The sequence below is a fragment of the Pseudonocardia sp. ICBG1142 genome (genome assembly GCF_020496255.1).
GTDB lineage: Bacteria > Actinomycetota > Actinomycetes > Mycobacteriales > Pseudonocardiaceae > Pseudonocardia.
This window is the reverse complement of the sequence record NZ_JAHLJC010000036.1, coordinates 1-42573: the sequence shown is the minus strand read 5'-3', so window position 1 is coordinate 42573 and position 42573 is coordinate 1. Positions and strand designations below refer to the sequence as shown.

General features: G+C 67.9%; 41 protein-coding genes, 6 pseudogenes, 1 riboswitch and 1 other annotated feature. Of the genes and pseudogenes, 25 read left to right on the top strand and 22 right to left on the bottom strand.

Translation table 11 applies throughout. The features are described 5' to 3' along the window. Window positions 1-347 (bottom strand): annotated as a pseudogene (locus KPL59_RS33295) (transposase); the annotation flags it as partial. Further along, window positions 22-135: a sequence feature (AL1L pseudoknot), on the bottom strand. (Overlaps the previous pseudogene by 114 nt.) A gap of 29 nt (window positions 348-376) precedes the next feature. Further along, window positions 377-1641 (bottom strand): IS3 family transposase gene (locus KPL59_RS33290; protein ID WP_226363196.1). Its coding sequence is split into 2 segments (ribosomal slippage): window positions 377-1290 and window positions 1290-1641, totalling 1266 coding nucleotides; the frame shifts between segments, so codons are not numbered across the junction. 69 nt (window positions 1642-1710) lie between these two features. On the opposite strand from KPL59_RS33290, the pseudogene KPL59_RS33285 reads away from it, so the two are divergent. Further along, window positions 1711-2100 (top strand): annotated as a pseudogene (locus KPL59_RS33285) (integrase core domain-containing protein); the annotation flags it as partial. Beyond that, window positions 2097-2423, top strand: a pseudogene (locus tag KPL59_RS33280) (transposase); the annotation flags it as partial. The pseudogenes KPL59_RS33285 and KPL59_RS33280, both read left to right, overlap by 4 nt. A 264-nt stretch (window positions 2424-2687) precedes the next feature. Here KPL59_RS33280 and KPL59_RS33275 read toward each other — a convergent pair. The 11 genes and pseudogenes from KPL59_RS33275 to KPL59_RS33225 all read right to left on the bottom strand — a co-directional run bounded on the left by KPL59_RS33275 (window position 2688) and on the right by KPL59_RS33225 (window position 10013). After that, the gene (locus KPL59_RS33275; RefSeq protein WP_226358233.1) at window positions 2688-3131 is read right to left on the bottom strand and encodes a hypothetical protein; all 444 of its coding nucleotides are present in this window, start codon (window positions 3129-3131) and stop codon (window positions 2688-2690) included. Between the two features lie 219 nt (window positions 3132-3350). Beyond that, entirely contained in the window at window positions 3351-3719 is a 369-nt protein-coding gene (locus KPL59_RS33270; protein WP_226363195.1) for a hypothetical protein, read from the bottom strand. Window positions 3720-3796: 77 nt separating this feature from the next. Beyond that, complete coding sequence (locus tag KPL59_RS33265) at window positions 3797-4561, bottom strand: transposase (protein ID WP_226359656.1); 765 nt, start codon at window positions 4559-4561, stop codon at window positions 3797-3799. A 401-nt stretch (window positions 4562-4962) separates the two neighbouring features. Further along, window positions 4963-5169, bottom strand: a pseudogene (locus KPL59_RS33260) (IS3 family transposase); the annotation flags it as partial. Between the two features lie 18 nt (window positions 5170-5187). Beyond that, on the bottom strand, window positions 5188-6003 hold the full coding sequence (locus KPL59_RS33255; RefSeq protein ID WP_226358235.1) for a ParA family protein: 816 nt from the start codon (window positions 6001-6003) through the stop codon (window positions 5188-5190). After that, window positions 6000-6419 (bottom strand): hypothetical protein, encoded by a 420-nt coding sequence (locus KPL59_RS33250; protein ID WP_226363194.1) that lies wholly within the window; start codon window positions 6417-6419, stop codon window positions 6000-6002. Before KPL59_RS33250 ends, KPL59_RS33255 begins: the two co-directional genes overlap by 4 nt. Continuing rightward, on the bottom strand, window positions 6416-7726 hold the full coding sequence (locus tag KPL59_RS33245) for a ParB/RepB/Spo0J family partition protein (protein WP_226363193.1): 1311 nt from the start codon (window positions 7724-7726) through the stop codon (window positions 6416-6418). Before KPL59_RS33245 ends, KPL59_RS33250 begins: the two co-directional genes overlap by 4 nt. A 141-nt stretch (window positions 7727-7867) precedes the next feature. Beyond that, on the bottom strand, window positions 7868-8158 hold the full coding sequence (locus KPL59_RS33240; protein WP_226358237.1) for a hypothetical protein: 291 nt from the start codon (window positions 8156-8158) through the stop codon (window positions 7868-7870). A gap of 425 nt (window positions 8159-8583) precedes the next feature. Further along, complete coding sequence (locus tag KPL59_RS33235; RefSeq protein WP_226363192.1) at window positions 8584-9039, bottom strand: transposase family protein; 456 nt, start codon at window positions 9037-9039, stop codon at window positions 8584-8586. 282 nt (window positions 9040-9321) lie between these two features. Then, entirely contained in the window at window positions 9322-9699 is a 378-nt protein-coding gene (locus KPL59_RS33230; protein WP_226358238.1) for a multidrug efflux SMR transporter, read from the bottom strand. Then, the gene (locus KPL59_RS33225; RefSeq protein WP_226358239.1) at window positions 9699-10013 is read right to left on the bottom strand and encodes a multidrug efflux SMR transporter; all 315 of its coding nucleotides are present in this window, start codon (window positions 10011-10013) and stop codon (window positions 9699-9701) included. The genes KPL59_RS33230 and KPL59_RS33225 overlap by 1 nt, the downstream gene beginning before the upstream one ends. Before the next feature lie 325 nt (window positions 10014-10338). Next, window positions 10339-10439: riboswitch (guanidine-I (ykkC/yxkD leader) on the top strand. A gap of 377 nt (window positions 10440-10816) precedes the next feature. Between KPL59_RS33225 and KPL59_RS33220 the strand changes: the two genes are divergently transcribed. The 7 genes from KPL59_RS33220 to KPL59_RS33190 all read left to right on the top strand — a co-directional run bounded on the left by KPL59_RS33220 (window position 10817) and on the right by KPL59_RS33190 (window position 18952). After that, window positions 10817-12541: a cytochrome bc complex cytochrome b subunit gene (locus KPL59_RS33220; RefSeq protein WP_374111699.1), complete on the top strand. Its 1725-nt coding sequence runs from the start codon at window positions 10817-10819 to the stop codon at window positions 12539-12541. Continuing rightward, on the top strand, window positions 12528-12998 hold the full coding sequence (locus tag KPL59_RS33215; RefSeq protein ID WP_226358241.1) for a hypothetical protein: 471 nt from the start codon (window positions 12528-12530) through the stop codon (window positions 12996-12998). The genes KPL59_RS33220 and KPL59_RS33215 overlap by 14 nt, the downstream gene beginning before the upstream one ends. Window positions 12999-13287: 289 nt before the next feature. Further along, complete coding sequence (locus tag KPL59_RS33210) at window positions 13288-14550, top strand: GNAT family N-acetyltransferase (RefSeq protein ID WP_226358242.1); 1263 nt, start codon at window positions 13288-13290, stop codon at window positions 14548-14550. Window positions 14551-14674: 124 nt separating this feature from the next. Continuing rightward, a complete protein-coding gene (locus KPL59_RS33205; RefSeq protein ID WP_308187997.1) occupies window positions 14675-14854 on the top strand; it encodes a transposase in 180 nt (59 codons plus the stop codon). An 88-nt stretch (window positions 14855-14942) separates the two neighbouring features. Then, window positions 14943-15662, top strand: a complete 720-nt coding sequence (locus KPL59_RS37340; RefSeq protein ID WP_226363190.1) for a DDE-type integrase/transposase/recombinase — start codon at window positions 14943-14945, stop codon at window positions 15660-15662. Between the two features lie 84 nt (window positions 15663-15746). Continuing rightward, window positions 15747-16895: a tyrosine-type recombinase/integrase gene (locus KPL59_RS33195; protein WP_226363189.1), complete on the top strand. Its 1149-nt coding sequence runs from the start codon at window positions 15747-15749 to the stop codon at window positions 16893-16895. Then, on the top strand, window positions 16892-18952 hold the full coding sequence (locus tag KPL59_RS33190) for a site-specific integrase (protein WP_226363188.1): 2061 nt from the start codon (window positions 16892-16894) through the stop codon (window positions 18950-18952). Before KPL59_RS33195 ends, KPL59_RS33190 begins: the two co-directional genes overlap by 4 nt. A gap of 5 nt (window positions 18953-18957) precedes the next feature. Here the strand turns inward: KPL59_RS33190 and KPL59_RS33185 are convergent, their stop codons facing one another. After that, window positions 18958-20169 carry a transglycosylase family protein gene (locus tag KPL59_RS33185; RefSeq protein WP_226363187.1) on the bottom strand — a complete coding sequence of 404 codons (1212 nt, stop codon included), beginning with the start codon at window positions 20167-20169 and terminating at the stop codon, window positions 18958-18960. Here KPL59_RS33185 and KPL59_RS33180 point away from each other — a divergent pair. Both KPL59_RS33180 and KPL59_RS33175 read left to right on the top strand, forming a co-directional pair. Next, window positions 20162-20686 carry a hypothetical protein gene (locus tag KPL59_RS33180; protein WP_226363186.1) on the top strand — a complete coding sequence of 175 codons (525 nt, stop codon included), beginning with the start codon at window positions 20162-20164 and terminating at the stop codon, window positions 20684-20686. The two genes, KPL59_RS33185 and KPL59_RS33180, sit on opposite strands and share 8 nt — an antisense overlap. Window positions 20687-20783: 97 nt before the next feature. Further along, the gene (locus KPL59_RS33175) at window positions 20784-21548 is read left to right on the top strand and encodes a transposase (RefSeq protein WP_226359656.1); all 765 of its coding nucleotides are present in this window, start codon (window positions 20784-20786) and stop codon (window positions 21546-21548) included. A 707-nt stretch (window positions 21549-22255) separates the two neighbouring features. Here KPL59_RS33175 and KPL59_RS33170 read toward each other — a convergent pair. After that, window positions 22256-22474: a hypothetical protein gene (locus KPL59_RS33170; protein ID WP_226363185.1), complete on the bottom strand. Its 219-nt coding sequence runs from the start codon at window positions 22472-22474 to the stop codon at window positions 22256-22258. 76 nt (window positions 22475-22550) lie between these two features. Then, window positions 22551-23180, bottom strand: a complete 630-nt coding sequence (locus KPL59_RS33165; protein WP_226363184.1) for a hypothetical protein — start codon at window positions 23178-23180, stop codon at window positions 22551-22553. A 596-nt stretch (window positions 23181-23776) separates the two neighbouring features. Between KPL59_RS33165 and KPL59_RS33160 the strand changes: the two genes are divergently transcribed. Both KPL59_RS33160 and KPL59_RS33155 read left to right on the top strand, forming a co-directional pair. Next, entirely contained in the window at window positions 23777-24052 is a 276-nt protein-coding gene (locus KPL59_RS33160; protein ID WP_226363136.1) for a hypothetical protein, read from the top strand. Window positions 24053-24094: 42 nt separating this feature from the next. After that, window positions 24095-24427: a hypothetical protein gene (locus KPL59_RS33155; protein ID WP_226363137.1), complete on the top strand. Its 333-nt coding sequence runs from the start codon at window positions 24095-24097 to the stop codon at window positions 24425-24427. Here KPL59_RS33155 and KPL59_RS33150 read toward each other — a convergent pair. Further along, window positions 24424-24918, bottom strand: a complete 495-nt coding sequence (locus KPL59_RS33150) for a hypothetical protein (protein ID WP_226363138.1) — start codon at window positions 24916-24918, stop codon at window positions 24424-24426. The two genes, KPL59_RS33155 and KPL59_RS33150, sit on opposite strands and share 4 nt — an antisense overlap. 97 nt (window positions 24919-25015) lie before the next feature. Between KPL59_RS33150 and KPL59_RS33145 the strand changes: the two genes are divergently transcribed. The 8 genes and pseudogenes from KPL59_RS33145 to KPL59_RS33110 form a co-directional block, all read left to right on the top strand. Beyond that, a complete protein-coding gene (locus KPL59_RS33145) occupies window positions 25016-26314 on the top strand; it encodes a hypothetical protein (RefSeq protein ID WP_226363139.1) in 1299 nt (432 codons plus the stop codon). Window positions 26315-26316: 2 nt separating this feature from the next. Then, window positions 26317-27864 (top strand): SCO6880 family protein, encoded by a 1548-nt coding sequence (locus KPL59_RS33140; RefSeq protein ID WP_226363140.1) that lies wholly within the window; start codon window positions 26317-26319, stop codon window positions 27862-27864. Window positions 27865-27989: 125 nt separating this feature from the next. Continuing rightward, window positions 27990-29513, top strand: coding sequence for a helicase HerA domain-containing protein (locus KPL59_RS33135; RefSeq protein ID WP_226363141.1), 1524 nt, complete (start codon window positions 27990-27992; stop codon window positions 29511-29513). A gap of 447 nt (window positions 29514-29960) precedes the next feature. Continuing rightward, window positions 29961-31865, top strand: coding sequence for a type IV secretory system conjugative DNA transfer family protein (locus tag KPL59_RS33130; protein ID WP_226363183.1), 1905 nt, complete (start codon window positions 29961-29963; stop codon window positions 31863-31865). Window positions 31866-32032: 167 nt separating this feature from the next. Then, entirely contained in the window at window positions 32033-32755 is a 723-nt protein-coding gene (locus tag KPL59_RS37335; RefSeq protein WP_226363182.1) for a DUF4913 domain-containing protein, read from the top strand. Between the two features lie 2 nt (window positions 32756-32757). Further along, complete coding sequence (locus KPL59_RS33120; protein ID WP_226363181.1) at window positions 32758-34245, top strand: hypothetical protein; 1488 nt, start codon at window positions 32758-32760, stop codon at window positions 34243-34245. Window positions 34246-34373: 128 nt separating this feature from the next. Beyond that, window positions 34374-34925 (top strand): hypothetical protein, encoded by a 552-nt coding sequence (locus KPL59_RS33115; protein WP_226363180.1) that lies wholly within the window; start codon window positions 34374-34376, stop codon window positions 34923-34925. Window positions 34926-35136: 211 nt separating this feature from the next. Then, window positions 35137-35403 (top strand): annotated as a pseudogene (locus tag KPL59_RS33110) (DnaB-like helicase C-terminal domain-containing protein); the annotation flags it as partial. 147 nt (window positions 35404-35550) lie between these two features. On the opposite strand, the gene KPL59_RS33105 reads toward KPL59_RS33110, so the two are convergent. Then, window positions 35551-36462: a hypothetical protein gene (locus tag KPL59_RS33105; RefSeq protein ID WP_226363179.1), complete on the bottom strand. Its 912-nt coding sequence runs from the start codon at window positions 36460-36462 to the stop codon at window positions 35551-35553. A gap of 143 nt (window positions 36463-36605) precedes the next feature. Here KPL59_RS33105 and KPL59_RS33100 point away from each other — a divergent pair, with 143 nt between their 5' ends. Then, window positions 36606-36806: a DnaB-like helicase C-terminal domain-containing protein gene (locus KPL59_RS33100; RefSeq protein WP_226363178.1), complete on the top strand. Its 201-nt coding sequence runs from the start codon at window positions 36606-36608 to the stop codon at window positions 36804-36806. A 30-nt stretch (window positions 36807-36836) separates the two neighbouring features. On the opposite strand, the gene KPL59_RS33095 is transcribed toward KPL59_RS33100, so the two are convergent. Beyond that, window positions 36837-37931: a recombinase family protein gene (locus KPL59_RS33095; protein ID WP_226363177.1), complete on the bottom strand. Its 1095-nt coding sequence runs from the start codon at window positions 37929-37931 to the stop codon at window positions 36837-36839. Between the two features lie 104 nt (window positions 37932-38035). Between KPL59_RS33095 and KPL59_RS33090 the strand changes: the two genes are divergently transcribed. Continuing rightward, window positions 38036-38422, top strand: a complete 387-nt coding sequence (locus tag KPL59_RS33090) for a hypothetical protein (RefSeq protein ID WP_226363176.1) — start codon at window positions 38036-38038, stop codon at window positions 38420-38422. A gap of 220 nt (window positions 38423-38642) precedes the next feature. Here KPL59_RS33090 and KPL59_RS36325 read toward each other — a convergent pair whose 3' ends face one another. Both KPL59_RS36325 and KPL59_RS36320 read right to left on the bottom strand, forming a co-directional pair. Continuing rightward, window positions 38643-38858, bottom strand: a complete 216-nt coding sequence (locus tag KPL59_RS36325) for a transposase family protein (RefSeq protein WP_255678287.1) — start codon at window positions 38856-38858, stop codon at window positions 38643-38645. Between the two features lie 101 nt (window positions 38859-38959). Beyond that, window positions 38960-39406, bottom strand: a pseudogene (locus tag KPL59_RS36320) (transposase family protein); the annotation flags it as partial. 952 nt (window positions 39407-40358) lie between these two features. Here KPL59_RS36320 and KPL59_RS33080 point away from each other — a divergent pair. Next, window positions 40359-41306, top strand: coding sequence for a hypothetical protein (locus tag KPL59_RS33080; protein ID WP_226363175.1), 948 nt, complete (start codon window positions 40359-40361; stop codon window positions 41304-41306). 76 nt (window positions 41307-41382) lie between these two features. Continuing rightward, the gene (locus KPL59_RS33075; RefSeq protein ID WP_226363174.1) at window positions 41383-42033 is read left to right on the top strand and encodes a plasmid pRiA4b ORF-3 family protein; all 651 of its coding nucleotides are present in this window, start codon (window positions 41383-41385) and stop codon (window positions 42031-42033) included. Between the two features lie 56 nt (window positions 42034-42089). Here the strand turns inward: KPL59_RS33075 and KPL59_RS33070 are convergent. Then, window positions 42090-42573 (bottom strand): hypothetical protein (locus KPL59_RS33070; RefSeq protein ID WP_226363173.1); only part of this gene is annotated, 484 nt, incomplete at its 5' end.

The window sequence follows — 42573 nt, the reverse complement described above, 5'->3', positions numbered from 1 at the left end:
TCTCGCCGCGTAGTAGCTGCTCGGAGCCACCTGCATGTGCGTGCAGATGAACTCGACTCCGAACTCGTCGCGGTTGTCGTCGACGACCGCGACGATCACTTCAAGGGACGGTCGAGCTCCGCCGCGAAAAAAGCCGAGGCCCGCTTCAACAGGTCATTCGCCCGCCGCAACTCACGGTTCTCCTGCTCAAGCTCACGGATCCGCGTCACCTCGGCCGTGGTCACACCCGGTTCGACACCCTCGTCGATATCGGCCTGCTTGACCCAGGTCCGTAGCGACTCCACCCCGCAACCGATCTGGTCCGCGACTCGCGCGATCGTCCCCCGCGTCGTGCCGAGCTCGGGCCTTGATCCCGGATCTTGGACACGGTGTCGGATTACGCGGCTGTGGCTGTGACGGTAGCCGGGAGTGTCTGTTCGTAGGTGTTCGGGGACAGGTGCCGGCAGTAGGAGTGTCGTCGTCGGGTGTTGTAGCGGGTCAGCCACCTGAAGACCTGCCGTCGGCAGGTGGCCGCGTCGGGCCAGCAGGTGCTGTCCTGGAGGACCTCGCGTTTGACGGTGGCGTTGAACGACTCGGCCAGGGCGTTGTCCGCCGACGATCCGACCGCGTCCATGGAACGGGTCACTCCGAGCCGGTCGCAGAGTTCGGCGTAGGCACTCGAGGTGTAGACCGCTCCGTGGTCGCTGTGGAAGACCGCCCCGCGTAGCGACCCACGGGCCCGTTCCGCGGCGTGGAGTGCGTCGCTGACCAGGTCGGTGCGCATGTGATCAGCGAGGGCCCAGCCGGCGAGTTTGCGGGAGCAGCAGTCGATCACCGTGGCCAGATACAGGTTCGTCCCGCCTGCGAGGGGCAGGTAGGTGATGTCACCGACGTAGACCTGGTTCGGTGCTGGGGCGGTGAAATCCCGCCTGAGCAGGTCGGGCACCGTCTGCCGGGACTGCTCGACGATCGTGGTGTGCACCCGGCGCCGGCTGCGGTAGCCGGCGATCCCGGCCGCACGCATCACCCGCGCGACGCGTTTGTGGTTGACCCTGTCCCCGGCTGCGGCGCCGTCGTTGAGCTCGGTCGTGGCCCGCGGTGCACCGATGGTGTTCTCGGCGTCATGGATCGTCCGGATCCGCGCCACCAACACCGCATCACGGGCGGCCCGACGCGCCCGGGCCGGAGCGGCCGCCAACCAGGCGTAGAACGACGACCTCGAGACGTGCACGAGCTCGCACAACCGCTTCACCTCGAAGGTGTGCCGGTGGTCAGCGACGGACTGGAAGCGGGTCACCAGCGCGTCTCCCCCGCGAAATACTTGGCCGCCCGCTGCAGGATCTCCCGCTCGGCAGTCAGCTTCTTCTCGCTGATCTCGAGTTCACGGACCCGAGCCTCGAGACGGGCGATCTTCTGCCCCGGTGGTTCCTCCCCGTCCAAGCCCGACCCCGGCGTGGTGCGCATGGTCTGTACCGGGCTGGGGCAGCTACTGCCATCAGCTGCGGTCTTGTTCCCCGTGCCGTGGATCGTGAGCCAGTCCCGCAACGTGCCCCGCGCGATACCCAGGTCGTCGGCGATACCACGGACCGTGGCACCCGGGATGGACTCATACAGATCAACAGCCTGCCGACGGAACTCGTCGGTGAAACTCTTCCTGGCCATGATCGCTGGATCATCTCGCTTCCCCAGCAGTGCTGGATTCAGCGTGTCCAAGATCCGGGGTCAAGCCCCATCCACGATGACGAGACCGCCGCTACCGCGGCTGCTGTGCTCTCGCGGGCGACTACGTGGTTCACCGATCGCGGGGTCACCGTGTCCCGGGTCCTGTCGGACAACAGCTCGGCCTACCGTTCCCGGCTCTGGCGCGACACCTGCCACGACCTGGGCATCACCCCGAAACACACAAGGCCCTACCGGCCGCAGACCAATGGCAAGATCGAACGATTCCACCGCACCCTGGCCGACCGGTGGGCCTACGCCCGGCACTACACCGGCGAGTCCCAGCGGCGCGACGCCCTCCCAAACTGGCTCCACGAGTACAACCATCACCGGCCCCACACCGCCATCGGACGACGACCACCGATCAGCCGGTTAACCAACGTCTGTGGTCAGTACAGCTAGTGAAGGCGATCCCGCCGATCCGGGGTCGTCGTGGCCAGCCCCGCCACCGCCCCGGGACGCTCTACGGAGACCGGGGCTATGACTCCCAGCCACACCGCCGCCGCCTCCGCGCACTCAGCATCCGACCACACTTGGCCCGACGACGACGAGGCCACGGCTCCGGCCTCGGGAAACACCGCTGGGTCATCGAACGCGGCTTCGCCTGGCTCCACGCCTTCAAACGACTCCGGACCCGCTACGAACGCCGAGCCGACATCCACCTCGGCCTGCTCCACCTCGCCTGCGCCCTGATCTGCCACCGGGGACTCACGAAGTCATTCTGAAACGACCTCTGAGTACCAGCTTGCCAGATCCCCCGTCGCTGCTGGGTGGTCACTACCACACCAGCTCCGGATCGGGCCGCGAGTTCCAGTGCCGCTCAGGCTTCACTCGGCCCGCATTGCACCAAGACCGTGTCGCGTATCTGCTCGAGCCCATCGAACCGATCAGACATCGACACGCCTCCAGAAATTCTGGACTGCCGCAACGCACTACAGCGCAGCAAAGCACCCCGGAACCACCCGGATTTTTCTAGAATGACTCCAGTTTCAGGAGGTGAGGCCGACCCGGCAGTAAGCCGCAGTGCGGTCGAGGTGGGTGATGGTCAGGTCGTCGCCGCCGATGGCGATGGTCAGCACTTGGATTTCGTCGGGGCTGTATTGGTCGGGCAGTGTTCGTCCGAGGGTGGTGAAGCCGCGGTGCATGGTCTCGAGGGCGGTGGTGATGCCGTGGTCGATGCTGTCGGCGATGACTTCGATCCGGATGGTGAGGTGCTCGCCGTCGAGGTCGTCGGGGTCGTGACCGTCGGTGGCTGGCGGTTGGGTGGGTCCGGCGTAGGCGTCGGCGATCCGGCCTTGTCGGCAGAGCCCGGAGAAGTAGCTCATCAGGGCGTAGGAGGCCTGGTAGAGGTCTTTGTCGCTGCGGATGGTGAAGTCCTGGGTGGTGATGACCAGGATGTCGTCGGGGCCCATCGGGTCGGACATGTCAGACACCAAGGCAGTGTAGTGGCGCCCGGTGTAGAGGCCTCAGGATGCGGGAGAGGCCCCGCACCCCGAGGGTTGTGGGCATCCTGTGCGACAGTGCCGTGGTCCCTTGAGGCCGGGGCTCTCTCGGTGTACGCGCCCTGGTCTCTGCTCGTTGGCAGCGAACAGGGGCGCGTGCTCAGCTGGCGTGGTGAGTGAAGGCTCCCGCCAGCGAAGCGGCGCGGGGTGTTACTTGCCGCTGATGGCGGCGTCGCCGGCGGCGCCGGTCTGGGCGCAGGTGTCGGACTGGTCGGTGACCGAGTGTCCGGACTTCGCGGTGCCAGAGCCGAGGATCCCCAGCGCGCCGGTGAGCCCGTTGCCCAGGCCGAGGTCTTCGATGGGGACCTGGGCGCCGATGAGGTTGACGGGGATGTTGTTGTTGCAGACCTGGATCGGCACGTTGATGTTGTTGCCGTTCAGGCCCGAGATCAGCCCCTTCGAGCTCTTGTCGATTCCGTGGTCGCCGTGGTCACCGCTGGTGTGAGCCATCGCCACCGGCGAGAGCGCCATCAGCGATGCCGCTGAGGCGGCCACCACGATCCCGGTCTTCTTCCACATCACGCATGTCCTCCAGATAGTGCTGGTACTCGAATATGAAGGGGGGAGCCCGTACTAGGAGGCTTATTCAGGCTCCGTCAGGTAAGTGTGTAGAAGATGAGTCCGATGACTGCCGAGATTGTCGTTTTAAATGTGGCGTAGGGCCGCCGGTAGTCTGTGTGGAGAACTTTCCACGTTTTGATATGGGCGATGACTCGTTCGATGGTGGCGCGTGTGTGGTTGAGGCTCTTGTTGAATGTTTTTTGCCAGTTGAGAAGTTCCCGGCCGGGTGGTTTTTTGAACGGGGTGAGCATGCCGCGCCCGATGTATCCTTTATCGCCGATCGGGGGGTATGTGGCGAGGTGGTCGAGGGCGCCGGATTGGTCGAGGCAATATAGGTCGTGTCGGGAGCCTGGGGTCGGGTCGGAGATCCACGACAGCTGCCCTTCCAGGGTGGCTGCGACCTGGACGACGACGCCGGTGGTGCGATGCTTGCCCGACCACAGACCCGGCACCGCGGCCCATGACCAGCAGGGCAGCAAGGTTCCATCGATGATGTACTGCCGATCGGCACGAAGCTCCTCTGCCGTCGGAACGACACTCCGCAGCGCCTGTGCCAGCAACGGTGTCACCCCCGTGATCGCTCGACTAACCGTCGACTGCGACACCCCATAGGTTTCCGCCAACTCCCACTGCACACGATTCCCGCGCAGATACGCCAACGTGATCACCACCGACCAGAACAACCCCAGAACCGGCGGCCAAGACAAACGTGCCTCCGTCGCGTCCCGCTGATCCTGCTCATACACTATAGCGACAAGATCCTGAATTTCATCACGCCGGAAACCAGTGGTATAGTACATACTGCGGCAGCCCGTTCATCTCGGATTGATTCGGCAAACCAATATTCGCGATGGACGGGCTGTCGCCCAACCCGACACGCCGGGCTAGATCGTTATTTCACGGGGCCTGAATAAGCCTCTAGCTGTAACGAGAGGCTCCAGGCTGGGAAACTGCAGACCACACACCACCACCCGGTCGACGTGCGGTTGTCGCGCAGCGCAGTCGAGATGTCGGGGATGCCCACTCGGGTGGGGGTGGCGGACGTCGCTTGATGCGTCGGTGTGTCACTCGCGGTGTGTCCCAGCTGGTGGTCGCGCGGTGGCGGAGGCCGCGGCCGGCGCGGTGGTCCGGTTCTGTCGGGATTGCAGTAGCGACCTGATGGGGTTTGCTGCAGTGTTGGTTGACAGTGGTTAAGTGGTGATCATGGTGCGGGGGTGGTGGTCTGGGTGGTGAAGGTGAGTTCGTACTCGACGGGGGTGAGTTTGCCGAGGCCGCGTTGTCGGCGTCGGCGGTTGTAGGTGCGTTCGATCCAGAAGATGATCGCGTCGTGGAGCTGGTCGCGGGTGTGCCAGCGGTGCCGGTCCAGGACGTTGTTCTGCAGCAGGGCGTGCCAGGACTCCACCGCGGCGGCGCGGGCGGGGTTGGTTCACCGGGCGGCGCCGAGACCGACGACGCCGGCGGTCTGCAGGTGTTCGACGACGGCGGCCACGTCGGCGGTGACGGGCTCGTCGGGGCCGTAGAGGCACAGCGGCATCTGCGCGCTGTAGGCCTCAGGGACCCGGACGGAGCGGCGCACGGCAGGGGTGACGATGCCGCCCCATGCGCTGCGAACCTGGTCGAGCACGTCGCGGTAGTAGCTGCCGGCCGACGGCACGATGGACGGTGCCGCCGCGACGAGCCGCAGCTGAGGGTTGTAGGCCTTGGCGACGGTCTCGATGGTGGCCTCGAACTTCCCGACGCCGCCAGCCTCCTTCTCGGCCGGCGCGAACACGGTCACCGCGACGTCGGCTGCGACGAGCGCGGACACGGTGAGCGTGCCGAGCGACCCCGGGCAGTCGAGCAGGGTCACGACGTCGGCGTCGTCGACGGCCGCCTGCAGCGCCATGCGCAGCCGCTGCTCGCCGCCGAGGACTTTCGACAGCTCGACGTCGGCGCCCTCCATCCGTGTCGGGTGAGAGGGCACCACGGTGAGCGTGTCGAGCTCCTCGACGGGACGTTCCGTGGCGAGGATCGCCGCGCCGTCGAAGAGGAGCTCGTAGGTCCCGAGCCCGGCCGGGGCGACGTTGCCGGCGTCGTCGGGCAGGGGCTCGGGATGGCCGAGCCAGTGGGAGGCGTTGCCCTGCGCGTCCAGGTCGATGACCCGCACCCGGTGGCCGAGCTGAGCCAGCCGCGCGCCGACGTTGACCACGAGGGTAGTCTTCCCGGCGCTGCCGGCCTGGTTGCCAACGGCAATCACGGTCATGAGGTGGCTCCGTCTGCGGGGGTGCTTCCGGCGGAAGCACTCATGGTGAGGACGGCGAGCCGCTGCTCGTCGTCGGAGGTGAGTTCGTAGCCGCCGTGCGCGGCCAGGCGCCGCACGTGCCGGGCCTCGTGGGAGGTCCAGTCGCGGCCGTCTCCGCCGGCCCAGCCGAGGCTGTTCTCGACCTCGGCGAGCGCGACGGCCACGGCGGCTCGGCGCGCAGCCAGCGGCCCGGCGGTGGCCTGGCGGTGCAGCCACGTCGAGACGGGGTCGTCGCCGGCGTCGACGTCTTCGTCGACGAGCTGTCCGCAGAACTCGGCGGCGACCGCGGCGTACTCATAGGGCTCGAGAACGACGTCGACAAGCACGGCGTCGGCGAGGATCTCCACGGCGAGCTCGGGGTCCAGTCGCCCGGTCACGATGCGGGCGCACGCCGCGGCGCGGGCCTCGCTGGCAGCGCGGGCGACCTCGGCACGTTCCTGACGTTCACGCAGCAGAGGGGCGCGCTCCTGCGCCTCGGCGGGGTCGACCGTGGTCGCCGGTGCGTCGGGGCTTCCGCTGAAAGCACCCGCGGAACCGCTTCCGCTGGAAGCACTCGGCTCGGCGGGCGCGACGGTTCCCCCCCACCGCTGCGGGGCTCGTCCTCCCGCGCCTGGGTGGAGTACCAGGACAGGTGCAGTCGCTCGCCCTGGGCGTAGACGTGCGCGAGAACGTCGGCGGGCGGCGGTACGGCGTCGTCGCCGCTGGCGATGCCGCGCACGGCCGGGTCGGCGCCGGGCACCGAGTACGCGCTCGGGAGCAGGTGGTTCCAGGGGCGGCTGCCGAACTCGGCGTCAGGGTCGTCGATGAGGCGAAGCCCGGCGGCAGTGAGTGCGGTGCGCAGCTGCTCGCCGCGTTCACGGGCGGCGAGCGCGGCCAGGCGGGCCGTGACCACGCCGTTGATGCCGCGGTACTCCTCGCGCTTGGCCTGCGACCAGGCCGAGGAGATCTCGCTGTCGGGCAGTTCCAGCAGCCGCAGCGCGTCGGTGACGGTCAGCTCTCCGTCTACGAGCGCGGCCGCGAGCTTGGCCGGCAGCCGCAACAGCTGCAGCCGCTTGTGCACCTGGCCGGGACTGACCCCGGTCTCCTTGGCGATGCGACGCTCGGACCAGCCGCGATCACGCAGCCGCCCGAAGGCGCGGGCCTGCTCGATCGGACTCAGGTCGGTGCGCTGCACGTTCTCGACGATCATCGACAGGACGGCGTCGTCGTCGCCGGCGAGCGCATCGCGCACGACGACCGGCACGGTCGGAACGCCGGTGTGGACGGCGCCGGCGTGGCGACGGTGCCCAGCAACGATGACGTACTGAACGGCCACGTCCAGCTCGACGTCGGACCGCTGGGCAGTGAAGGCGGCCCGGCTCACCACGACGAGGGGCTGCAGCACGCCGCGCTCGGCGATGGACTCACCGAGGCCGGTGACGTCGCCGAGGCTGTCGCGGATGTTGTCGGGGTGCGGAGTGAGGTGCGCGACGTCGACGTCGACGATCCGCTCCCCCGGCGCCGGCGGCTGCTCGGCGGCTGCGCTGATGGCCCCGAGAATCCCCGCCCGGGCCTGCGGAGCCTCCGCGGTCGCGGTGGCGGTGGCGGTGGCGGTGCTTCCGCTGGAAGCACCCTCGCCGGATGCTCGGCGCCCGATCCGTGCGGCTGCGCCGACGGTGAGTCCTGGCTGTCGCCTCGGTGGCATGAGGTGTCCCGCTTCCCCTCGATGTTGGGTGCATCCTCCCGCGAGCGCTCGAACTGCAACGCGCCGCGGTCATCCCAATATATATGGATTGTATATATTTGTCGTGTCTGATGGGTGCTTCCGCTGGAAGCAGCGTCGCGTTCAGTGCGCGGCACTGGGCTTGCCCAGGTTCGTACGGGCCTGGTGGGTGGCGAAGGACGCGAGCGCTGCGGCCTGGGCGGCGTTGCGGCGGTTGGAGGGATCGGGCGCCACCGGCGTGCGGTCGGTGGGCTGTACGGCGACGGGGGAGCGGCGCTGCTGGCGTTCGTAGCGGGCGGCGACGTAGTTGCCCGGGTGTCCGAGGAGGCTGGCGGGCAGCTCGCCGAGTCGCCCGGTCCATGGTCGCAGTCGTGCGCCGCGGATGGCGATCGGGTCGCGGCCGCCGCGGAGCATGTCTCCGCGGTGGTGGTCGGGCCAGTCGGGGTGGTGGTCGATGGCGTGCAGTACCGCGGCGGGGCAGGCGCCGGCATCCCACTATCTGCGCAGCAGTGCGTGGAGGCAGAACCGGGGCACCCCGGGAAGCCGCTCGTTCTCGATGCCGAGACCGCGAAGGACACAGGCAGCGGCGTCGGTACGTTCCAGAGGGGTCTGGGGCACTCCGCAGAGCAGCCAGGGCGCCCGGACAGGACCACGGTGTTCGAGCCGTGTGCCGCGCAAGGGCTTACGAGTTCATGCGCTATTGGGGTTGGGATGTGCTGGCCTCAGAGGTGCTCGGTGAGGGCCTATCGCATGGCGTCGCGGTCGGAGACCAGACCGGCGATCGCCCGGTAGGTCTCGGGCAGGTGTGCGCGCTGGTGAGTCCAGCGCCGCAGGCCGCGTCACTGCTTGTGTGCGGCGATCGCGTGCTCGACCGCGATCCGCTGGGAGGAGTGACGCTGCCGAGCCCGGTCTCGGATATCGGCGGTGACGACAGAGACCGTGTTGCGGGAACGAGTACTCGGGGGCGGAGCAACGATCTGACCCCGATGACGCTTCCGGAGTCCGCGATAACCGGCGTCGACCAGCGCTCTGGCGTGCGGGAAGTGATCGAGGAGGTCATCGATGCCCTCAGTGTCGAACGCGGTCTGGTCGTGTTGGCGTCCCGGCCGGTGCGCCCCGGTCCATAGGGTGCGTCCCGCACCGTCGCTGATGATCGTGGTCTTGATGGTGTTCAGGTTCTTCTTCCCTGAGATGAAGGCCCGCCGGCCTGGTCGGTGCGCGGCGGGTCGGTTGACCTGGGTCTCGGTCGCATCCAGCCGCAGGACGACTCCCTCATGCTCGGCGTAGGCAACCACGTCAGCCAGCGTGCGCAGCCGTACTCCAGGCCGGTCAGGCACCGCGTGACCACGCCCGGCCAGCAGCGGCCGGACCTCACCGATCGAACTCGGCCCGTGCGGGCAGCAGCGCGGCGAATTGGTCCCACAGCGGCTCGGTCAGCCATGATGGCAGGACGGGCACGCGGCCTCCAGACGATCACGAAGCGTAGACAACTTCATGATCGGCAGGCCCGTGCCCGCCCTCGCCCCAGACACTCGGCCGCGGCCAAGCTGTAACCAATCCGCGCGAGCTCCAAGTCGTCACTTCGGTTGCTCGGTGGCGGCCGACGGTGCCTCAGCCGTCGCTTCCGTCGTCGGAGTTGGGGCCTTGGTGAATTTCAGACCGACGATGCAGCTGATCAGGATGGTCAGCACGACGGCTTTGGCTGTGGTGAACTGCTCGCCGCCAGTCAACATGGCGTAGGCGACGGTGAGCACGGCGCCGATCCCGATCCAGACTGAGTACGCGACGCTGACCGGGATGTGGCGCATCGCGAGCGCCAACCCGATCATACTCAGGGTCAGGAAGATCACGAAGACTACTGTTGGGGCTGGCTTGCTGAATCCATCGGACTGTCCGAGTGCGGTCGCCCAGACTGCCTCGAACACTGCGCTGACGACCAGGACAATCCAGCTCATCACGACACCACCTTGAGCGCGACGACGCTGCCGACCAGCCCGGCGAGCAGGAGCACCTTCATCGGTGTGGCCTTCTCTTTGCCGCGGAAGATCGCCCACCCGGCGGTCAGCACGGCGCCAACGCCGACCCAGACCGCGTACGATGTACCGGTGGGCAGGGTCTGCATCGCCACAGCAAGGCCGATCATGCTGAACACAAGCGCGACGGCGAAGACGACCGTCGGTTTGCGACGCTTAAATCCGTCCGAGGACGACAGTGCTGTCGCCCATACCGCCTCAAGGACGCCGGACGCGATCAAGATACCCCAAGCCACCAGGAACTCCCTGAACCAGTCTTGTCGCTGCGCGGGTACTGGTTCACCTCGTCCGCAAGGCTTCTCCAACCTTCACGCTGCAACATAGCAAGCCAGAGTCGAGTAAGCGCTCCGTGGTGACCGAAGCCTCCACCGTATTCATGCGACCGTGACTGTTGGCGGTGCCCGAGTTTGCCGGCTCCTGGCCCATGCGAGGCGCTGGATTCCGGCCGGAGCCGTGACCCGACTACTGCGAGGGTCGCTGTAGCCGCGGTCACGCACGGGTGGTCCCGCCCGACGGGCTCCGACCGAGCCGGCTATAGTCTGTGGCGATCCACCGCTATGGTGGGGGCGCGTCTAGGGTTCCGTTCCCCTTGGAGGAGTCTGGTCTGAGAGACGTAGGCGGTTTATCGAATCGCCTCACGGCGGGACAAAAGCCCGGGAGACAACTGGTTGGCATCAGTTGCTCCGCTGGTGCTCGGTGAGAGGACTCCCCTGTCACGCGATGATCGCCGGGCCGGACGCCGGTACAGGAAGCGTCGATAGAGGTAGCAGACCTACTCCGCGCGGCGCTGAGACCGCTGCTCACCTGAGCAGGCCCGAGAGGGGCCGTCCACCCTGTCGGACCTTCCGGACCTCGGCTGGAAGCGTCGCCGCACCGGGGAGCTGTCCCCCTCGGCTTCGCCAGGGCTGTCGAACAGTAGAAACTCATGTAGTAGGAGCAGTGCCCAGCTGTCATCGACATCAGACATGAACGACATCTCATCGACACCGCACGGCCCGTCCGTTTTTCCGGTGGACCACCGAGGAGGAAACCCGGCGACATGAGCCCAACCTCACGGCCTCGTCCAGGGGGGCTGCAGATGAAGAAGCGGGTCGTTGAGGCCCTGGAACAAGCCGACCAGCGGTATCGCCCAGCCGCGGGGCTGCGTCAACAGCTCAACAAGGTCTTCCCGACCCACTGGTCGTTCATGCTGGGCGAGATCGCGCTCTACAGCTTCATCATCGTCATTCTCTCGGGGGTCTATCTGGCGTTGTTCTTCGATCCCTCGATGGGAGAGGTCGTCTACAACGGCCCCTACAATCCGCTCCGCGGCGTGCATATGTCTCGGGCTTACGAGTCAGCACTCGCGCTGACCTTCGAGGTGCGCGGTGGGCTGTTCATGCGTCAGCTGCACCACTGGTCCGCTCTGTTGTTTGTGGCGTCGATGATGTGTCACATGTTCCGGGTGTTCTTTACTGGAGCGTTCCGTAAGCCTCGAGAGGCTAACTGGGCGATCGGGGTTAATCTAATCCTGATCGCTACCTTTGCGGGTTTCAGTGGCTACTCGCTGCCCGACGAGTTGCTTTCTGGGATCGGCTTGCGGATCGCTTCCGGTATCACCCTGTCGGTCCCGGTCGTGGGGACCTGGATGCACTGGGCGCTGTTCGGCGGGGATTTCATGGGCACCGAGATCATCCCGCGGCTCTACATCATCCACGTCCTAATTCTTCCTGGGATCTTGCTCGCCCTGATTGCAGTCCACCTCGGTCTTGTCTGGTATCAGAAGCACACCCAGTTCCCCGGAGTGGGCCGGACGGAGAACAACGTGGTCGGTGTCCGGATCATGCCGCAGTTCGCGGCTAAGGGTGGTGCGTTCTTTTTCATTGTCGCTGGCATCCTCATCATCGTCTCCGGGCTGTTCGAGATCAACCGGATCTGGTTCTTCGGGCCCTTCGATCCCTCGCATGTCTCCGCTGGCTCGCAGCCGGACTTCTACATGCTGTTCTCCGAGGGCATGGGGCGGATCTTCCCGCCCTGGGAGTTCTACTTGTTTGACACCTACACGATCCCGTCGGCATTCCTGCCTACCGCAGCGTTCCTGCCGGTGCTGTTCATGCTTGCATCGGCCTACCCGAAGATCGAGCGGCGGTTCACCGGTGACGATGCGCATCACAACCTGCTCCAGCGCCCGCGTGACGTCCCGGTCCGCACAGCCCTGGGGGCGATGGGGATCGCGTTCTACCTGTGGCTGGTCCTCTGCGGGTTCAACGACTGGATCTCGCTGTTCTTCCACATCTCGCTCAACGCAACGACCTGGGCCGGGCGTATCGGTCTGCTGATCGTGCCGCCGATCGTGTACTGGGTCGCCTACCGGTGGTGCCTGGGTCTACAGAAGTCCGACCGCGCTGTACTGGAACACGGTCTGGAGACCGGTATCATCAAACGACTCCCACACGGGGCATACATCGAAGTGCACCAGCCGCTCACCGGGGTCGACGAGCACAGCCATCCCGTCAAGCTGGAGTATCAGGGGGCCCCCGTTCCGAAGCGGATGAACGAGCTCGGAGCTGCAGGCCGCTCCACACCCGGGACCCTGTTCACTCCCGACCCGGCCGCCGAGACCGCAGCGCTGGACCGGGCCCGCGAGCAGGCACGTGAACAAGAACGTGCCGTGTCAGAACGGCACGCCGACGTCACCGCGGACCGCCGCGCCGACCCTCATGGAACCGATGAAACGGCCGGCCGTCCCTTCGACGACGGCGGCCCCCGCGATGCGCACGCTTGACCTGGTGTGGGCCTGGCGAGAAGAGCGGCGCCGCGTCACAGAACATAACCATGTCGAAACGATTCTGCGGGACTTCCCGCGCGTGGTGCTCCATCTGCGCGACGCATTCACCCTAGACCCTGATGAACTCGGCACCGACCTTGCCTACGCCCGAGTAAACCGCCAGAGAGACGTCCTGACTTTCGCCACAACAATTCGCCGAATCGACGAGACGACGTCCGAATGGCACCTAATCGTGACTCGGTCAGAAAAACAAGGAGGAACGCCGCTTACACTTTCTACCGCGGAAGGCCGCTCTTGGAGTCTTGCGTTGTTCGGAACTTGTCATGCCGCATCAATCACGATCGGGGCAACGCTGCCGCGCCACGAGCTACCTTTCGAGCTCCACGATGGAGCACACTATGCCGTGCGCGTCAAGGCAGACGCCAGGCCGACATCATTCATCGCGACCGCTTAATAGGAATCAAGACTTCTCCGTACCCCGATGAGCTGCGGGAACGCGGGGTACGGAGTCACCTGCACCACACGGTTGCTGCTGCTGCGGCGCGGGTCATGTTCGTCCAAGCCCACGAGCCCGACGCCGCCCGGATACTGATCGCCGCTCGGTGAGGGGGCTGTGCTCACCGACAGGCGCGGCGGTCGACGGCGCGCGATGGAGTAGATGGTGGCGATAGCTGCCCTGAGTGCAGGTTTCTCTGTGGATTTCATGTAGTGGTGAGCGACTAGAGAGATTCGAGGTCCTGAGTGTGGCCGATGTTGAGGTTCTTGTTGATCTGGTCGATCGCCGTGCTGCGTTCAATGTGTTTCTAGGTGCGCTGCATAAAGCTCCGGTGGGTATCGAAGAATGGCGTGAAGGGTGGGTCGGCGACGACCTTTTCGATGATGAGTGTTGGCTGGGCGTCCGGGGTGCGAATGGCGAGATTGTCGGGACAGCACATTCCTTTCCGACTCAGTGGACGTTGCCGGGTGGGGCCCGGGTTTCCGCGTCAGCAGTGACGGGTGTGGGAGTTCGGGCTGATTCCACACGGAAGGGCCGGTTGTCTGCGTTGATGGGCACTCAGCTCGGCCAGGCCCGGGAGCGCGGTGATGTCGCGGCGGTTCTGCATGCGACACAGACGGGGATCTACGGGCGTTATGGTTACGGCGTTGTGTCCCGGAGTGAGACGGTGCGTGTCCCTGTCCGGGCAGAGTGGCGGCCCGAGTGCGGCCCGGACACCGCGACTGGGAGGCGGGTCCGGATGCTGGATCGCGCCGAGGCGGCGGCCGTGCTGCCTGTTCTGCAGGAACGCCTTGCTGGTGGGCGTCCCGGTGGGTTGACTCGTCCGCCGCAGTGGTGGCGGCATGCCCTGGAGCCGGCGTCAGGGGCGACGCCGGGGTTCGCGGGTTCGGGTTATCAGGGTATTGCTGTGCATTCCGGAACGGCGGGCGATGACGGATTCGTTGTGTGGGTGAGCGGCAAGGTCGGTCCGGATCGTGATTGGCCCGCCGAGGTTGGGGTCCAGCAATTATGGGCGTCGTCGGCGGCGGCTACAGCTGGATTATGGCGGTTTGTGACGGGTCTGGATCTCGTTGATTCGGTGGTGGGGTGGGGGCGCCCGCTGGATGAGGACCTTGATCTGATGCTTGCTGATTCACGTCAGCGGCAGGTGCTCGGGCGGGGTGATGAGCTGTGGGCGTGCCTCGTCGATATTTCTGCCGCGTTGTCGGCTCGAAGCTGGGGGTCGGGCGATCCGGTGGTGCTGCGGGTGCGTGAATCGGGACCGCTCGCTCTGGGTGATGGCGCCGGTACCTGGCGGATCGGGGTGAGTGGTGTCGAGCCGGCGAAGGGGGTCCTGCCTGATCTGGAATGTAGTGCGAGCACATTGATGCCAGCGTTTCTCGGTGACCGGATGCCGTCGAGATTGTGCACGGCCGGGTTATGGGTCGAGCACACCCCAGGAGCGGCCGCGCGAGCGGACGTGCTGTTCGCCGTCGCCGCCCCGGCCCCGTGGGCAGGTACATGGTTCTGAGACCGTGTTTGAGAAGGGCCGGCGCGTCTGCGCCGTGCAGGCTGGAGTCTGTGTGCTTCCCCCCCCCCCCCCCGGATCGTGGAGGCATCGGCTATAGGGAGTGGCGATGTCAGAGACACGCAGGGTGTACGACCGGGAGTTCCGTGACGAGGCGGTCCGGATCGTTGCCGAGACGGGGAAACCGATCGCGCAGGTCGCCCGCGATCTGGGGATCAACGAGGGCACGTTGGGCACGTGGGTGACCCGTGCACGTGACGATGCTGCCGGCCGCGACGGGCTGGCCCGGACGCGGTCGCGGAGCTGAAACGCCTCCGCGCGGAGAACGCCGAGCTCCGGATGGAGCGTGATGTCCTCAAGCGATCCGTGGTCGGGTGGGTGAAAGAGGCGACGAGGTGAGCGTGGCACGCTTCATCGCTGACCAGAGGACCTTGTACCGGGTGCCGCACGTGCTGTCCTGCGACCTGTTGGGAGTCTCGGTGCCCTGGTTCTACAAGTGGGCCGCTCGCGACGCCGGCCCCGAGGCCGGGACCGGCCTGCACACCGATCGGGACCGTCGCCGGGCCCAGCTCGACCGGGCCGTGGCCGAGGCGTTCGGCCGGGCTCGTCGTGTGCACGGGTCCCCACGGCTGCTGGGCGATCTTCGTGATGCCGGCTGGGTGGTGAGCGAGAAGACCGGCGCGGCGTCGATGCGCCGACAAGGCCTGGTCGCGCGCCGGGTCCGGCGCCGTAGCGGGCTGACCCGCCCGGACAAGGCCGCCCCGGTGTTCCCGGACCTGCGCCGACGGGATTTCACCGCTGTCGATCCGAACACCCGCTGGGTCGGGGACATGACCGAGGTCCCCACCGGGTCGGGGAAGTTGTACCTGGCCACGGTCATCGATCTCTACGCCCGCCGTCTGCTGGGCGCAGCGACCGGACCACACCCGAACGCGGAGCTGGCCTGCGCAGCGTTGAAGACAGCAGTCGCGGACCGAGGTGGACACGCCCACGTCGACGTAGTCGTGTTCCACACCGGACAGAAGCTCCACCTACACCGCGGAGGCGTTCACCGCCCTGTGCCGTCGGCTCGGGGTCCGCCAGTCGATGGGCCGGGTCGGGTCGTGCTTCGATAACGCACCGTTTATCTGGACACTTGCTCCTGCGCTCCGAGGAAGCTGCAGGTCAGACGACCGTGTTTCATGATCTAGTTCGCGGTCATGCGAGTGGTGAAGTGCGAGCCGGGGCGGCTGGGAGAGCCGGCGGTGATGCTGGTCGAGGACTCCGGCTTGCCGGTGTCGGAGGTCTCGGCGTTCCTGTCGTCGTTGGCCGTGCGGGATTTCTCTCCGAACACGGTCCGGGCTTACGCCTACGATCTGATGAAACTGCTGCAGTTCCTCGACGAGCGCGGCGAGCCGGTCAGCGGGTTCTCCCCGATGTTGGCCACGGAGTTCTTGGCTTGGCTGAGGGTTCAGTCCTCGGCTGGGAGGGCGCAGCGCAGCCAGCTCGGTCTGGTCAGTGGGGACGGCCGGCGGTTGTCGGCGCGCACCTGCAATCGGGTGCTGTCCGCGGTGTCGTCGTTCTATGAGTTCCTGATCAGCTGCGGCGGCTACTCGCAGGTGGAGAACCCGATCCTGCGCGAGGCCGACCAGGCTTCGGCTCGTGTGCTGGGCCGACATCGGCCACCGCTGCTGACCAGCGCCGATCAGCGCCTGGTCCGTCGGATCTTGCGGGTCCGCACCGTTGACACACTGCCGCGCCCGGTCCCGGACGAGACCTACCTGGTGCTGCTGGGGCAGCTGGACAAGCTGCGCGATCGGGCGCTGCTCGAGCTCATGCACGAGGGCGGCCTGCGACCGGGCGAGGTGCTGGGCTTGCATCTGGAGGACATCTCCTACGGTCGGAAACGGGTCACCGTCTGCCACCGCGACGATCACCCGCAGGGCGCACGGCAGAAGTCCCGCCGTGATCGGGTGGTGGACCTGCTCGAGGACAGGGCACTCCCGGCCTTGAACCGCTACGTGCTGCTCGAACGCCCACCGGAGGCCCAGACCCCGCTGCTGTTCCTGGTCGGTGGCCGAGGCGACCGCAGAGACCACGCGCTGAGCTACGACGGCCTGGTCCGGATGTTCCAGCGGGCTGCGACCCGTGCCGGGGTCCGCGAGCCCTGGCTGACGCCGCACAGCCTGCGCCACACCCACGCCACCCGGATGGTCGAGCTCGGGATGCGAGAGCTGACCCTGATGCGCCGCCTCGGGCACGCCCACCCGGACTCGACCAAGGTCTACGTCCGGCTCACCGACCACCAGGTCCGCGACGACTACCGGACCGCCCTGGAGCAGGCCCCGCAGCCGGACACGGCGCGATGAACGCGCCACGACGTTCGCGGTCACTGCGCACCACCGACGGCTACTCGGGTCCCTCGCACGCCTCGGCCGATGAGTACGAGCGGTTCGTCCACGGCGGACTGCGCGGCTCGAAGAACTGGACACCGATGCTGCTGCAGGCCCGGGCGGAGTTCGTCGCCTACTACCCGTCGATGACGCGGTGGGCCCGTCGTCCGCTGGCGGAACGAGTCGGTCCCACAATCAACGCGCGCCCCGGCCCGGCGGGCCCGCTGGTCGACCCGGCGGGCGCGACGGCGAGCTTCCGAGCGCGGTCCTACCTGTTCTATCTGTCGTTGACCGGGCGGCTGCGCCTGGACTGGCCGTGGCTGTTCGGGGCGGCGAACCTGCGGATCCTCGCTATCGCCGACGGGCTGGGCCTGCCGCTGCGCGCGCAGATGGCCGCCCTGCGTGAGCAGGAGCTCGGACGGGGTCTGTCGGTCCCCACCGTCAACAAGAGCCTGCCCTGGGCGCTGCCGCGGCTGATCCTGCACCGAGCCAACCCCGACATCACGACGTTGTCCCTGGCCGAGATCGACGAGCTGCGCACGGCCATCCGCACCGTTACCTCGCTGCCCGAGATCGAGCAGCTCGACCTGAAGGTCCGGATGCAGTCCGGGTTCCCGACGGCCTGGCACAGCAGCGTCACCCAGACCGGGGTCGCGCTGTTCCACGCCGGGTTCATCGAGGCCCTTCCGCTGCGCAAGCAACCCCGTCCGCCGGCCGCGCTCAGCGCGGTCCCCGCGGTCGAGGAGGCGATGGGGCGCTATCTGCGAGAGCTCGCCGTCCGACGTGCGCCCGGCACCGTCACCCAGGTCCGCTCGGGCCTGCTGCGGCTGGCTGTCTGGCACGTCGAGACCCGACCCGAGCAGACCACCTTGGCCGGGCTCGACCGGCCCGCTCTGCTGGAGTTCCTGGCCTGGTTGCCCCACCAGCGCAAGTGGAAACATCCCGAGCAGCCGCTCTCGGCGGTCTATCGCGACGGCGTCATCGGCAACGTCGCACGGTTCTTCCGCCACGCCGCGATCAACGAGTGGCCCCACATGCCCACCAAACCCCCGCTGACCAGCTCTGACGTTCCTCGCAGGATCGAGCGCGTCCCGCGGTTCATCCCCGCCGAGCAGCTCGACCCGCTCATGGACGGCATCCGCGGCCTGGCTGATCCGCTGCAGCGCACTGCACTGCTGGTCGCCCGCCGGAGCGGGGCCCGCAGCGGGGAGATCCGCAAGCTCGAGCTGGACTGCCTCGACACCTACCCCGACGGCACCCACCGCCTGCGCCTCGCCGCGGGCAAGTCGGCCAAGGAACGGGTCGTCCCGATCCACCCCGAGGCCGCCGAGGCCGTCCGCGACCTGGCCGCGCGTCGCCGCGCGCAGACCGACCAGCCGCTGTTCGACCAGCGACTCGGCCGGACGGTTCGCTACCTGTTCCTGCGCAACGGGCGCCTGACCAGCCCGGACTACCTGTTCAAGGTCGGGCTGACCGAGGTCTGCCGCGCGTTGGGTCTGGTCGACGACCATGGCAAGGCGCTGGTCCACCCGCACCGCTTCCGGCACACCATGGGCACCCAGCTCGGTGAACGAGGCGCGAAGATCCAGACCATCATGAAGGTCCTCGGACACCGCTCCGCGGGCATGTCGATGACCTACACCAGCCTGTCCGATCCCGTCGTCCTCGCCGACTACCAGGCGGTGCTCGCTCCCGGGGCGGTCCTGGCCGGGCCGCAGGCTGAGGCGATCCGCAACGGTGACCTCACTGCGGAAGCGGTGAACTGGCTGTCGACGAATTTCTACAAGACCGAGCTCGAACTGGGTCGATGCCTGCGTCTGCCCCAGGAAGGGCCATGCGAGTGTGACCTCTACCTGACCTGCTCGAAGTTCGTCACCACACCCGACTACACACCTCGTCTGCAGACCCGGCTGCGCACAGAACAGCAGCTCATCTGCGACGCCGAGAACCGCGGCTGGGACCGCGAAGCCGAGCGCCACCGGCGGACGGCCCGACGGATCCAGGAACTCCTCGATGAGCTCGACACCTGCTGATGCCCTCATGACACCAACTTCGAGAGCAACGACGCGCTGATCGACGTCCAGATCCCTGCGAACACTCCGCCCAGCCCCGACGGGCAGTGATATACGTCATCCCGCTGCGGATCTGTTCGGATAACGCCGGAGAAGCCGTTGCCCGTGTTCGTGCTCCAGTCGCCACCGGACTCGCACTGGGCTAGCTTGTCCCAGGTCGAGCCCGCCGCCGAGGTCGCGACTCCTCCGTCTGTCTGCTCCGGCGGCGGCTCGGCCCCCACCGCAGGCCGACGCGGCTGCGCCCCAGCGGTGCCGCCGCGGGTGTCGTGGTCGTCCTTCGTGGTCGGGTCGTCCTGGGGCGGGTCGTCGGTCGGCGACGACCCGGTCCCGACCCGACCACCACCAGCAGCAGCATCGTCTTCAGCGCCGTCTTCAGTGTCGGCGTCGGTGTCGTCGTCAGCGGTGTCGTTCCTGGCGGGAGCGTTGTCGCTGGTCGCCCCGCCGACCCGACCGCGCTCGGCGCTGTCCTTCACACCAGCACCGTCACCGGTGCTGCTGCCGGTGGTGCGGTCGAGGGCGTCGAGCAGGTCCTGAGCGACCGGGTCGACCTCGGCCGCGGCGCGGGCCTGCGCGGTCAACTTCTCGATACCCGCCGACACCGAACCCGCTTCCGATCCGCTGGTCTGGGCATCGGAGGTCGTGCTCGTGTCCTGGCCCAGGTTGGTGTCCCGGCCAGCGCCGCTCTCGGCGGCCGCGCCCGGGGCGGAGGTGGTCTCGGTGGCGGCGCCGTTACGGCTGGTCTGGGTGCGGGTGATCGGAGCGCCGGGCCGGACTCCGGTCTCGCCCGCCGCCGGCTGCTCCGCCGTCTGCTCCTGCGTCTGCTTCGGTGTCGGGGCCGTGCCTGCCGTGGGCTGGTCGCTGTCGGTGGTGGTTGGGCCTGTCCTGGTCTCGCTGCCCTGCCCGCTGCCGCTGCCGCTGGTGTTGGCGGTGGTGCTGGTGTTGGCGGTGGTGCGGAGACGGTCGAGGACGTCCAGGTCGGCGGGGTCGGCGCCCAGCGCGGCGAGGCGATCGGAGTCGAGGGCGTCGAGGACGGTCGCCCCGAGCTGGGTGGCGTCGGCGCCCCCGTCAGCGGCGATCGCGGACAGCAGGTCGCTGACCATCCCGATCGCCGCCCGCGCCGTCGCAGCGTCCTCCGCCGACGTCGCTCGTCCTGGACTGGTCTGGACGTCGGTGACCACGCGGTTCGACGACGAGGGCGAGGTCGCGGGTGGTGTCGAGGTTCGGGGCCTGGTCGTCGCGCTGCTCGGGGCGGGATCGGCGGCGTCCCGGCTGTCGGTGGCACGGCCACCGTCGCTGCTGCTGTCGGGGCCGGTGGTCGTCGGTGCTGTCGTGGTGGGTGCGGCGACTGCGGGCAGCGCAGCAGCAGCCGGGTCGGTGCTCGGGGCGGTCTTTTTCTCCGCGGGCGGTGTTCCCGGGGACGCCGGAGGCGTAGCCGGGCGGTTGTGGTCGGTGCAGGCCACCGGTACCGGCGGCGCCGCCACCCGCGACCGCTCCACCCGTTCCGTCGGCGCCGCTGGTGCGGTGACCGCGGTCCGGGCCTGGTCGACAGCGCCGAGCGCCGCGCTGGCGCTGGCGGCGGTGTCGTCGAGGAGGTCGGCCGCAGGCGGCGGCGTCACCAGGCTGGCGGGGGTGGGGCCGAGCCCCGCCGCGGCCAGGCGCACACCGACCTCCTGGAGGCTTATTCAGGCCCCGTGAAATAACGATCTAGCCCGGCGTGTCGGGTTGGGCGACAGCCCGTCCATCGCGAATATTGGTTTGCCGAATCAATCCGAGATGAACGGGCTGCCGCAGTATGTACTATACCACTGGTTTCCGGCGTGATGAAATTCAGGATCTTGTCGCTATAGTGTATGAGCAGGATCAGCGGGACGCGACGGAGGCACGTTTGTCTTGGCCGCCGGTTCTGGGGTTGTTCTGGTCGGTGGTGATCACGTTGGCGTATCTGCGCGGGAATCGTGTGCAGTGGGAGTTGGCGGAAACCTATGGGGTGTCGCAGTCGACGGTTAGTCGAGCGATCACGGGGGTGACACCGTTGCTGGCACAGGCGCTGCGGAGTGTCGTTCCGACGGCAGAGGAGCTTCGTGCCGATCGGCAGTACATCATCGATGGAACCTTGCTGCCCTGCTGGTCATGGGCCGCGGTGCCGGGTCTGTGGTCGGGCAAGCATCGCACCACCGGCGTCGTCGTCCAGGTCGCAGCCACCCTGGAAGGGCAGCTGTCGTGGATCTCCGACCCGACCCCAGGCTCCCGACACGACCTATATTGCCTCGACCAATCCGGCGCCCTCGACCACCTCGCCACATACCCCCCGATCGGCGATAAAGGATACATCGGGCGCGGCATGCTCACCCCGTTCAAAAAACCACCCGGCCGGGAACTTCTCAACTGGCAAAAAACATTCAACAAGAGCCTCAACCACACACGCGCCACCATCGAACGAGTCATCGCCCATATCAAAACGTGGAAAGTTCTCCACACAGACTACCGGCGGCCCTACGCCACATTTAAAACGACAATCTCGGCAGTCATCGGACTCATCTTCTACACACTTACCTGACGGAGCCTGAATAAGCCTCCATGTACCGAGGAAGATGATGAACCCAGCATCATTGAGTGTTTGCGTGATCTCCGGCGACACCTCACCCGCACGAAACGCCGCTGTCGCCCACAGCGCCGTGTTGAGCACGATCTGCGCTGTCCCCACCGCCATACACGCCACCTGCACATAGGCCAGAACCGGGAACGCGCCCTCTTTCCGCCGGGTCTGTGCGGCCATCGCCGCACCCCACACCGGGATGACACCGAACGAGATCATCGCGAGCACCGCACCGACGCGAACCCGCAAAGCATTCTGCGCGTAATAGCCCGCAACGACCGCAGCGCTATCGCCTGGTCCGATCTGAGGCGGCAGCCATCCACCGAGCAGGACACCACTGATACCGAGAATGATGATGCATACCGGTGCTGCGACCGCAGCCAGCATGTGTGCCTGGCGACTCATACCCGCACACTCAGAATAAAAATACCTACGACCGCTCCGGCTGGCGCTGATCACCGCCACAGAATGACTCGCCCATCAGCCCAAGGAAAGATACATTGTGTAAAGTCACGATGAAACACAACTGTGCACGCAGCAACAACATGACGGACTCAGTCGCCAGGCCATGTCATCATGAACAACTTACGTCCCGCAAAGAAAGAGAACTCCACACCACCGTGAATACTGCATGAAAGCGAACCGGAGACGATATCGCTTGTCGGGCTTTACGGCTGGATCCAGATGCCGTTTTTGGTGGTGGTCAGGCCGAGTGTGGCGGGGTCGAGACAGACGGTGGTGTCGTCGTGGTCGACGCGGTGGGTGTCCCACAGGGTGGCGTCGTCGAAGACGTGTCCGCAGCCGCCGGTGCGTCGGCAGCAGTGGGCGCGGTCGACCCCGACCCAGGTGTGTCCGCAGCAGGTCATCCGGACGAGTACACCGCTCACAGGGTGCTCAACGTTCCTTTCGTGACCATGTGTTCCGAAGATCGTCTCGTCTGGTTGTGGTGCTGCAGGTGCCGGTTCAGTGGAGGTGTTCGTGGACGCGCCAGAGTTGGTCACCGCCGTGGGGGTCGGTGCCGCCGCGGGTCAGGGTGAGCGTCGCTGCGACGGGTTCGGATGGTGTCCGTGGCCCGGTGTTGGTGATGCAGCGGGTGTGGACGGTACCGGAGACCTGGACCGCGACCCGGTCACTACTACGCGGGGCTTCCGGGGGGATCACCGCGGCCAGCCCGGTGACAGTGATGGTGCAGCGGTCGGCGACCAGTTGCGGCCAGCCACCCCCGGTGCGGGCCCCGTGGGCGGCGAGTCGGGTGTTGGCGCGGGCGGCGGGCCCGGTCAGCAGTGGCGCGACCCGGGCGGTCCAGGCGAGTGGGCCGGGGTCGGTGTAGGAGACCGTGCGGGTGGCGATCAGCCAGCGCTGCGCGGTGACCAGCGGATCGACCGAGGCCACTCCCACGTTGTCGGGGGTTACGACGGCAGCGCCGACCGCGGACGCGGCCTTGGGTGGCGGCCCGATGCTGGACAGTAGTGACACCGACAGCAGTATCGCCCCGCCCAGGGTCACGACCCCGGCGATGATCACACCGAGGGCCGTGCCGAGCCGCCCGTGACGGTCGCGCCGCAGGTCGGGTTCGAGGAACGACCGCTCCACCGCCCCGAACCTCCCTCTCCACCCGCTGTGTCCGCCATGTCCGTCGTGTCCGGTCTCGCGTTCCACGATATCGTTGCCGCAGGTACCGGCGTTACTACGCCCCGCAACAACCACCCGGCCACGCGCAGGGGGCGTTGCCGGGTCGCCGACCGTGCCTGCACCTCGGCCCGGACGCGGCTGTCGCGTTCGTGCACAGCGTCTCGCCGAGGCATGTATGGTTTCACTGCTTATGATTCCGTTCAGTCCGATGCTATTTCCCGGCGGTGTGTCGGGGGTAGGGCTGGGGTGAGGTGGTGGGGGCGCGGGAGCGTCCGTGTGTGGCCGGGGTTGCCGGTGGGGTCGGCACCTCGCTGCTCGCGGCCGCGGTGGGCGGTGTGGACCGGGGTGTTTACCGGGCGCAGACCGAGGTGGCGGTGTTGGTGTGCCGGTCGACGGTGTCCTCGGTCGGCGGGGCGGCGCACGCGTTGCAGCACACCCCGGGCCCGCCGGTGCTGGCTGTGGTCGCTGATGCTCCTGGCGCGGCATGGGGTTCGAATACGCGGAATCGGCTACGCAGTATCGAGCCACACACCGCCGGGATCGTGCCCATCCCCCTCGTGACCGTCTGGCGGGACATGCTGCGCCCGATCCAGCGCGCCGCCCAGCTCCTCGCCCTCGACCCCGCGGAGTTGTCGAAACCCGAACGAGCGCTGGTCCGCGCGCTGGGACAGGTGATCGACGCCGTCCTCGCCCTCCCCGACCACGCCGCCCTCCCCGACCACGCCGCCCTCCCTGAGCACGACGTCAGGTCGGCCCCGGCCGACGCCGCTCCCGCCGCTCCGGTCGGTCCGGTCGTGGTGGCGTCACCGGGTGCTCGGGTGCGTCCGGCATGACCACCACCGCGGCACTGCCGCCTCCCCGTTCGAGGAGCTCTCATGTCCCTGGTGATGACCGCTGCGGTGTCGGCGTCCGACACGCTCACCGCCCTGGACCCGGGTCTGGTGCCGGGGCAGGTGGCGCCGCCGGACCCACCCGCGCAGCGCCCACCGGGGAAGCTGGGCGACTTCGTCGATCAGATCATCGGCTGGATCAAGTGGGGTCTGATCGCCGCCGGGGTGGTCGGGCTGCTGGTGTGTGCGGGGATGATCGTCGTCGGCCGGAAACGGAATCATGCGATGGCCATCGACGGCCTGACCGGCACCCTGTGGGTCGTCGGCGGTCTCGCCCTGGCCGCGGGAGCCTCGGGGATCGTCGCGGTCTTCCTCTAGGGCTGGGGGTCGACGAGGAGCTGGGAGCGGATGAACCCGGAGACGTCGAGTTCCTCTTCCGGGGTGGGCGCATCGAGGTAACGGACCTGCAGGTCCCGCCCACCGAACAAGATCATCCGGCGGATGATCTCCTCATCCAGTTCTGCGAGACCGTTCGCGGACAGGCCGGGGTTGAGCCACAACCAGGCCGACTGCATCGCCGACACCGCCTGCGCGACACCGTCGGCGACCGCGGTCCCGCCGGGCAGCTCCCCCGTGGCGAGCACCGTCACCGTCAGCACGACCCCGTCGGTCGGGTCGGGCAGCGGCGCGACGGTCGCGTCGACGATGCGGTCTTCCCGGATCTGCTCGATCAGGAATTCGGAGAGGATGTAGTTGACCTCGACCGGGTTCCATCCCAGCGACGGGAACACCTGCCCGACCGAAACGAGAAGAGCACCCTCGACCTCGCCCTCACCTGCGCCATTACCTTCGCCTTTGCCGTCACTCACGGTCGGTCATCCTTCCCGGCCGCCCCGGCCGGTCACCGCCCGGCATCCCGTACGTCCACGTCCACGTCCACGCCTGCGTCGGCGGAGGTGATGTGAGGTGGGGTTCTGGACAGATCCCGGGGGCGCTCTGGCGGAGTCCGCAGCGGAGATCCTGGCCGCGTTGTTGACGTGGTGGCTGGCCGAGGAGACGGTGTTCGACGGCCTGGCTGCGCATGCGGAGCGGTTCGCGGTGCTGACCGGGCCGATCGTGGCCGCGATCGTCACCATCTGTCTGCTGTGTCAGGTGGGGAAGATGATCCTGACCCGCCGCGGTGAACCTCTCCTCGAGTCCGCGGCCGGGCTCATCCGGTTCGTGCTGGCCACCACGGTCGGGGTCCTGCTCACCGTCACCGTGCTGGCCGCCGCGGACGCGGCGACCACGGAGTTCCTGGGGGCGGCGCTGCCGGAGTTCGTCGACCGCCTCACCACCGTCCTGCAACGCTCGCAGATGGGGGTCGGGTCGCAGATCCTGCTCGGCACCGTCGTCCTGGTCCTGGGTGCGTTGCAGTGGCTGGCGATGTTCGTCCGCCAGGCGGGGATCTTCGTGCTGATCGCGGTCCTGCCGATCGCCGCGGCCGGGGCGCTGTCCGGGGCGACCCGCCGGTGGCTGCCGACCGTGATCGCCTGGCTCGCCGCGCTGATCTTCTACAAACCGGCCGCCGGGCTGATCTACGCGATCGGGATGACCCTCATGTCCACCCCCACCCCTGCCGGGGGTGGGCCGGAGTGGGCGGCGATCCTGGTCGGGATCGTCATCCTCGCCCTCGCGGTGATCGCGTTACCGGCGTTGATGCGGTTCTTCTCCTTCACCGGCACCACGATCACCAGCGGTTCCGCGGGTGGGATGGTGGCTGGTGCGGCGACCGGGGCGGTGTCGCTGGCCGGGATGCGCAGCGCCCGCACACTGGAGTTGACCGGCCCCGACAGCGCCCCGGCCTGGACCACCCCACCTGCTACGAGCCCGACCGGGTCCCCGGGAGCGATCGGCCCCAGCCCCGGTGCTGGGGAGAGCAGCGCCGGCAGCAGGCCTACCGATCCCCCAAGAGCGGGCTCTGGAGGACCGGCCGGACCGCAGAACACCCCGTCACCGGCCCCCGGCCCGGCGCCGGGCGCTGCCGCCGGGCCCGGTGCTGCGGCTGGTGCTGCGGTGTCGGGGGTCGGCGCGGCGGCGGCCGCGGGAGCGGCGGCGGTGCAGGCCACGCAGTCGGCGGCCGAGGCCACCGCCGCCCAGCTGACCAGCCCCACCAACAACAACCCCGACCCCGGCGCAGACAGGCCCGGCAGCGTGGGCGGGCCATCGGGTGCCGGGGCGGCCCCACCCGGCGCAGGCACCGACACCGACGGGGCAGGACGGTGACCATGAGCAGCAGTAGCGCACCGACGACACGGCGGACCTATGGGAATTGGCGCCGGGCCCGCGGGTTCGGCATCGGCACACTGTCCCCGACCGAAACGAAAGTCGTGTTCACCGCCCTGGTCGTCCCCGCCCTGGTCGCGATCGGCTCCGGCCGCGCCGACCTGGCCCTGGCCGTGGTCGGTGCGGTCGCGGTCGCGGTCGCGGTCACCGTGGTCAAGATCGACGGCCAATCGATCACCGGACTGGTCGCCCGACGGCTGCGGTTCCACCGCGCCCAGCGGGCCGGCTGGACCGAGCTCTCCGGCGGCCTGTTGACCGAGCACCCCCGCCGCCACGACCTCCCCGGACCCCTCGCCCCGGTGGTGCCGCTCTCGACCGACGACGGCCGCGGCTCACGCCAAGGCCTGCTCTGGGATCGGCGCACCGGGACCCTGACCGCGGTCCTGCGGGTCTCCCCGGTCGGGCTGGATTTGATCGACCGCGCACAAGCCGACACCTGGGTCGCGCAATGGGGCGCCTTCCTTGCCGACCTCGGCTACCAACCCATGATCCGCCACCTCAGCGTCACCGTGGACACCTCCCCCACCGGCGGGGCGACCCTGCGCGACGACGTCACCGCCCGACTCGACCCGGCCGCACCGGCGGCGGCGCGGGCAGTGATGGCCGCCCTCGCCGCCGCCGCCCCGTCCTCCGCCGCCGAGGTCACCACCTACGTCGCGCTCTGCTTCGACCCATCCCGCGCCACCCCACGCCCCCCGGACCTCCCCGCGGCGGTCGCGGAGGTCACCCGGTGGCTGCCCGGCACCGAACGAGCCCTCGCGGCGACCGGGGTCGCGGTCCTGGGACGTGCCACCACCCCCTGGCTGACCGATCACCTACGCGCCGCCTACGACCCCGCAGCCCGCGCTGATCTCGCAGCAACTGCCGCTGCAGCCGCTGCTGGCGCTGCTGGTGGTGGCGGCGGTGTGCCGCCGGGCTCGGCAGAGCACCCGACATCGGGGTGGGCGGCGGAGTGGGCTGACGCGGCCCCGATCCGCGCCCGCGAATCCTGGGATCACTGGCGGCACGACTCGGGGATGTCGGTGTCCTGGGCGATGATCGACGCACCGCGCCAAGCTGTCATGGACCGCATCCTCGCTCCACTGCTGGCCCCCGGCCCCTTCGCCCGGCGCACCACCCTGCTCTACACCCCCTTCAACGCCGCTGCGGCCGCCGCCGAGGTGGAACGGGAGATCACCCACACCCACATCCGCCGCTCCTGGGCGCGAAAGACGAAACGCGACGAGACCCAACGTGACCGCGACGACCTCGCCCGCGCGATCCAGACCGCCCGCGAAGAAGCCGAAGGCGCCGGCCTGGGCCGCTTCACCCTCTACACCACCACCACCGTCACCGACCAGACCCTGCTCCCCGCCGCGGTCGCCGACTGCGAACAACGCGCCGGACACAGCAAACTCCGCATCCGCCGGCTCAACGGCGCCCACGCCGCCGGGTTCGCCGCCGCCCTCGGCCTCGGCATCAACCCCGACGAACTCCACCACCGCCACTAACACCCACCCACGCCCGTACCTGCCCATACACAGCCATGCACGCCTACACCTGCTGTGACCTGCCCACACTTACCCAGACCTGACCGGAGAGCCCCAGAGGGACCGGAGACATCTATGAGGCGTCCATGACCACGACACACCTAGATCCCGGCCGCCCCGGTGAGCCGGCACATCCGGCCGCGCCCGACCTCGTCACCGCGCAGCAGGCCCGAGGACGGGACCTGCCGCCGGCGTGGGGCTGGCCCGCCCGCGGTGGGGGCCGGGCGGCGAACGTCGAACCCGGGATGATGTGGCAGGCCACGACCAGCCAGGTGTGCGGCCTGTTCCCCTTCGCGGTGGCCGGGGGTGCTGCGCCCCGCGGGGTCCCCGTCGGGCGCCACTTGCACACCGGTGAGCCCGTCGGGCTGGACCCCGCCCATTGGCTCCGGTCGGGTCTGGTGTCCAACACCGGCATGTGGATCCAAGGCCAGCCCGGGATCGGGAAATCCACGATCGTGAAACGGCTGCTCACCGGGCTGGTCGCGTTCGGGGCGACCGCGGTGATCCCCGGCGACGTCAAAGGCGAATACACCGCCCTCGTCGAGCATCTCGGCGGCACCGTCTGGCGCCTCGGCCGCGGCCACCACTCCCTGAACCCCCTCGACGCCGGACCACTGCGCGCCGCCCTACGGGCCGCGGTCGGCACCGAACGCACCCAGCTGGTCGAGACGATCCGGACGCGGCGCCTGTCCCTGCTGGAGGCCCTGATCGTGATCGTGCGGCGGGGGCCGATCACCGTCACCGAACGCCGCCTACTCGACACCGCCCTCGATACCGTCCGCGACCACACCACCACCGCAGACGGCAGAGCAGACGACGGCGAGCCGGTGATCGGTGACATCCTCAACGTCCTGACCAGCCCGCCGGCCAGTCTGCTGGCTGTCACCGCCGCCGACACCGAGACCCGCTACCGGCGCGAGGCCCGCGACCTGGTCAACACCCTCGCGTTGCTGTGTACCGGCGCGATGCGCGGCCTGTTCGACCGACCATCCACCGTCACCACCGACCTCGACACCCCCGCCCTCTCGCTCGACATCTCCGCGCTCGACCACGACGACGATGACGTCGTCGCCGCCGCCATGCTCTCCGCCTGGGCCTGGGCGGCCAGCGCCATCACCGCCGCAGGCGCCCGCGGCCATCACCGGACGGTGTTCCGGGTCCAGGACGAACTCTGGCGCGCTCTGCGCGTCGCACCCGGACTGGTCGAACTCTCCGACCGCGTCACCCGCCTCGGTCGCTCGCGTGGGGAGATCTCCGCCCAAGTCACCCACTCCCTCGACGACCTCGACGCCCTCCCCACCCCCGAGGACCGGGCGAAAGCCCGCGGGCTGGCCGGACGCAACGCCATCACCGTCCTCGGCGGCATGAACACCGCCGACCTCGACCGCCTCCACGCCATCACCCCACTCAGCGACGCCGAGACCGCGATGGTCCACGGCTGGGCCGCCCCACCCACCTGGGTCCCCGGACAACTCCACCCCGGCCGCGGCAAATATTTGATCAAATCCGGCGGCCGCACCGGCCTCCCCATCCACCTGAGCCTCACCAGCGACGAACTCGACCTCTACCACACCGAACACACCTGGCACCCACCCCGACACCAGCACTGACCAGGAGATACCCATGGCCGACCAGCCCGCCCCCGAGCCCCGTGACCTGCATCAACGGCACCACCCGAAGGCCGCTATCACCTCGACAGCACCACAGCCACCATCAGCGACATCGCTTCCGGCAGCTCCATCGGCAGCTCCATCGGCAGCTCCATCGGCAGCTCTGTCGATAGCGGGGTGCAAGCTCGACGCTGTCCTGGCGATCGCCGGACCCCGGTACGGGAAGACCCGACCGTGGACACCAGAGGATTCGGGCAAAAGTGATGAACCCCATCGCAACCCCCCAGACGAGCCCGGGGGCTGGCAGCATCACCGCCGCGATACCGGACGCCCCTCCGGTGACGCTGGCGCTGCTGCCCCAGGCCATGGCCCCCGACCGGCCCGGGGCAGCAGTACCAGCCGCACCCCACCCGACGACAACGGGCAGGACGCGGCGGGGACGACACCGTGACCGCGTCGACGCCGCCCCAGCCCGGGATCCCGTGGGCGCAGTTCGCCGCTCCGCTCGCGTTGCTCGGTGTCCTCACCGCCGGGACCTCGACCGTCACTCTGATCTGGTCGGCCGCCACGCTCGCCGGCCCGGCCGCGGCGCCCCCGTGGGGGGCGGCCACGGCGAAAGCCCTGATCGCCGCCGGCGGGGCGGGCAGTCTGGACCCGCTGATCGGACCGGCCGGGTCCCGGCCAGTGTTCTGGGCCGTCATCGCCGGGACCGCGGTCATCCTCGTCGCAGCCCTCGTCGCCGGTGTCCTGTCCTGGGGGCTGCGCGCCGCCACCCGCACACAACGGCCCCCGGCGCCGCTCACCCGCAACGCGCTACCCGGGATGCGCGGACCCGCCGCCCACCAGCGCGCCACCGAACTCCGCCCCTCCCTCCTCCAGCAGCACCCCGACCAGCAGCACAGTCAGCAGCACGGCCAGAACGAGCCGGGCCCGCACCGAGACCGGCGACGTGGGCGGGTGGACGAGCGCGACCTCGGCATGCTCCTCGGCCGCATCCCCGGCAGCGGCAGCCCCGGCAGCAGCGTCCTGGGTGGTGTCCTGGGCGGGGGTCGGGAGCGGGCGCGGCGGGTCTATGCCGCCGAGGAAGACGTCATCCTCGTCATCGCCGGACCCCGCTCCAACAAGACCAGTGCGCTGGTCGTGCCCGCGATCCTGTCCGCGCCCGGCCCGGTGATCGCGACCAGCAACAAAAACGACATCTACACCCTCACCGCCCGCCTGCGCGCCGGGATCGACGGTGCCCGGGTGTGGGTCGCCGACCCACAGCACCTCACCGGTATCGCCCAGACCTGGTGGCTCGACCCACTCGCCCCGGTGCACGACCTCGCCGACGCCTCCACCCTGCTCGCCCACTTCACCACCCCCACCAGCAGCGCTGGGAGTGGGAATGGGGAGTTCTTCGCCCAATCCTCCCGGCGTCTGCTCGCCGCGCTGGTCCTGGCCGCCGCCCACGCCGCCCGCAACAGCGACCGCACCCCGGCGGGGGTGCCGGTGTCGATCCGCGACGTCCGCCGCTGGGCCGCCACCGAAGACCCCACCCCCGTCGCGGTCCTCCGCGCCCACGGCTTCACCGAGGTCGCCGACGGCCTCCAAGCCCAATACGAAGCACCCGCCGAGACCCGCGGCGGGATCTTCGCCGGCGCCCTGACCACCCTGGGCGCCCTGGAGAACGACCACGTCACCCGCATCATCACCCCACCCACGACCTGGCGCACCCCACCCGACGACCCCGACACCGTGACCGAGCTGGACCCGTGGACCTTCATCGTCGGCCACACCGAACCCGACGGGCAGGTCGTGCCGCCGCGGGACACCCTGTATCTACTCACCCAGGACGGGCCCGGCTCCGGCGCGCCGGTCATCGCCGCGCTCGTCGACCACCTCCTGCGCGTCGCCGCCCGCGCTGCCGCGGCCCAGGGCGGGCGCTGCGACCCGCCTGTGCGGGTGATCCTCGACGAAGCAGCGAACGTGTGCCCGATCGCCAATTTGCCCGCCCTCTACTCCTACTTCGGCTCGCACAGCATCCAGGTCGCCACGTTCCTGCAGTCCTTCCCCCAAGGCACCGACGTCTGGGGCAGTGCCGGCATGAACAAACTCTGGGGCGCCGCCACCATCACCCTGATCGGCGCCGGGGTCACCGACCTCGACCTCACCCGCCACCTGGCCGCTCTCCTCGGCGACCTCGAACTCCCCACCGTCACCCACACCCACTCCCGCGGCGGGACCTCCACCTCCCACACCACCAGGGACAAACCGGCCATGTCGGTCGCCGACATCGCCGCCCTCGACAAGCGCTACGCCATCTGCCTCGCCACCGGTCACCGCCCCACCGTCCTGGAACTGCTGCCCTGATACCGCGAACCCGACGGCACCGGACACACCCACGACGACATCACCGCAGCCGCCACCACGGCCGCTGCCGAGATCCGCCGGGCCGCCATCGGTCACCTCGGCGCCGACAACCCCCTCACCCGCCGCCTCCACACCCACAACCAGCAACACCGAGGCGAGGAGTCGTCGTGACCAGCGACCACGACACCAGCAACACCGAGAGCAACACCGAGGACAGCCGCGCCGCTCATGTGGTGTTGCTCGAGGCGCTCCGCGACGACCACACCCTGCTCGACCACCGCGTCGCCGACCTCGCCGACGAACTCGACACCCTCGCCGGAACCTTCGACCGCCTGGAGAAAACCCTCCGCGCCGCGAGCGTCGACCACGACACCCCCACCCCGGACGCACCTGAACACCGCACCGACACCAGCCCGACAGACGTCCCCGACACCGACAGCACCAAGGACGACAGCACCAAGGACACCGCCGGTGACAAGGACAGCTCTGACGACAGGGACCGCGATGACGGGCCGGACATGCAGGTCCTCCTCTCGTGGGTCCGACACACCATCGCCGAGCGCTGCGAACGGAAACTGCCCCAGGGCCAAGGCCGGATCCGGTGGTGTCGCTCCTGGTGGCACCACCGCGAAGCCCACGCCCGCTTCGCCGCCCTCTACCGGGCCTGGGTCGAGGCCACCGACCCCGAGACCGGCACCGGCACCGCCCTGGTCACCTACTACGAACACCTCGACCACACCCTCGAAGTCCTGATGAGCGACCACGGACCCTTCTCCGCCTGCCCCGGCGGCCGACACCGCCCACCCGACCGGGGCGACCCCACCGTCGGCTACCTCGGCCAAGACCGACACCCCGACGAACCCGAACCCTCCGAGGAGAAAGAGCCATAGCGATGACAACAGCGACGAGCACGCCGGTCGGTGAGGTCCCGGCCCTCGGGCTCGGCCGTGAGCAGTCCCAGGCCTGGGTACGGCTCGCGTTGACCATCGCGACCACCCTGCGCCAGCACCGCCTCGACCGAGGACGGGCCGCGTTCAGCGACCAGCACGCCGCCCGACGCCGGGGCGCCCAGTACGCGGCCGATCTCGACCCGCGCGTCGCAGCGATGGCCGCCGCCGACGAGACCGCCTTCCGCCACGCCGCCACCACCGACACCGACGCCACGGCCGGGTTCGAGGAGCTGACCAGCCCGGAACCGCAGTTCAGGTGGACCGTCCACACCACCATCGGCCCCATCCCCGAGCACGCCCCCTCCGGCGGCCAGGGCCGCTGGGGACTGTGGGCCCACGGCCGGCGCGGGGACACAGAACTGTCGGTGTTCGTCGTCGTCCCCGACCGCGACCTCGCCACCGCCCTGCGTAACGAGGTCACCCACGACCAGCACCGCACCCTGCTCCAACTCCGCGCCCTCGGCGTCTACGGCTGCCTCCGCGCCGACCACGCCCGCACCCAACTCCGCACCACCGACACCCAGTTCACCGAGAACGTCCGCCACGCCCTGCACACCGCCTGGCCCGACCACCCCGACCTCGCCACCACCGTCCTCCACACCGACACCGACAGCACTGACCCGGACAGCTCGAACCCGGACAACCGATCCCTTGAGGATCTGCACCGCCGGCTCCGGGCCTTCGACGAACACGGCTACCGCCCCGCCGACGTCCTCGCTGCGGTCGACCCCGACCGGCTCGACCGCGCCCATCCCCGCGCCGACCTGATCGCCGCGCTCGACACCCTGGCCCCCGGCGCGCAGCGGCCGAGCGCCGCACCCGGCGCGACCGGACAGGCGGTGCCGCGCCGCGGGACCGACCTCCCCGCTGCCGCGCAGCTTCTGCACCGCCACCTCGACGACGGCACCACCGCAGCGGTCACCGGATGTCGGCACTGGCCCGGCCTCGCCCGCCAACTCCACACCTGGCACCACGACGACACCACCACCGACCATCTGACCACCGAACTCGCCCGGATCCCCACCCACCGCGTCCAGACCGCGCGGGCACCCGCGATCTACCTACGCTCCATCCTCGACCGCAGCATCACCTTCCGCCGACGACACGACACCACCACCGAAGACGTCGCTGTTGGAGACGTCGCTGACGCCGAAAGCACAGTGGACGAAAGCACGGTCGACGAGCAGGTGCCGCCGACACCGTTCGACATCCACCAACTCGACCCGACCAACGCCCTCGACCGCGAAGCACTGCTCGCGTCCCGCGGAGCCAGCACCGCAGCCGACGACGACTACATCGACACCATCCTCACCGCCGATATCGGGACCAACACCAGGACCACCGACGACCCGACACAACCCGCTACGACACGACCGGCCCGATTCGTACGGAAACGACAGAGCACCCACACCCCACGACAGCACCCTTAAGCAGACGGAAACTCATATAAAGGCAATTTCGGGCAATACTTGCCCGGAATTACACGCTTCGTAGCCACGCGTGTGCGATACGCATCTGATCTTGATCGGACAATTCGCATCGTGCTGTACTACGGAGCGTGAGCACGACGACGTACGCACAACGCACCATCACCGTCATACTCGCCGCGGCGATCCCGATGAGCACGACCACCGGATTCGCCGCCGCACCCGTACAGCACACGTCGTCGCCCACTTCCATCGACACGTCAGCGACACCTCTTCGCGCTGCGCTCCCCTCCAGCCACAGCGATGAAGAGATCGCCCGCGCCCTGGAACGGATCGCGACCGAGCTGGAACGCGCCCTGGCCTCTCTACTCGCCGACCAGCGCGACAACCCACACGCCGTCCGCGACGCCCTCCAGCGGAACACATCCCACGACCGCCTCAACCCCGTCGGGGTCGCCGCCTGTATCGCCGCACTGGGCGAGTTCATCATCACCACCGGGATCCCCGCAGCGAAGATCGTGAAAATCATTCGGAATGCCAAGAAGCTCTACGGGTCCTTGGCGGTTGCCATTAAAACAACACAGAGCAATCCGAGCTTGTCAGAGCTGGGCGAGGAGGCCGTCACAATCCTGCAGAAAATCATCGGAATCGATGACGTCATCGCCAAGTGCAGCAACATCTGACAGCCATGGCCGATGACGACACTCGCCCACCCGGCCGCTTTCTCATCAAAGGCCGCTGGATCAACTTCACGCTCTCGCTGATACTGGGATTCGGCGGCTCCCGACCCCGGGCGCGACCCCGGCATCCGAGACGTTCGATCGTCAGCCGCCGCAGGACCTCACCGCGGAGCAGCCGGTGCTCGGCGGGATGTTGCTGAGCAAGGACGCGATCGCCGACCTCGACCAGGTCACCAACGGTCTGCACCCCGGGCAGATGGTCGTCGTCGCCGCGAGGCCGGGTCTGGGCAAGTCGACCCTGGGTCTGGACTTCACCCGCACCTGCTCCATCAAGAACAGCATGACCAGCGCGTTCTTCTCGCTGGAGATGAGCAAGTCCGAGATCGTCATGCGTCTGCTGTCGGCGGAGGCCCGGATCCGGCTGGCCGACATGCGCGCCGGCCGGATGTCGGAGATCTCCGCGGCGCCGCTCTACATCGACATCCCGGGATAATCGCGGGGCTCCTGGTAGACGGTTGTTCGACACCCATCCGTCTACCAGGAGCCCCACCTATCTCATCCCAGCCCCTGCACCTCGCAGCCTTGACTAGCACAAACAGGTTGGGAAAGGCTCATTTGTGAGTCGAGGTCAGGTTACGGATTCGGCACAGACGGTGATATCGTGAATAACTCCGTACCCTTGCCATTTGTAGCCGTGTTTCTTCGCGTCTTCTTCCACTGCATGGTCGACATCACGGATAAACTCAACGGGATAGGCGTTGGGTTTGCCTGCCCAGTAGTACTGCTGATCGTCTTCAGACCACACCTTCCTGTAGAAGTGGTAGTCCCACTTCCCATTGGCGTTGTATGGGATTCCGGAGCACAGTCCCACCAGCCACGCCGGGTCGTCGACTGTTCCGTGGACGGGTTCCATGGTGTCGGAGATCTTGATGACCCCGTCGCTGTCGAGGCCAGCGAGGAACTCCGCATCACTTGTGGGAATCTTCTGCGTCGTACAGAATCCTGGATGTGGCCAGGCGAGTTGACCCTGACCGTGGGTGCGCACATTGCACGCATACGCGTAACAATTGTTCCCTTTGATATACTCATTCCACCACGCGGGATTGTATCGCCCGTATTGCACGGTCCCTCGACCCTGCCCGACGGGACTGCTGCGCGGGTATGGCCCGGTATCGTCGCGTAGTGCGATGTCTGCAGTCGAGTATGAGACCACGTCTCGGGCTGCCACGTTCTTTTGACTCGTCGGAACTTCTAGTTCGACAGTGTCAAGAATATAGCTTGCGAGGCGGCGGCTGGCGCCATCATCGAGTGCGTGACCGTCATCGACGTAGAATTCGCCAGGGAGACCGTGCGTTCTATCAATGTCACCGGTCGTGACCATGAGCATGGTGCGGTCCGGGCGCCGTTTCTCGATCGATGTAGTGATAGCGTCCCGGTTGCGTGCCACCTCCGCAAGGACCTTTTCAATGTCCTTCGGATCCGTGATCTCGCCGGTAGGGTCGGCCCGACCGGAAAAGATAGCCTGGGTCACCGTCAACATGATTTGCTCTTCCTCTCTCAAGCTCGCGCCCTCGACCGGGCGGCATCGACAGCCAGGGTGGCTCATGAACCGTGAAGATCGGAAGAGGTACATCGTTCACCGACCACAAGATCCCCCCCCCGTTACCTTCTTGATCAAGCCCGGTGTGGGCTTGCAGGCCGCCGGTCGCGGTGGACGCGGCCCGCCGGGCCGCGTTCGGGGAAGGCCAGCCGATGGTGATCTTCTCGCTGGAGATGAGCCGTACCGAGTTGTGGTCGCGGATCGTGTGCGTCGAAGCCCGGGTGAACTACCGGGTGTTGTCCACGCCGCACGGGTTGACCCCGACCAACTCGGGGCGCCGGTAAGGGAGTTGTCACCAGCCACAACCGAGTCGATCATTGCTGGTCAGCGGGTTTATTTTCGGTGAGGTTGCGGTAGAGGGTGGCGCGGCTGACGCCGAACGCGGCTGCGATCTGGTCGACGGTCTGGCCGGCGTCGAGGGCGGCCTGGGCCGCGGCGAGCTGGTTGGGGTCGAGTTTGCGGGGTCGGCCGGGCAGTTTGCCCGTGGCTGCGGTGGCCTCGCGGGCGTGGGCGGCGCGTTCGCGCATGAACACTCGTTCCATGTGCGCGAACAGCGCCAGTAGCGCGCCGGCGAGTTCGGCCATCGGCGAGTCGTCGGTGGTGTCGATCGGGATCGGGTCCTTCAGGGTCTTGATCCCGATGCCCTGCTCGCGCAGCTCGTGCACAACGTTGAGGCATTCGCGCAGATTGCGGCCGAGTCGGTCGAGGTTGGTCGCGATGATCGTGTCGCCGGAGCGAGCGTATCGGCGCAGCTCGGTGAAGCCGGCCCGGTCGATGGTGGCGCCGGTCTTCTTGTCGGTGTAGATCCGCTCGTCGGGTATGCCGTGGCGGCCCAGGGCGTCGAGCTGCCGTTCGAGGTCCTGGTGCGTGGTCGAGACGCGGGCGTAGCCCAGTTCCATCACGCCACCGTCCCGGCCTGGCCGGTGCCACGGGCATGGCGGTGCGCCCGGACACGGCACGTGGTGCAGCAGTAGGTGCGACGTCGGCCGGTCGCGGGTTGGCGGATGACTCGCCCGCGGGTCCGGTGCCGGGCGCCGGGTTGCGTTACATCCGGCCGGGTCCGGGAACGTGCACTCAGGGACGGCAGTGATGTCGGCCAGTGCCGTGCGGCGGTCGATCACGGTCTGCCGCGCGGCCTCGGTGCTCAGGTAGCGGCGCCGGGCGTAGCGAATCTCGTCCTCGGAATGCCCGTGCTCGCCGCCGGCGACCGCACGGATGCCGGTGTTGGTGCCGTACCCGTAGATGGCCAGCAGCAACCGCTCGGCCAGCACGTGCTCGGGCAAGGTGCCGCGGTCGGCGACCGAGGTCACCGCCGACAGGCAGCCGGTGCGCAGCACCGCCTCCTTGAGCATGTCGATCAGCGGCGCGGATTGGCACCCCGACTGCTCAGGCCGACCGCTGCCGCCCACACCGAAAGCATGGAGATGACCACCGACTCGACCCGAGATCACGTGCCGGTGACAACCAGCGACACCACTAGCGCATTCCTGAGCCGGTCGCGCACAGTGCACTCATGAACACGCCACGCAACGACCCCGCCGCCCAGAACGACCGGCTGTCCTGGCCCACCTGGATGGCCGGCCCCGACCGCGCCGCCGACACCGCGGCGGCGGCTGACGCCGACACCGTCGTGCTCAACCGCGCCGCCCTCCACGACGCTCTCACCCACGACCACCGACCCGCGCGCCGGCAGCTCCGGGCCCTCGCCACCGTCGAGGACGAGACCACACCCACTGCCGCCCGCCCGGCACTGTCGACAGCACCACCGACAGCCGACGCTCCGACAGCCACGCGGCCGGACGCGGCGCGCCCGCCAGACACCGGGCCGTGGCTCACACTCATGATCCTCGGCCTGGTCATCGTCGCCGTCATGCTCGTCGTCACCGTGACCTGGACCTGACGCCGTTGCAGAACCGACGGGCTCGATCAGGCCGGGACCATCCGCGGACCCACCCGACCAGAGCCAGCAGCCGCAGCATCAGGAGTACCGGCCCGCTGCGTGGGGAAGCCCCGTTCAGCGGGCGGGAACAGGCCGCGGTCACGCAGGCTGCGCTTGGCCTTGGCCGCAGTCCGGTTCCCACCGATCATCCGATCGACCTCCGAGGCTTATTCAGGCTCCGTCAGGTAAGTGTGTAGAAGATGAGTCCGATGACTGCCGAGATTGTCGTTTTAAATGTGGCGTAGGGCCGCCGGTAGTCTGCGTGGAGAACTTTCCACGTTTTGATATGGGCGATGACTCGTTCGATGGTGGCGCGTGTGTGGTTGAGGCTCTTGTTGAATGTTTTTTGCCAGTCGAGAAGTTCCCGGCCGGGTGGTTTTTTGAACGGGGTGAGCATGCCGCGCCCGATGTATCCTTTATCGCCGATCGGGGGTATGTGGCGAGGTGGTCGAGGGCGCCGGATTGGTCGAGGCAATATAGGTCGTGTCGGGAGCCTGGGGTCGGGTCGGAGATCCACGACAGCTGCCCTTCCAGGGTGGCTGCGACCTGGACGACGACGCCGGTGGTGCGATGCTTGCCCGACCACAGACCCGGCACCGCGGCCCATGACCAGCAGGGCAGCAAGGTTCCATCGATGATGTACTGCCGATCGGCACGAAGCTCCTCTGCCGTCGGAACGACACTCCGCAGCGCCTGTGCCAGCAACGGTGTCACCCCCGTGATCGCTCGACTAACCGTCGACTGCGACACCCCATAGGTTTCCGCCAACTCCCACTGCACACGATTCCCGCGCAGATACGCCAACGTGATCACCACCGACCAGAACAACCCCAGAACCGGCGGCCAAGACAAACGTGCCTCCGTCGCGTCCCGCTGATCCTGCTCATACACTATAGCGACAAGATCCTGAATTTCATCACGCCGGAAACCAGTGGTATAGTACATACTGCGGCAGCCCGTTCATCTCGGATTGATTCGGCAAACCAATATTCGCGATGGACGGGCTGTCGCCCAACCCGACACGCCGGGCTAGATCGTTATTTCACGGGGCCTGAATAAGCCTCCCTCGATCGTGCTCGTTGAGGCTTATTCAGGGTGATCATGAAGTGCGGTGTTTCTCCAGGTCGGGACCGCAGCGAGGTAGCCCGCCAGGCGGCCCTGAATAAGCCTCGTTCTACGCTGGGCTACCAGTGCTCGCCGGAGGGCTCATCGCGGGCCTAGGATCGCACTGGGCAGGATTCCTCCCCACTTCCAGCGGCCAAGTCCTCCGAGTACTCGGCACAGCTTTATTCGCCTACCTGATCGTGACGGCCGCATTCGCCTGCCAAAATTTCATCCCACTGAAGCCGCTGAATCGTCCGTGGCACTACTGGCAGTTATTGTATGGGTTCCTATCATTCGCTGCCGCGCTCGCAGCAGGTGCCGCGTTCGGGATTACGCCACCTTTCCTCGTTGCATACGCGGCCAGTACAGTGCTCATCGAGGCTTATTCAGGGTGATCATGAAGTGCGGTGTTTCTCCAGGTCGGGACCGCAGCGAGGTAGCCCGCCAGGCGGCCCTGAATAAGCCTCATCGATCGAGCTATCAACCTGGCCTGGCTGAAACCGTGGCAGCCTGGACCGAGCGAAGAGCTTCTCGCCGCCCGCCGCGCCGCCTACCTGCGCGACGAAGACCCCTCGAAAATCACTGAAGATGACATCAAATAAACAACACGGAATCCAGCGCGAGCCGGTTCACGAAACGCGCTGAGGTCTTCCCAAGAAGAGCGCATGGTCGCCGACCGGTGCACCTTGATCTGCTGTAGCTGCAAGACAAAAGGGGAAAATCAATGAGTGACGGAATTCCGACAGGGCCGAATGGGGCGGCGCCGCGGCCCGGGATCATGGCGTTGCAGGCGTTGCGGTGGTATCAGATCGCCGCCGCCGCAGCCCGGTTCGTCCGGGCGAACCCGGCCGCGGTGCTGGTCCCGCCCCTGCTCGCAGCACTGGTCCTGGTCGGCGGCGGCGGGCTGGCCGGGTGGTGGTTGTTCGACCCGGCCACCGCCATCGACGACGCCGCAGCCGTAGCCGCGCAGGCGACGGACCCGGCCGCGGCAGAAGCCGCCGCGCAGGCCGCCGCAGCAGCATCCTCACCGCAGGACCTGCTGTTCAGCCTCGTGCTGCTCGCGCTCTACTTCATCCTGGCCCCACCCGCGGCGGCCATGGCGCTGTCCACCCTGCGCCCCGCCGTCCTCGGACACCCCCGTGTGTCGCTGTCCCAGGCCTGGACGGCAGCACGCCCCCACCTGCGGGCCCTCTACGGGGTGTGGGCGGTCCTCACCCTGATCAGCCTCATCCCGACCGCGATCCAGACCGCCGCCGCAGCCCCGTTCTGGAACACCCCCGACACCACCGACACCCCCGCCGCCTCGGACACCATCGGCGCTCTCGCCGGGATCCTGACCCTGGCCGCGGCCCTGCTACTGATCTACGTCTCGGTCCTGCTCGCCTTCGCCCCCGCCGCCGCGGTCGTCGAAGGACTCACCGCCGGCGCTGCCCTGCGCCGTTCCCTCGACCTGGTCCACCGATCCTGGTGGCGCTGCTTCGCCGTCCTGGTCGCGATCAGCGTGATCCTCCTGATCACAACCACCCTGATCACCCTGCCCGCCCTCGCCGCCGCCATCGCGATCGGATTCGCCGCCCCACTCTGGATCGCGATCCTCGGCGTCGGTGCTGTCCTGGCCGTGGTGTTCGGGATCAGCTGCAGCTACAGCATCGGCGCCACCGCCCTGCTGTATCAAGACCAGCGCATCCGCCGGGAGGACTACGCCACCGACCTCATCCACGACGCCCGCCCCGAACAGTAGAACCGGAACAGGCCGGGGACCCTGCAGCGTCCCCGGGCCAGGCGACGTCATGGCCAACGGTGGGAGCATCGCCGCCATGGCACACACCGGCACCACAACCTCAGCAGCAGCGCCCACGACAGGGTCAGCGCCGCAGCCGACAGCGGCGCCAGCGGGGTCAGGGACAGCAGCGATCTTCCGGATCGAGATCGCGCTACTCGAGGTCGACCCCGCCGTCCACCGGACCATCGAGATCCCCGGCGAGGTCACCCTCGCGTACCTGCACGAGGTCATCCAGGAAGCAATGGGCTGGGAGAACTCCCACCTGCACAAGTTCACCATCAACCAGAACTGCTACGGCATCCCGGACCCGGACTGGGACCCCATCTGGGACCTCGGCGCCCGCACCCTCGACGAAGCCGACACCACACTGGCCCGCGTGCTCACCCCCGGGCAGGAAGCCGACTACGTCTACGACTTCGGCGACAACTGGCACCACACCCTGATCGTCACCGCTCTCACCACCGCTGACCCCGGAGTGCGCTACCCGCGCTGCATCGACGGCCACGGTGCCTGCCCACCCGAAGACGTCGGTGGAACACCCGGCTACGCCGAATTCCTCGACGCACTCGCCGACCCCGACCACCCCGAACACACCGACCGCATCGCATGGTGGGGATCCGACCAGTACGACCCCCACCACGTCGACCTCCCCGCCATCAACGAGGCTCTGAAGCAACTCAGGTGACGTTCACAGACCACAGCCGAAATCTTCACGACAAAGAATCTTCGCGCCTCGGAAAATTATTTTACGCGCCGCGCATGCAGGAAGTCGGGAGAAGTGTCGGCGGCGTCCCACCATTCCTCAATATTTGCTCGGATGATGAATCCGGCCGTCGCGGCGGACATGTCCCAGTACTCGAACGGTGACCCCAGATCGAGATGCCATCGCTCGCTCTTTTTGGCCACGCTGACGGCGACTTCGCACATCAATCTGTCGGGATCTGCCTCAATCCAGAGAGAGTCCAGTCGAATAACCCTGAAACAACTATCGGTCAAGGGTTTGCGGGCATTATCCAGGAGCTGACCCGCCGTCCACTCCGGCCTGAGCGGGACGCGTCTTCCCCGCTTACCTGGGGGCATGGCGGATGGGGACGAAGATCGGGCATTCGCGTGGCGCAGCCGCGTCATCGTCGGCGAACGCCCGGGCTTGAATAGGATATATTCGCTCGTATGCCGTGATGGCGCCCTGGGGGCGGAAACCGTGCCCTCGGAAGGGGCCGTGGTT

Bases quoted from the DNA above. Each gene is read 5' to 3' on its own strand.
- KPL59_RS33175 (WP_226359656.1), top strand. From the start codon at position 20,784: ATGTACTATACCACTGGTTTCCGGCGTGATGAAATTCAGGATCTTGTC.
- KPL59_RS33240 (WP_226358237.1), bottom strand. From the start codon at position 8,158: ATGCTCCGCGGCGGCCGCGACCCGATCGCCATCCGCGGCGCACGACTG.
- KPL59_RS33190 (WP_226363188.1), top strand. From the start codon at position 16,892: ATGAACGCGCCACGACGTTCGCGGTCACTGCGCACCACCGACGGCTAC.
- KPL59_RS33220 (WP_374111699.1), top strand. From the start codon at position 10,817: ATGAGCCCAACCTCACGGCCTCGTCCAGGGGGGCTGCAGATGAAGAAG.
- KPL59_RS33120 (WP_226363181.1), top strand. From the start codon at position 32,758: ATGACAACAGCGACGAGCACGCCGGTCGGTGAGGTCCCGGCCCTCGGG.
- KPL59_RS33135 (WP_226363141.1), top strand. From the start codon at position 27,990: ATGACCACGACACACCTAGATCCCGGCCGCCCCGGTGAGCCGGCACAT.
- KPL59_RS33215 (WP_226358241.1), top strand. From the start codon at position 12,528: ATGCGCACGCTTGACCTGGTGTGGGCCTGGCGAGAAGAGCGGCGCCGC.
- KPL59_RS33090 (WP_226363176.1), top strand. From the start codon at position 38,036: ATGAACACGCCACGCAACGACCCCGCCGCCCAGAACGACCGGCTGTCC.
- KPL59_RS33245 (WP_226363193.1), bottom strand. From the start codon at position 7,726: ATGCCACCGAGGCGACAGCCAGGACTCACCGTCGGCGCAGCCGCACGG.
- KPL59_RS33270 (WP_226363195.1), bottom strand. From the start codon at position 3,719: ATGTGGAAGAAGACCGGGATCGTGGTGGCCGCCTCAGCGGCATCGCTG.
- KPL59_RS33105 (WP_226363179.1), bottom strand. From the start codon at position 36,462: ATGTTGACGGTGACCCAGGCTATCTTTTCCGGTCGGGCCGACCCTACC.
- KPL59_RS36325 (WP_255678287.1), bottom strand. From the start codon at position 38,858: ATGCTCACCCCGTTCAAAAAACCACCCGGCCGGGAACTTCTCGACTGG.
- KPL59_RS33075 (WP_226363174.1), top strand. From the start codon at position 41,383: ATGGCACACACCGGCACCACAACCTCAGCAGCAGCGCCCACGACAGGG.
- KPL59_RS33140 (WP_226363140.1), top strand. From the start codon at position 26,317: ATGAGCAGCAGTAGCGCACCGACGACACGGCGGACCTATGGGAATTGG.
- KPL59_RS33195 (WP_226363189.1), top strand. From the start codon at position 15,747: ATGCGAGTGGTGAAGTGCGAGCCGGGGCGGCTGGGAGAGCCGGCGGTG.
- KPL59_RS33155 (WP_226363137.1), top strand. From the start codon at position 24,095: ATGTCCCTGGTGATGACCGCTGCGGTGTCGGCGTCCGACACGCTCACC.
- KPL59_RS33265 (WP_226359656.1), bottom strand. From the start codon at position 4,561: ATGTACTATACCACTGGTTTCCGGCGTGATGAAATTCAGGATCTTGTC.
- KPL59_RS33255 (WP_226358235.1), bottom strand. From the start codon at position 6,003: ATGACCGTGATTGCCGTTGGCAACCAGGCCGGCAGCGCCGGGAAGACT.
- KPL59_RS33230 (WP_226358238.1), bottom strand. From the start codon at position 9,699: ATGAGCTGGATTGTCCTGGTCGTCAGCGCAGTGTTCGAGGCAGTCTGG.